The 57,671-nt window shown below is 40.1% G+C and carries 62 protein-coding genes and 1 CRISPR repeat array (2 of these 63 running past the window's edge); of the genes, 57 read left to right on the top strand and 5 right to left on the bottom strand.

What is annotated here, in order from left to right; genetic code table 11:
* From smc to rplS, 19 genes are all read left to right on the top strand, one after another.
* Window positions 1–2,775 carry the 3' portion of a chromosome segregation protein SMC gene (gene smc / locus CFS60_RS05590; protein ID WP_088838965.1) on the top strand. The gene continues 786 nt to the left of window position 1, outside the view, so the window shows 2,775 of its 3,561 coding nt (coding positions 787–3,561); its start codon lies off the left edge, out of view; its stop codon occupies window positions 2,773–2,775.
* A gap of 14 nt (window positions 2,776–2,789) precedes the next feature.
* Complete coding sequence (gene ftsY / locus CFS60_RS05585) at window positions 2,790–3,776, top strand: signal recognition particle-docking protein FtsY (protein ID WP_208611162.1); 987 nt, start codon at window positions 2,790–2,792, stop codon at window positions 3,774–3,776.
* A gap of 99 nt (window positions 3,777–3,875) precedes the next feature.
* On the top strand, window positions 3,876–4,208 hold the full coding sequence (locus CFS60_RS05580) for a putative DNA-binding protein (protein WP_088809525.1): 333 nt from the start codon (window positions 3,876–3,878) through the stop codon (window positions 4,206–4,208).
* Between the two features lie 11 nt (window positions 4,209–4,219).
* Window positions 4,220–5,578, top strand: coding sequence for a signal recognition particle protein (ffh, locus tag CFS60_RS05575; RefSeq protein ID WP_088809526.1), 1,359 nt, complete (start codon window positions 4,220–4,222; stop codon window positions 5,576–5,578).
* A gap of 195 nt (window positions 5,579–5,773) precedes the next feature.
* Window positions 5,774–6,866: a CRISPR direct-repeat array (repeat unit 36 nt; unit sequence GTTTTACAGTAGCTAAAATTCTGAGAGTACTAAAAC).
* Between the two features lie 125 nt (window positions 6,867–6,991).
* On the top strand, window positions 6,992–10,273 hold the full coding sequence (cas9, locus tag CFS60_RS05570; RefSeq protein ID WP_088825434.1) for a type II CRISPR RNA-guided endonuclease Cas9: 3,282 nt from the start codon (window positions 6,992–6,994) through the stop codon (window positions 10,271–10,273).
* Window positions 10,274–10,439: 166 nt separating this feature from the next.
* The gene (cas1, locus tag CFS60_RS05565) at window positions 10,440–11,351 is read left to right on the top strand and encodes a type II CRISPR-associated endonuclease Cas1 (RefSeq protein ID WP_088816272.1); all 912 of its coding nucleotides are present in this window, start codon (window positions 10,440–10,442) and stop codon (window positions 11,349–11,351) included.
* Entirely contained in the window at window positions 11,348–11,671 is a 324-nt protein-coding gene (gene cas2, locus CFS60_RS05560; RefSeq protein ID WP_088816273.1) for a CRISPR-associated endonuclease Cas2, read from the top strand. The genes cas1 and cas2 overlap by 4 nt, the downstream gene beginning before the upstream one ends.
* Window positions 11,668–12,729 carry a CRISPR-associated protein Csn2-St gene (gene csn2-St / locus CFS60_RS05555; protein WP_088825435.1) on the top strand — a complete coding sequence of 354 codons (1,062 nt, stop codon included), beginning with the start codon at window positions 11,668–11,670 and terminating at the stop codon, window positions 12,727–12,729. Before cas2 ends, csn2-St begins: the two co-directional genes overlap by 4 nt.
* A 647-nt stretch (window positions 12,730–13,376) precedes the next feature.
* The gene (locus CFS60_RS05550) at window positions 13,377–16,205 is read left to right on the top strand and encodes an Lmo1799 family Asp-Ala repeat surface protein (RefSeq protein ID WP_369823182.1); all 2,829 of its coding nucleotides are present in this window, start codon (window positions 13,377–13,379) and stop codon (window positions 16,203–16,205) included.
* Window positions 16,206–16,259: 54 nt separating this feature from the next.
* Window positions 16,260–17,897, top strand: a complete 1,638-nt coding sequence (locus CFS60_RS05545; RefSeq protein WP_088816137.1) for a poly(glycerol-phosphate) alpha-glucosyltransferase — start codon at window positions 16,260–16,262, stop codon at window positions 17,895–17,897.
* Between the two features lie 78 nt (window positions 17,898–17,975).
* Entirely contained in the window at window positions 17,976–18,248 is a 273-nt protein-coding gene (gene rpsP, locus CFS60_RS05540) for a 30S ribosomal protein S16 (protein WP_088838963.1), read from the top strand.
* Between the two features lie 15 nt (window positions 18,249–18,263).
* Window positions 18,264–18,494, top strand: a complete 231-nt coding sequence (locus CFS60_RS05535) for a KH domain-containing protein (RefSeq protein WP_088809530.1) — start codon at window positions 18,264–18,266, stop codon at window positions 18,492–18,494.
* Window positions 18,495–18,848: 354 nt separating this feature from the next.
* On the top strand, window positions 18,849–20,084 hold the full coding sequence (locus CFS60_RS05530) for a prolyl oligopeptidase family serine peptidase (protein ID WP_088825437.1): 1,236 nt from the start codon (window positions 18,849–18,851) through the stop codon (window positions 20,082–20,084).
* Window positions 20,085–20,197: 113 nt separating this feature from the next.
* The gene (locus CFS60_RS05525; protein ID WP_088809532.1) at window positions 20,198–20,923 is read left to right on the top strand and encodes a gamma-glutamyl-gamma-aminobutyrate hydrolase family protein; all 726 of its coding nucleotides are present in this window, start codon (window positions 20,198–20,200) and stop codon (window positions 20,921–20,923) included.
* Window positions 20,924–21,001: 78 nt separating this feature from the next.
* On the top strand, window positions 21,002–21,388 hold the full coding sequence (locus CFS60_RS05520; protein WP_088809533.1) for a YlqD family protein: 387 nt from the start codon (window positions 21,002–21,004) through the stop codon (window positions 21,386–21,388).
* Window positions 21,389–21,397: 9 nt separating this feature from the next.
* Window positions 21,398–21,916: a ribosome maturation factor RimM gene (gene rimM / locus CFS60_RS05515; protein WP_088809534.1), complete on the top strand. Its 519-nt coding sequence runs from the start codon at window positions 21,398–21,400 to the stop codon at window positions 21,914–21,916.
* The gene (gene trmD, locus CFS60_RS05510; protein WP_088809535.1) at window positions 21,917–22,663 is read left to right on the top strand and encodes a tRNA (guanosine(37)-N1)-methyltransferase TrmD; all 747 of its coding nucleotides are present in this window, start codon (window positions 21,917–21,919) and stop codon (window positions 22,661–22,663) included.
* 1 nt (window position 22,664) lies between these two features.
* Entirely contained in the window at window positions 22,665–23,036 is a 372-nt protein-coding gene (locus tag CFS60_RS05505; protein ID WP_088838962.1) for a hypothetical protein, read from the top strand.
* A gap of 140 nt (window positions 23,037–23,176) precedes the next feature.
* Complete coding sequence (rplS, locus tag CFS60_RS05500) at window positions 23,177–23,521, top strand: 50S ribosomal protein L19 (protein WP_088809538.1); 345 nt, start codon at window positions 23,177–23,179, stop codon at window positions 23,519–23,521.
* Window positions 23,522–23,616: 95 nt separating this feature from the next.
* Here rplS and CFS60_RS05495 read toward each other — a convergent pair whose 3' ends face one another.
* The 4 genes from CFS60_RS05495 to CFS60_RS05480 form a co-directional block, all read right to left on the bottom strand.
* Window positions 23,617–24,747, bottom strand: a complete 1,131-nt coding sequence (locus tag CFS60_RS05495; protein ID WP_088838961.1) for a site-specific integrase — start codon at window positions 24,745–24,747, stop codon at window positions 23,617–23,619.
* 66 nt (window positions 24,748–24,813) lie between these two features.
* Entirely contained in the window at window positions 24,814–25,629 is an 816-nt protein-coding gene (locus CFS60_RS05490) for a hypothetical protein (RefSeq protein WP_088838960.1), read from the bottom strand.
* 124 nt (window positions 25,630–25,753) lie between these two features.
* Entirely contained in the window at window positions 25,754–26,863 is a 1,110-nt protein-coding gene (locus tag CFS60_RS05485) for an ImmA/IrrE family metallo-endopeptidase (RefSeq protein ID WP_159458294.1), read from the bottom strand.
* On the bottom strand, window positions 26,850–27,224 hold the full coding sequence (locus CFS60_RS05480; RefSeq protein ID WP_088838958.1) for a helix-turn-helix domain-containing protein: 375 nt from the start codon (window positions 27,222–27,224) through the stop codon (window positions 26,850–26,852). Before CFS60_RS05480 ends, CFS60_RS05485 begins: the two co-directional genes overlap by 14 nt.
* Window positions 27,225–27,519: 295 nt before the next feature.
* On the opposite strand from CFS60_RS05480, the gene CFS60_RS05475 reads away from it, so the two are divergent.
* Window positions 27,520–27,897, top strand: coding sequence for a hypothetical protein (locus tag CFS60_RS05475; RefSeq protein ID WP_088838957.1), 378 nt, complete (start codon window positions 27,520–27,522; stop codon window positions 27,895–27,897).
* A 209-nt stretch (window positions 27,898–28,106) separates the two neighbouring features.
* A complete protein-coding gene (locus CFS60_RS05470; protein ID WP_088838956.1) occupies window positions 28,107–28,340 on the top strand; it encodes a hypothetical protein in 234 nt (77 codons plus the stop codon).
* Here CFS60_RS05470 and CFS60_RS05465 read toward each other — a convergent pair.
* Window positions 28,303–28,896 carry a hypothetical protein gene (locus tag CFS60_RS05465; protein ID WP_088838955.1) on the bottom strand — a complete coding sequence of 198 codons (594 nt, stop codon included), beginning with the start codon at window positions 28,894–28,896 and terminating at the stop codon, window positions 28,303–28,305. The two genes, CFS60_RS05470 and CFS60_RS05465, sit on opposite strands and share 38 nt — an antisense overlap.
* A 74-nt stretch (window positions 28,897–28,970) precedes the next feature.
* Here CFS60_RS05465 and CFS60_RS05460 point away from each other — a divergent pair, with 74 nt between their 5' ends.
* The 36 genes from CFS60_RS05460 to CFS60_RS05290 all read left to right on the top strand — a co-directional run.
* Complete coding sequence (locus tag CFS60_RS05460) at window positions 28,971–29,156, top strand: helix-turn-helix domain-containing protein (protein WP_088838954.1); 186 nt, start codon at window positions 28,971–28,973, stop codon at window positions 29,154–29,156.
* 64 nt (window positions 29,157–29,220) lie between these two features.
* A complete protein-coding gene (locus tag CFS60_RS05455) occupies window positions 29,221–29,475 on the top strand; it encodes a hypothetical protein (RefSeq protein WP_179946601.1) in 255 nt (84 codons plus the stop codon).
* Window positions 29,476–29,675: 200 nt separating this feature from the next.
* Window positions 29,676–29,852 (top strand): hypothetical protein, encoded by a 177-nt coding sequence (locus CFS60_RS13830; protein WP_159458293.1) that lies wholly within the window; start codon window positions 29,676–29,678, stop codon window positions 29,850–29,852.
* A 15-nt stretch (window positions 29,853–29,867) separates the two neighbouring features.
* The gene (locus tag CFS60_RS05445) at window positions 29,868–30,101 is read left to right on the top strand and encodes a hypothetical protein (protein ID WP_088838952.1); all 234 of its coding nucleotides are present in this window, start codon (window positions 29,868–29,870) and stop codon (window positions 30,099–30,101) included.
* Window positions 30,101–31,396, top strand: coding sequence for an AAA family ATPase (locus tag CFS60_RS05440; RefSeq protein WP_088838951.1), 1,296 nt, complete (start codon window positions 30,101–30,103; stop codon window positions 31,394–31,396). Before CFS60_RS05445 ends, CFS60_RS05440 begins: the two co-directional genes overlap by 1 nt.
* Window positions 31,397–32,458, top strand: coding sequence for an ATP-binding protein (locus tag CFS60_RS05435; RefSeq protein ID WP_088838950.1), 1,062 nt, complete (start codon window positions 31,397–31,399; stop codon window positions 32,456–32,458).
* A 13-nt stretch (window positions 32,459–32,471) separates the two neighbouring features.
* Window positions 32,472–32,966 carry a DUF669 domain-containing protein gene (locus CFS60_RS05430; protein WP_179946600.1) on the top strand — a complete coding sequence of 165 codons (495 nt, stop codon included), beginning with the start codon at window positions 32,472–32,474 and terminating at the stop codon, window positions 32,964–32,966.
* A 14-nt stretch (window positions 32,967–32,980) separates the two neighbouring features.
* The gene (locus CFS60_RS05425) at window positions 32,981–33,412 is read left to right on the top strand and encodes a replication terminator protein (protein ID WP_088838949.1); all 432 of its coding nucleotides are present in this window, start codon (window positions 32,981–32,983) and stop codon (window positions 33,410–33,412) included.
* Between the two features lie 6 nt (window positions 33,413–33,418).
* Window positions 33,419–34,156, top strand: coding sequence for a hypothetical protein (locus CFS60_RS05420; protein ID WP_088838948.1), 738 nt, complete (start codon window positions 33,419–33,421; stop codon window positions 34,154–34,156).
* Between the two features lie 13 nt (window positions 34,157–34,169).
* Window positions 34,170–35,747 carry a DEAD/DEAH box helicase gene (locus tag CFS60_RS05415; RefSeq protein WP_088838947.1) on the top strand — a complete coding sequence of 526 codons (1,578 nt, stop codon included), beginning with the start codon at window positions 34,170–34,172 and terminating at the stop codon, window positions 35,745–35,747.
* A 21-nt stretch (window positions 35,748–35,768) separates the two neighbouring features.
* A complete protein-coding gene (locus CFS60_RS14040) occupies window positions 35,769–36,365 on the top strand; it encodes a PriCT-2 domain-containing protein (RefSeq protein WP_255387553.1) in 597 nt (198 codons plus the stop codon).
* A 45-nt stretch (window positions 36,366–36,410) separates the two neighbouring features.
* Window positions 36,411–38,000, top strand: coding sequence for an AAA family ATPase (locus tag CFS60_RS05410; protein ID WP_255387552.1), 1,590 nt, complete (start codon window positions 36,411–36,413; stop codon window positions 37,998–38,000).
* 436 nt (window positions 38,001–38,436) lie between these two features.
* Window positions 38,437–38,865 (top strand): RusA family crossover junction endodeoxyribonuclease, encoded by a 429-nt coding sequence (locus CFS60_RS05405; RefSeq protein ID WP_255387551.1) that lies wholly within the window; start codon window positions 38,437–38,439, stop codon window positions 38,863–38,865.
* Complete coding sequence (locus CFS60_RS05400; RefSeq protein ID WP_088838946.1) at window positions 38,865–39,092, top strand: hypothetical protein; 228 nt, start codon at window positions 38,865–38,867, stop codon at window positions 39,090–39,092. The genes CFS60_RS05405 and CFS60_RS05400 overlap by 1 nt, the downstream gene beginning before the upstream one ends.
* Window positions 39,093–39,590: a hypothetical protein gene (locus CFS60_RS05395; protein ID WP_088838945.1), complete on the top strand. Its 498-nt coding sequence runs from the start codon at window positions 39,093–39,095 to the stop codon at window positions 39,588–39,590.
* 224 nt (window positions 39,591–39,814) lie between these two features.
* Complete coding sequence (locus CFS60_RS05390; RefSeq protein ID WP_220387232.1) at window positions 39,815–40,393, top strand: hypothetical protein; 579 nt, start codon at window positions 39,815–39,817, stop codon at window positions 40,391–40,393.
* A gap of 231 nt (window positions 40,394–40,624) precedes the next feature.
* Window positions 40,625–40,915, top strand: coding sequence for an HNH endonuclease (locus tag CFS60_RS05385; RefSeq protein WP_088838944.1), 291 nt, complete (start codon window positions 40,625–40,627; stop codon window positions 40,913–40,915).
* A 107-nt stretch (window positions 40,916–41,022) separates the two neighbouring features.
* Window positions 41,023–41,322, top strand: a complete 300-nt coding sequence (locus tag CFS60_RS05380) for a P27 family phage terminase small subunit (RefSeq protein ID WP_088838983.1) — start codon at window positions 41,023–41,025, stop codon at window positions 41,320–41,322.
* On the top strand, window positions 41,319–42,962 hold the full coding sequence (locus CFS60_RS05375) for a terminase TerL endonuclease subunit (RefSeq protein WP_088838943.1): 1,644 nt from the start codon (window positions 41,319–41,321) through the stop codon (window positions 42,960–42,962). Before CFS60_RS05380 ends, CFS60_RS05375 begins: the two co-directional genes overlap by 4 nt.
* A gap of 13 nt (window positions 42,963–42,975) precedes the next feature.
* The gene (locus CFS60_RS05370) at window positions 42,976–44,106 is read left to right on the top strand and encodes a phage portal protein (RefSeq protein ID WP_088838942.1); all 1,131 of its coding nucleotides are present in this window, start codon (window positions 42,976–42,978) and stop codon (window positions 44,104–44,106) included.
* Entirely contained in the window at window positions 44,103–44,891 is a 789-nt protein-coding gene (locus tag CFS60_RS05365; protein WP_088838941.1) for a head maturation protease, ClpP-related, read from the top strand. Before CFS60_RS05370 ends, CFS60_RS05365 begins: the two co-directional genes overlap by 4 nt.
* 24 nt (window positions 44,892–44,915) lie before the next feature.
* Window positions 44,916–46,103 (top strand): phage major capsid protein, encoded by a 1,188-nt coding sequence (locus CFS60_RS05360; protein WP_088838940.1) that lies wholly within the window; start codon window positions 44,916–44,918, stop codon window positions 46,101–46,103.
* A 25-nt stretch (window positions 46,104–46,128) separates the two neighbouring features.
* Entirely contained in the window at window positions 46,129–46,344 is a 216-nt protein-coding gene (locus CFS60_RS05355) for a hypothetical protein (protein ID WP_088838939.1), read from the top strand.
* 9 nt (window positions 46,345–46,353) lie between these two features.
* The gene (locus CFS60_RS05350; protein ID WP_088838938.1) at window positions 46,354–46,668 is read left to right on the top strand and encodes a hypothetical protein; all 315 of its coding nucleotides are present in this window, start codon (window positions 46,354–46,356) and stop codon (window positions 46,666–46,668) included.
* Window positions 46,655–47,020 (top strand): phage head-tail adapter protein, encoded by a 366-nt coding sequence (locus tag CFS60_RS05345; protein ID WP_088838937.1) that lies wholly within the window; start codon window positions 46,655–46,657, stop codon window positions 47,018–47,020. The genes CFS60_RS05350 and CFS60_RS05345 overlap by 14 nt, the downstream gene beginning before the upstream one ends.
* Window positions 47,017–47,421, top strand: coding sequence for a hypothetical protein (locus tag CFS60_RS05340; RefSeq protein ID WP_088838936.1), 405 nt, complete (start codon window positions 47,017–47,019; stop codon window positions 47,419–47,421). Before CFS60_RS05345 ends, CFS60_RS05340 begins: the two co-directional genes overlap by 4 nt.
* Window positions 47,415–47,810 (top strand): DUF3168 domain-containing protein, encoded by a 396-nt coding sequence (locus tag CFS60_RS05335; RefSeq protein ID WP_088838935.1) that lies wholly within the window; start codon window positions 47,415–47,417, stop codon window positions 47,808–47,810. The genes CFS60_RS05340 and CFS60_RS05335 overlap by 7 nt, the downstream gene beginning before the upstream one ends.
* Window positions 47,807–48,367 (top strand): major tail protein, encoded by a 561-nt coding sequence (locus CFS60_RS05330; RefSeq protein ID WP_088838934.1) that lies wholly within the window; start codon window positions 47,807–47,809, stop codon window positions 48,365–48,367. The genes CFS60_RS05335 and CFS60_RS05330 overlap by 4 nt, the downstream gene beginning before the upstream one ends.
* Before the next feature lie 54 nt (window positions 48,368–48,421).
* Window positions 48,422–48,733: a phage tail assembly chaperone G gene (gpG, locus tag CFS60_RS05325; protein ID WP_088838933.1), complete on the top strand. Its 312-nt coding sequence runs from the start codon at window positions 48,422–48,424 to the stop codon at window positions 48,731–48,733.
* A gap of 188 nt (window positions 48,734–48,921) precedes the next feature.
* The gene (locus CFS60_RS05320; RefSeq protein ID WP_088838932.1) at window positions 48,922–53,301 is read left to right on the top strand and encodes a phage tail tape measure protein; all 4,380 of its coding nucleotides are present in this window, start codon (window positions 48,922–48,924) and stop codon (window positions 53,299–53,301) included.
* On the top strand, window positions 53,298–54,140 hold the full coding sequence (locus tag CFS60_RS05315) for a phage tail domain-containing protein (protein WP_088838931.1): 843 nt from the start codon (window positions 53,298–53,300) through the stop codon (window positions 54,138–54,140). The genes CFS60_RS05320 and CFS60_RS05315 overlap by 4 nt, the downstream gene beginning before the upstream one ends.
* Window positions 54,141–54,145: 5 nt before the next feature.
* Window positions 54,146–55,258: a prophage endopeptidase tail family protein gene (locus tag CFS60_RS05310; protein ID WP_088838930.1), complete on the top strand. Its 1,113-nt coding sequence runs from the start codon at window positions 54,146–54,148 to the stop codon at window positions 55,256–55,258.
* Window positions 55,255–55,521: a CCA-adding enzyme gene (locus tag CFS60_RS13910; protein ID WP_088838929.1), complete on the top strand. Its 267-nt coding sequence runs from the start codon at window positions 55,255–55,257 to the stop codon at window positions 55,519–55,521. The genes CFS60_RS05310 and CFS60_RS13910 overlap by 4 nt, the downstream gene beginning before the upstream one ends.
* A complete protein-coding gene (locus CFS60_RS05300) occupies window positions 55,521–57,224 on the top strand; it encodes an SGNH/GDSL hydrolase family protein (RefSeq protein ID WP_088838928.1) in 1,704 nt (567 codons plus the stop codon). Before CFS60_RS13910 ends, CFS60_RS05300 begins: the two co-directional genes overlap by 1 nt.
* A 16-nt stretch (window positions 57,225–57,240) precedes the next feature.
* Window positions 57,241–57,609: a hypothetical protein gene (locus CFS60_RS05295; RefSeq protein ID WP_088838927.1), complete on the top strand. Its 369-nt coding sequence runs from the start codon at window positions 57,241–57,243 to the stop codon at window positions 57,607–57,609.
* Window positions 57,596–57,671, top strand: partial view of an XkdX family protein gene (locus CFS60_RS05290; RefSeq protein WP_088838926.1) — the 5' portion only. 68 nt of this gene lie beyond the right edge of the window; the window shows 76 of its 144 coding nt (coding positions 1–76); the start codon lies at window positions 57,596–57,598; the stop codon falls past the right edge of the window. The genes CFS60_RS05295 and CFS60_RS05290 overlap by 14 nt, the downstream gene beginning before the upstream one ends.

The following is a 57,671-nucleotide window of genomic DNA, read 5'->3' as shown; positions in this document are numbered from 1 at the left end:
AGCGAACTAGAAACAAGCGCTTTTGAACGAAAAGATGCTTTGCGCAAAATGGAGGAAACGCTCGAAGTGAGTCGGGCGGAGTTGTTAACGAGCACGGAGCGGTTGGAACAGCTTGAGGGCGAGCGGAATTTATTTTTAGAGCGTAAAAAGCACGGGAATGAAAATGAGCTGGCTCACGCGGAAACGCTCGAGCTTATTCAGAGTAAAATCGAGACGCTTGAGCTAGAGAAACAAGTGCTGCTTGACGCGCTGCTTGCGAAGGAAACGGCTTTTCGCGTTATGACGGAAGAAGAGGCCGCAATCACGAAAAAAATGGCGCAATACGCGGATGTTTCGGAAGAGGCGATTGAAAGCCGCAAGAGTGATTTATTTGAATTAAAATATGAACAGACGACGATTCGTAACGATTTAGGCTACATCGACCGCGAATTTGCGCAAATGGCGATACGGTTAGAAAAGCTCGAAAATGAAAATAAGAAGCATTTGACGGGGCGCACGGATTTAAATGCGGCAGAAGAAGAAACGACCAAAGCGCTTGATGAGCTGAAAGAGGCGTTAAATGAGCAACTCGAAATTTATCAGGAAGTGAAAGCGACCCTTTCGAAACAAAATGCTCGTTTTGAAACGAGCGAACGTGATCTGTACCGCCATTATGAAAAAGTGCAACAAATGAAGTCCCGTAAGGAAACGCTAGAGGAGCTCGCAGACGATTATGCTGGCTTTTACCAAGGCGTGCGTGAAGTTTTAAAAGCGAAACATGAACTTCCGGGGATTATTGGCGCATTAATTGAGCTTGTTGAAATCCCAGAAAAATACCAAAAGGCGCTTGAAATCGCGCTTTCCGCGAGTGCGCAAAATATTGTGACGGAAGATGATGCGGCGGCGCGTGCTGGAATTGGCTTTTTAAAGAAAACGCACGCTGGGCGCGCCACCTTTTTGCCGCTATCCACGATTCAGCCGCGCCATTTACCTGATGCGACGCGAAATATGATTAAAAATCAACCATCTTTCGTTGCGTTAGCGAGCGATGTGGTGAGTTATGACACGAAAATTGAACCGGTCATTTTAAATGCACTCGGAACGACAATTCTCGCGAAGGATTTAAAAGGCGCTGGGCAACTTGCAAAGCTCGTTAATTATCGCTACCGCGTCGTCACGCTTGATGGTGACGTCGTAAACGCTGGTGGTTCAATGACCGGTGGGGCGACGAAACAAGGGAAATCATCGATTATCACGCGCAAGAGTGAGCTTGAAACGCTCATGAAAACCATTGCCGAGCTCGAAACCGAAACACGCGAAAAAGAAACGGTTGTTAAAAATTTAAAGGAAAGTTTGCACAAAAAACAAGACGAGCTAGAAGAAACGCGTTTAGTTGGAGAAAACTTACGACTTCGCGAACAAGAACTTTTAGGCAAGCGAACGCGCGAACAAGAAGCGCTAGAACGCCTGAATCAGCAACTTTCCTTATACGATTTAGAAACGCAAGAATCGGCAGATGAAGAAACGCGCTTAAAGGCGAAAAAAGCCGAATTAGAACAGAAAAATGCTACTATTGAAACAAAAATTACCGAAATGGACGCCGAAATCGCCACGATGATAGAGGCAAGTAAAGTTGCCGAAAGCAAACTGAAATCCGATGAGGAAACGCTCTCCAATTTGAAAGCGAAAATTGCGGTGCAGAAATCGGAGTTTGAGCAGGCCAAAACGGACGTGAGTCGTGTCGAGGAAACGCTTCATGAAAATTATTTGCAAAAAGAAGAACTCGAAAATAAATTGCTGACACTAAAAGATAATTTAACAAACGTCTTATCGAGCGAAACGGAAGCTAGTGAGCAAATCGAACGTACGAGGTCGCAAAAAGAAGCGGTAGCCAAGCAAATTGAAACGCTGAGCAGCGAAAAAGCGGAACTTCAGGCGGAAATTGCTGATTTGGAGGCGCGTATCGCGGAGAAGAATAATCAGGCGAGTTTTTATTTAGAGCAAAAAAATAAAGCTGAAATTCAAATTGGGAAAGCGGAAGTGGACGTCAGAAATCGCACGGAGCGCTTGCAAGAGGCTTACATGTTGACGCCAGAAGCGGCCAGAGAAAAGCACATCGAAGCATTTGATATAGAAACGCTTAGAAGCAAAGTGCGGCTTTTGAAACGCTCGATTGATGAACTTGGTGTGGTGAATATTGGCGCGATTGAAGAATTTGACCGCATTAATGAGCGTCACACATTCTTGACAGGCCAGCAAGAAGACTTATTAAACGCGAAAGAAACACTGTTCCAAGTGATGGACGAAATGGACGAGGAAGTGAAAAAACGTTTTGGTGAAAGTTTTGAGGCGATTAAACATGAATTTGCCATTACATTTCCTGAACTTTTCGGCGGCGGTCGCGCGGAACTTGTGCTTCTTAACCCGGAAGATTTGCTAACAACGGGGATTGATATCGTGGCGCAACCTCCTGGCAAGAAGTTACAAAATTTATCGCTCCGCTCTGGGGGAGAACGTGCGCTAACGGCGATTGCCTTATTATTCGCGATTATTCGCGTTCGTCCAGTACCGTTTTGTATTCTGGACGAGGTGGAGGCGGCACTAGATGAGGCGAACGTGACGCGCTTTAGTCGCTATCTGAAAAATTTTGAAGCAGACACACAATTTATTGTTATCACACACCGCAAAGGAACGATGGAAGAGGCTGACGTCCTTTATGGCGTGACGATGCAAGAATCGGGTGTCTCGAAACTAGTTTCTGTTCGTCTAGAGGAAACCGCAGAATTAATCAAATAAAGGAGAACAATGCGATGACTTTTTTCAAAAAATTAAAAGAAAAAATGAGCGGTCAAAACGAGGAAACGACCGAGAAATATAAAGAAGGTTTAAGCAAAACGCGTAAAAGTTTTTCAGGAAGATTAAATGAAATCATGGCGCGCTACCGTAAAGTGGACGATGACTTTTTCGAAGACATTGAAGAAGTTTTAATTGGTGCTGACGTTGGTTTTGAAACGGTGATGGAGCTTGTTGATCAACTGAAACATGAGGTAAAACTGCGCAATATTAGCGATCCAAAAGAAGTGCAAGAGGTCATCGTTGAGAAGCTTGTTGCGATTTACGAAGGCGAGGAAGAGTTTGATGCACGTGTCAATGTGCAAAGTGACGGCTTAACGGTTATTTTATTTGTCGGGGTGAACGGTGTAGGGAAAACAACTACAATTGGCAAGCTGGCGCATAAATACAAAGAAGAAGGCAAAAAAGTCGTGCTTGCTGCGGGTGATACTTTTCGTGCTGGCGCGATTGACCAACTTGAAGTTTGGAGCGAACGCGCAGGCGTAGATATAATTAAACACGCTGAAGGCGGAGATCCAGCGGCAGTGATTTTTGATGCGGTACAATCTGCTAAGGCGAAAAATGCCGATATTTTACTTTGCGACACGGCAGGCCGACTTCAGAATAAGGTCAACCTAATGAATGAGCTCGAAAAAGTAAAGCGTGTCATCACGCGTGAAATTCCAAACGCGCCGCATGAAGTATTGCTCGTCTTAGATGCTACAACCGGACAAAATGCATTCGTGCAAGCCAAGCAATTTAAGGAAGCAACCGACGTATCTGGAATCGTGCTCACGAAACTTGACGGCACCGCGAAAGGTGGTATCGTCATTGCCATTCGAAATGAACTGGAGATTCCCGTTAAATTTGTCGGACTCGGCGAAGGCATTCACGACCTCAAGACTTTTGATGCAAACGAATATGTTTACGGACTTTTCGCCGATGTTATCGATGCAGAAAAATAAACGAAATGCGGCCTAATTCTGAGGTCGCATTTTTCGTCTGTTTAGTTGACATTCTTTGACTAAACACGTAATCTTAAAAGGGAGAAAGAGGTGTTTCGCTTGTTCGATAAAACGACTCGAATGAATTTACTATTTGATTTCTACCAAGGTTTACTCACAGAAAAACAAAAAGCGTATATTTCACTTTATTATTTAGATGATTTTTCTCTCGGTGAAATCGCTGAAGAGTTTGAAGTAAGTCGTCAAGCCGTTTACGACAATATCAAGCGAACTGAAGAAGGACTCGAAAACTACGAAAAAAAACTAGGCATGTTGGAAAAATACATTCGCCGTGAGGCACTTCTTAAAAAACTTTCCGAACAACTCGAAAAAGAACCTTTTTTTGATAAAAATATCGAACGAATGTTAACAGAATTGAAAGAAATCGATTAGGAGGAAAAAAGATGGCTTTTGAAGGATTAGCAGGCAGACTCCAAGAAACGATGAATAAAATCCGCGGAAAAGGAAAAGTTTCCGAACAAGATGTAAAAGAAATGATGCGCGAAGTCCGTTTAGCCTTACTTGAGGCAGACGTTAACTTTAAAGTGGTCAAAAACTTTATTAAAACAGTAAGTGAACGCTCAGTTGGTCAAGACGTAATGAAAAGCCTCACACCAGGCCAACAAGTCATTAAAATTGTCCAAGAAGAATTAACTAATTTAATGGGCGGTGAAGAAAGTAAAATCGCTGTGGCTGAGAAGTCACCAACAGTTGTGATGATGGTCGGTCTTCAAGGTGCCGGTAAAACGACGACAACAGGGAAACTGGCAAATTTACTCCGCAAAAAACAAAATCGCAAACCGCTTTTAGTTGCAGCAGACATCTATCGTCCAGCGGCAATTAAACAGCTTGAAACACTAGGCAAGCAACTGAACATCCCCGTTTTCTCCCTAGGGGACCAAGTGAGCCCTGTCGAAATTGCGAAACAAGCTATTGAAAAAGCGAAAGAAGAACATTTAGACTACGTAATTATCGATACAGCCGGCCGCCTTCATATCGACGCCGAATTGATGGGCGAACTAAAAGACGTCAAAGAAGTAGCCAATCCTGCAGAAATTTTACTCGTTGTGGATTCCATGACGGGGCAAGATGCGGTCAATGTCGCTGAAAGCTTCAACGAGCAACTCGGCGTAACCGGCGTTGTCCTAACCAAACTAGACGGCGATACCCGCGGTGGTGCCGCGCTTTCGATTCGCGCCGTAACCGGCAAGCCAATCAAATTTGTCGGTATGGGTGAAAAAATGGAAGCCCTAGAAACCTTCCATCCGGACCGAATGGCTTCACGAATTTTAGGAATGGGTGACGTTCTTTCTCTTATTGAAAAAGCTCAAGTTGACGTGGATCAGGAAAAAATGCGTGAAATGGAGCGGAAAATGAAAGAAAACTCCATGACGCTTGATGATTTCCTTGAACAACTAGGACAAGTGAAGCAAATGGGCCCGCTTGATGAACTCCTGAAGATGCTACCCGGCGCTAACAAAATGAAAGGCCTAGATAACATGCAAGTGGATGATAAGCAACTTGGTCATATCGAAGCCATCATTAAATCCATGACAAAAATGGAAAAAGACAATCCAGATATCATTAACGCAAGTCGCAGAAAACGAATTGCAAGAGGAAGTGGCCGTCCAATTCAGGAAATAAACCGCCTCCTCAAACAGTTCAATGAAATGAAAAAAATGATGAAACAAATGTCCGGCGGCATGGGCGGAAAAGGTAAAAAAGGGAAAAATCCATTTGGTAATTTTAAAATGCCGTTTTAAAAATCTTAAAGCAAAAGAGCTTGGGACATAATCAGATTTTTCCCTCTATAAAAGGAAAAATAAAAAAGCATAAATCCAGTAATAATACCATCTTTTAAAATGGGTTTTACTGGGTTTATGCTTATTTTTTATTTATGTTCCAGATTCTTTGCTTGTAAAGCAGGATCGCCAATTCGATATTTGGGAATGTACCATTATTTAGTAAGTTTGTTGATTTGAGAGTACTAAAACAACTAGGCGCTGATGCAGACATGGGCAAAAGTTTTACAGTAGCTAAAATTCTGAGAGTACTAAAACACCGTATGTGTTTTTAGGTCAAAAGTTACAGTTTTACAGTAGCTAAAATTCTGAGAGTACTAAAACCTTGCCAATACAAACCTTTGTCCGTCAATTGTTTTACAGTAGCTAAAATTCTGAGAGTACTAAAACAAATTTTTCAAAATGAAATCGTCCGAGTAAGTTTTACAGTAGCTAAAATTCTGAGAGTACTAAAACATAAAATCACATCTGATGATAGCGGAAGAAGTTTTACAGTAGCTAAAATTCTGAGAGTACTAAAACACCGCATAGGTACCTAAAGCGACCGAACCAGTTTTACAGTAGCTAAAATTCTGAGAGTACTAAAACCGGAAGATGGATTTTACATCGTATAAGACAGTTTTACAGTAGCTAAAATTCTGAGAGTACTAAAACAAAATCAATGAGTGATACTGAAAAAAAATTGTTTTACAGTAGCTAAAATTCTGAGAGTACTAAAACAGGAACGAAATGCGGCACTTGAACATATCTGTTTTACAGTAGCTAAAATTCTGAGAGTACTAAAACATATACATCGTCCCAAGAACTGCCTAATTCGTTTTACAGTAGCTAAAATTCTGAGAGTACTAAAACAAATTGCTAATATCTTCATCGTTGTAACTTGTTTTACAGTAGCTAAAATTCTGAGAGTACTAAAACGAAATCTGTTGGGGTAGCATCAACGGAATTGTTTTACAGTAGCTAAAATTCTGAGAGTACTAAAACCGTCGATTAGGTCACAACACTATCGTCACGGTTTTACAGTAGCTAAAATTCTGAGAGTACTAAAACTTATGGTTAAAGGCATTATAAAAACAAACCGTTTTACAGTAGCTAAAATTCTGAGAGTACTAAAACTGCCAAATCTAGTTATACAGGATATAAATATGTTTTACAGTAGCTAAAATTCTGAGAGTACTAAAACACATCGACAGGAAGTTGACTGACGAGGAAAGTTTTACAGTAGCTAAAATTCTGAGAGTACTAAAACCTCAAATTCGTCAATTTAAGGTTCTATAAACTACTTTATTTTTATTATAACACAGAATATATTGGATTTTCTATTCGCTAAATTGTATAATTTGATTAGTACACAAGGTGAGAGGAGATCATCATATGAGAAAATTGGTTTTAGGCCTAGATATTGGTGTTGCTTCAGTAGGATGGGGAATTATAGACGCTACAAATGGGGAAGTAATAGATACTGGGGTAAGATTATTTAGTAGTCGGGACGCTTCAGCTAATGAAGATAGGAGAATTAACCGTCAATCTAGACGCTTAACTAGACGTAAAAAGCATCGAAGAGAAAGAATTAAACATTTACTTATGGAAAATGGTATAAGTACTTGTAATAAAGTGAATGAAAACCCTTACGAGTTAAGAGTGAAGGGGCTACATGAAGAACTAGAAGTATCAGAAATTTATACTGCACTAATGCACTTAGCTAAACGCCGAGGGATTTCTTATTTAGATGATGTAATTGAAGAAGGTGCAATCAAATCTGAGCATTTAAAGGAAAATATGAAAGAATTAGAAAGTGGAAAATTACCTTGCGAAATACAGTTGGAACGTTTTGAGAAATATGGTCAAGTTCGAGGGATTATAGAAATTGAAGATCATACAGATAATAGTAGTTTTCTTGTTAACATTTTCCCGACAAAAAGTTATATCGATGAGGCTAGAAAGATTTTATCTACGCAACAAGCTTTTCATAAACAAATAACGGATGATTTCATCAATAAATTTATAGAAATTATGACTTCTAAACGAGAATATTTCATTGGTCCTGGAAATGAAAATAGCAGAACTGATTATGGTGTTTATCGAACGAATGGAGAAACGTGGGATAATTTATTTGAAATACTTATTGGGAAATGCAGTGTTTTCCCTGAGGAAACTCGAGCTGCACGTTCGTCGTACGTAGCACAAGAATTTAATCTATTAAATGATTTAAATAATTTGAAGATTTCTGGTTTAGAATCGGGTAAATTATCAAAAGATCACAAACATGACATCATCAATAAGGTAAAGAATAGCAAAAAGATGGGTACAAAAGATTTATTAAAGTATATTGCATCAATTTGCGACTGCGAAATAGAGGACATACAAGGTTATGGAATTGATAAGAATAGGAAACCTAAAATGCATACTTTTGAAAATTATCGTAAAGTACATAATGCATTAATTGATGCGGAAGTGGATATGCGGCTTTCTGAGGATGATTATGATGAACTCATGAAGATTATGACACTCAATTCAGAAACACTTGAAATTAAAAAGCAATGCAATGAGAAGCTACCTAATATTAAAGCAGAATACTTAGAAGTTTGTTTGCAATTAAATAAAAAAGGTGCTTTTTCAGGTTGGCATTCACTATCTTTAAAGGCTATGAAAGCAATGATTCCAGAATTATATGAAACAAGTAAAAATCAAATGCAAATTATCCACACAATGCAGTTAAGCAAAGTGAAAATACATTCTTTGAAACAAGAAAAATATATTAATAGTGATGCAATTCTTAAAGAGATTTATAATCCAATTGCGGCTAGAAGTATTAGGCAAACAATTAAAGTCACGAATGCGATTTTAAAAAAACATGGTGAATTGGATAGTGTTATTATCGAAATGCCTAGAGAATATCAGACAAGTGAAGAAGAAAAAAAGATGATTGAAAAGTTCCAAAGAGAAAATGAAAAAGAGAAGAAAGCAGCTTTAATACGAGCAAGGGAAGAATATGCTTTTCCAGATGAAGCTTTTCGGAATCACAAAGAACTAGCAACAAAGCTGCGGTTATGGTATCAGCAAGATCAATTCTGTTTATATAGTGGTAAAAGGATATCGATTGTAGATTTAGTCCGTGAACATAACATGTTTGAGGTTGACCATATTATTCCTCAGTCGATTTCTTTAGACGATAGTTTGAATAATAAAGTACTTTGCTTTTCAGGGGAAAATCAAAGAAAAGGTCAGCAAACACCATTTTATTATTATAAAAGTAAGTCAGGAAATTGGACTTATGAGCAGTATAAACAATCTGTTGAAAAACTATTTCAAAATAAGAAAATCTCGAATAAAAAGAAAGAACTCCTATTATTTGAAGAAGATATTAATAAATGGGATGTTAGGAGAGGTTTTATTGCTCGTAATCTTGTGGATACACGTTATGCTTCAAGGGTAGTCTTAAATAGTTTCCAACAATATTTTAGTAATCGAGATATGAATACTAAAGTTAAGGTCGTACGAGGTAAGTTTACCTCCCAACTTAGAAAAAAATGGGGGATTTCTAAAAATCGAAATGAAAGCCATTCACATCATGCTGTTGATGCGCTAATTGTTGCAGCAACTGCTAATTTACGTCTTTGGAAGAGAGCATCTACAGGAGTCTCAGACGAAGGGAAACTTTACGATAAAGAAACAGGTGAAATTGTACCATTTGAAAAGCTAACAATAGATGAATACAATAAAATGATGAATAAAGAGCCGTTTTTGAACTTTAAAACAAGTTTGCAAGGCATTGAAGAACGCGTTAAATACTCTTACAAAGTAAGTAAGAAAGCAAATCGTAAAATTAGTGATGCGACAATTTATTCGACTCGTGAATGGGAAGGTGCCGAATATGTTGTTGGCAAAATTAAAAACATTTATGATACGAAAACATATGTTGACCAATTTAAGAAACGTTACATTAAAAATAAGGAAAAATTTTTAATGTATCAACATGATCCACAAACATTTGCTATTCTTGAAGAAATTATGAACACATATCCTGATGCTGACAACCCGTTTTTAGCCTATAAAAAAGAACATGGATTGATTCGGAAATATTCTAAAAAGGGGAAGGGCGCACCAGTGACAAGCTTGAAATTTATTGATAATGCTTTGGGACAGAAAATAGATATAACTGATAAAAATAAAGCAGCGTTGCCGAAAAATAAAAAAGTTGTGTTGCAATCAATTACTCCTTATCGTGCAGATGTTTATTATGATGAAGTGAAAAATCAATTTTATTTAATCGGTGTTAAATATAGCTTGTTTTCATTTTCAAAGCAAGGATATTTGATTGATGGAAAGGCTTACCAAGAACTCTTGGAGAATGCGCAAATTTACGATGAAATGAAGTTCTGTTTCAGCTTATATCGTGAAGATATTATTGAATTTGGTGAAGATACTAGTAGCTTACAACGTTATCGTTTTTGGTCGAAAAGTGAAAGTGGTAAGAATCGTATAGAGGTAAAACCCATAGAGAAGGCCGAATATCCAAAGCAAACAATGCCAACTATTACCAAAAAAACAAGAGTTTTTAACAAATATCAAACGGATGTGCTTGGTAATTTATTTAAAGTTGAAAAAGAAAAAGATCCGCGAATAACATTGAGTAATATCGTGAAAATTAAATAAAGTTCTTGACTTTTTAGCGATAGGGAGATAAAATGAAAATGCAAGGACGCTTGCTACAGTAGCTAAAATTCTGAGAACCTACTGAAATAAGGCTTTATGCCGAAATCGCTCTCCCATTTTATGGGGGAGTTTTTTTGTTTTAAACAGCTAGAAGGAGGAAATATTTATGACTTGGCGTACTGTGTTGGTAAAAGATAGTGAGCATATAAAGTTAAAACTAGATAGCGTAGTTATTTTAAAAGAAGAATATGAATACGTAATACCTCTTAGTGATATTTCAATTATTGTTCTTGAAGGTCTACAGACAAATATAACAACAAGATTATTATCTGCTTTGGCAAGTTATAATATTAGTCTTATAGTTTGCGACCATACGTACACCCCTACAGGAATTTATCATAGCTACAACGGACATTCACGTGCTAGTAAGATGATTCAAGCCCAAATTTCTTGGGATGAAAAAATGAAAGGTGAATGCTGGCGACATATTATTAAACAAAAAATCTACGGACAATCTCAAGTGCTTTCTCTAGTAAAAACGGATGAAGAACCTATACAAAAACTAAAGAAATATATATCTGAAATCGAGCATTATGATAAATCAAATCGGGAAGGACATGCTGCTAAAATTTATTTTAATGCCCTATTCGGAAAGGATTTTACAAGGCAGGATGATGAACTACCAATTAATGCAGGGCTGAATTATGGCTATAGTATTTTTAGAGCTCAAATCGCTAGGCTCGTAGTTGCGTATGGTCTACAACCGATGTTAGGGATTTTTCATCGAAGTGAGTATAATCAGTTTAATCTGGTTGATGACTTAATCGAGCCTTTCCGACCATTTGTGGATGTTTGGGTATACGAGAACATGCGCAAAGAAAAATTCTTAACATTTGAAAATCGAGCAGCATTAATAAACCTTTTAAACATGCGCACAAAATATAAAAATGGTCACTATACACTGCTTGTTATTATGGAGAAATACATTCAAGATTTTATTAACTACATGGAAACAGGTGATTTAAGCAAAATTAATGTGATTGATATAAAAAGCTTCGAGGGGGCTTCTAAAAAGTGAGGTATGACGTAATGAGAGTTATTTGTTTTTTTGATTTACCAACTGAAACCGTAAAACAAAAAAGAATGTATCGTTATTTCCGAAAAACATTAATTAATAATGGTTTTGAAATGCTCCAGTATTCTGTGTATGTGAGAACATGTCCAAATCGGGTTTTTGCTAAAAAATATTATAAAAGAATTGCCGCCAAGTCGCCTAATGAAGGGCATATTCGATTATTAACAGTGACTGAGAAACAATTTGAAGATATGATTTTAATAGTAGGTGAGAAAGCTCAGCAGGAAGAAAAAATAGGCGCTAATCGGATGGTGATTTTATGAGTAAGTTTACTTTTTCAAATCCTAAGTTAAAACGGGTAGAAATGGAGTTTTCTCAACTCACACAAGTTATTGGTGATAACACGGAATTAAAGCAACAGCTTTGGCAAAACATGTCATGGTATTTAAGCAAGCATAAATATACAGAATCAGAATTAAGCATTTTAAATTACTCTGAACCTCAAATTTGGGAAGATGGTAATGACCTGTCTAGAAATAAGTTTCGGACAATCATAATTGAGTCTATCACTGATATTCATGGGTTGCTAAATGCAAATAAAGGAACACCAACTTTTGATGTGTTAAATCAGATGATGGCAAAGCTGGAAATATCAAAGTATATAGAAAAGATTAATCAAGAAATGTCTCAAATTGAGAAGCAATTAAATGCCAATGAAGAATTACAAAAATTGAACGAAGAACAGAAGTATAAATGGAAGGTTGTTGTGGAGGAATTTAATTCAAAATCACTGCTCCAGAAAAATGTATCATTCACACCAATGTATCAAGATGGAGCATATGCAACTGAATATATTGATGGGTACACAAAATACATGATTTTATTGGATTTGTTAGAAATAAATCTTGAAACTTCTAGTGAAACCATATTGCTAATGATTAAAAATATTGATGATACGTTACGTTATAATGAATTCGAGGAAGTCATGGATCTCATAAAACAACTTACACTAAAATATTCTAATTTTTACTGCATGGTATTTCCAAGTCAAATCGGATACGTTTATGTTAGCGAAGAATACATTGATAGTATATTAGTTATGGGTGAAGAAGCACACTCATTATTTGATAGCGTTACTTTATATGAACGTGTCTGTTCTCATTATCCGGATAAAATTATTCCAACTTACCATGAATTTTTATCATGTTTAAAAATTGTTGCGCCATATTTATTTACGAGCAAAAAACAAAGTATTCGAATGAATGTTAAAGAGTTAGTTTTAATTAAATTAATCAACGAATTATTCCAATACTTTGAGTTTACTCCAGCTCCGGCAATGCTTCATAGTCAACTAGAGTATAATTTTTTGTATGAAAGCTAATAAGTTTTATGATAAGATAGAAAAAATCAGTAGTTTTTAAAACCTTAATTTGAGTTTTAGTACTCTCAGAATTTTAGCTACTGTAAAACTAAACTTTCCACTTTTTGATTCTTTGACAGGTTTTAGTACTCTCAGAATTTTAGCTCTAAAGCTGATACATTTTTTGTTCGCTTGCTATGAAACTTAATATGTGAATTATTTCACTAATGAAGAAACTTGTTTTTTTGAAAAAAATTAACTGATTTGAAGTAGGTGTGCAATCTACTTCTTTTTAGTTGTATCCAAGTTACTATGAGCTAAAGGGACTAAAGACTATCGAATGTATTTAAAATCCTGATTTTATCCAACTTTTTATTCAATAAGAACCAAAAGAACTATTTTTATCAGAAAGCTACTTTTTACTTTATTTTTTCCACATTACTCATTATATTATAGATAATCAACTAGAGAATCTGGTAGTCAGGCGAAGGAGGGGTGCATAATTCTGAAAAATTAATATCGTGTTTTTAGGCAAAGAGATTGTTCGGTCTTTGTAGATGTTAAGGGGAGCATACGCAAATTTTTATGAACAGTTGTGATAAACATAGGGGGCCCTTTCATGGATTTTCAATACTCGCCGAAGGGATACGGCGATAGGGGGAAAAATGATGGGAAGAAATAAAGTCAACTATAAGAAAAGATTGAATGATGAGCGAGCGAGAAAAGCAAAGTTAATAGCGGCACTGGTTACAACCACAACAATGATGGTTTCTCCAGTTTCGCTTAATTTGGATGGGCTAAATTCTACCATTCAATTAGGGGGGATAAAAGCCGATGCAGCGACTGTTGATTTATTGGGGAATGCAGAACTAAATCCAGTTTATGCAAATGGTAAATTGACACTCACTTTATCAGGGACACAACTAGCATCGATAGGCCTAGTAGATACTTATTATACGTATTTTCAACTCCCTGATGAATTAAGTAGTTTATTGACTAACCCAGCTATTCGAGCAAATACAACATTATCTTATAGTATTCCACTTCTTCAAGTGGGACCAATTGGAATTCCGCCACATACTGGAACGGTAACGGGAAATGATTTATTACTTGATATTACGCACAACGCAATAGGGGCGCAAATTGATCATGGATTGGCTTCTGTTGGTGTAGCAGCAACTAATACATTTGTTTTAACAATTGATTTAGCAGCTTTAGGAATAATGGCACTCCCAGCTTCACCTGATGGTACATTAGAATTCGCAGCGATTAGTGGGGATAACTTTTTAGATGTAGACTTATTCACAACTGGAGCAGCGAGTGGAACATTGGTTACGGATGTAGGTGACGCCGATGCTGATGCTGATGCTGATGCTGATGCTGATGCTGATGCCGATGCCGATGCTGACGCTGACGCCGACGCTGATGCTGATGCCGATGCTGATGCCGACGCCGACGCTGATGCCGACGCTGATGCCGATGCTGATGCTGATGCTGATGCTGATGCCGACGCTGATGCCGATGCTGATGCTGATGCTGATGCTGATGCTGATGCTGACGCTGATGCCGACGCTGATGCTGATGCTGACGCTGATGCCGATGCCGATGCTGATGCCGATGCTGATGCTGATGCTGATGCTGATGCCGATGCCGACGCTGATGCCGATGCTGATGCCGATGCTGATGCCGATGCTGATGCTGATGCTGATGCTGATGCCGATGCTGACGCTGATGCTGACGCCGATGCCGATGCTGATGCCGACGCCGATGCTGATGCTGATGCCGACGCTGATGCCGATGCTGACGCTGATGCTGATGCTGACGCCGATGCTGATGCTGATGCTGATGCCGATGCTGATGCTGACGCCGATGCTGATGCTGACGCCGATGCCGATGCTGATGCTGATGCCGATGCCGATGCTGATGCTGATGCTGACGCTGACGCCGATGCTGATGCTGATGCCGATGCTGACGCCGATGCTGACGCTGACGCTGATGCTGATGCTGACGCCGATGCTGATGCCGATGCTGATGCCGACGCTGATGCTGATGCCGATGCTGATGCTGATGCTGATGCCGATGCTGATGCTGATGCTGATGCCGATGCTGACGCTGATGCCGATGCTGATGCCGATGCTGATGCTGATGCTGACGCTGATGCCGACGCTGATGCCGATGCTGATGCCGATGCTGATGCTGATGCTGATGCCGACGCTGATGCCGATGCTGATGCTGATGCCGATGCTGATGCTGATGCTGATGCTGACGCTGATGCCGATGCTGATGCCGACGCTGATGCTGATGCCGATGCTGACGCTGATGCCGATGCTGATGCTGATGCTGATGCTGATGCTGACGCTGATGCTGATGCTGACGCTGATGCTGACGCCGATGCTGATGCTGACGCTGACGCCGACGCTGATGCTGACGCTGACGCCGACGCTGATGCTGATGCTGACGCTGATGCTGATGCTGACGCTGATGCTGATGCTGACGCTGATGCTGATGCTGACGCTGATGCTGATGCTGACGCCGATGCTGATGCTGACGCTGATGCTGATGCTGATGCCGATGCTGATGCTGACGCCGATGCTGATGCCGATGCTGACGCCGATGCTGATGCTGATGCCGACGCTGATGCCGATGCTGACGCCGATGCTGATGCTGACGCTGATGCCGATGCCGATGCCGACGCTGATGCTGATGCCGATGCTGATGCTGATGCTGATGCCGATGCTGATGCTGATGCTGATGCCGATGCTGATGCCGATGCTGATGCTGATGCTGATGCTGATGCTGATGCTGATGCTGATGCTGATGCCGATGCTGACGCTGATGCTGATGCCGATGCTGACGCTGATGCCGATGCTGATGCTGATGCCGATGCCGATGCTGACGCCGACGCCGATGTTGACATTGACTGGAGGGATTTCTTGGTTGATCGGCCGTCTGTTAAGCCGATTCATGCGGGGGATAAGATTGTTAGAGGGACAATTCCGTATAAAGATATCAAATCTATGGTAAAAGATGCCATTGCTGATGCACCTGATGGCACAGAATTCTTTATTGTGGTTACCTTGCCGGATGGTTCAACGATTGAAATTCCGGTTTCTGCGAACGGAGATTTTACTCTTAACATTCCAAATGGTTTAGATTTGAAAGCTGGCGATATTTTAGGTTTTACAATTAAAGCCGTTTATGATGGTCAAACGAAAACAGGTGAAACACTACTAGCGGTAGTTCAACCAAATGATGTTGAGACGGGTGGAGGAGGTGTTCCATTACCAACGAATGTTTCCAACACATCATCTGGTGGCGGAACATCGATTACGTATTCGAATAGCGATGGTACGTTATCTGGTAGTGGAATGGCAATGAACTCTTCGCTTCCTTCAACAGGAGATGAAGCAAGTTCAGCAGCACCGTGGATTGGTGCAGGAATGCTCGCTGCTTTAGCTGGGTTGTTTAGTAGAAAACGTAGAAAAGCGAATAAATAATGATGATTCTTCCCGCTCGAAATGAGCGGGGAGATTTCTAAAGGAGTTTTTAAGATGCCATTTGAAACAGCTTTTAAAAAAATTGAAAATAGCGCTATGGAAACGTTGCTTTCAAAAGATAACATGACCTACGAAATGAAATGGAATGGTTTTCTTTCACTCGGGTATGAAAACAAGCGCGCCAAAGTAATCAATATTAGTCGTATGTCACTTCGAAGTTTGATGGACGATATTTTAAGAGCACTTAAGAAAAATCAAACAGATGATTTGGTGTCATTTAAAGTTGACGTCGCATTTAATTACGAAGATTTTCCTCTGCATGTGTGGAATAAAGAAGTTTTAGAGACGAAAAAAAATTACTATCGCAAAGGTATTTGTTTTGATAAGAAATTTGAACAAGCTTTACTTGAGCAAGAATTAAACGGGAATGCGGTTTTAAAAGCCGGGAAAGAAGACGTTTGTTTAAATCTGGAAAATTTAAATCGCTATTTGATTCAAGCGGGAAAACACGGAAAACCGTTGCAACTTAACGGTTATACGAATGTGACAACCTTTTCCACGTACAGTTGGTTTTTTGATGGGAAAGACGTTTTTACGTTACATACAGATGAATTAGCTCACGGGGTTCGAGAGGAACAATTGACTGAACAGCGAGTGAAGCAAATCGTTGAAAATGCGGGGATTTATTTAGCTAAACAAGTGAAAAAAACAGGTGAATTCCATTATGGGTATTTTGCTTGCTTCGATAAAACGATTAAGCACTACAATACGCTGCGCCATGCGAGTACGACATATTCGATGCTGGAAGCGTATGAAGTATCAGGAAATCAAACGATTTTAGCGGCCGCAATTCGTGCCCTCACTTATTTAAAACAAAATTTTATCCTTGAAAAAGAAGATTTTGCGTATGTGACCGAGCCGGAGCTGCGCGAAATAAAACTCGGGGCGAACGCTGCCGCACTGCTTGCTTTTTCAAAATATATGACACTTACGAAAAATCATGAAGACCTTCCGCTTGCGGAAAAACTCGCCTGGGGAATCTTACGGCTACAAGAACAGGATGGCAGTTTCACACACGTCTTGCATGCCCCAACTATGGAAGTGAAAGATCCGTTTCGGATTATTTATTACGAAGGCGAGGCCGTGCTAGGCTTGCTACGTCTATACGGCGTGAGCAAAAACGAGGCGTATTTAAGAGGTGCGGAGAGCGCATTTCAAAACTTCATTGCAAAAAACTATTGGCGCAACCACGATCACTGGCTAAGCTATGCGGCAAATGAAATCGCAACCTACATTCCAGATGAAAAATACGTTTTGTTCGGCATGCAAAATGCGTTTGATAACTTGGATTTTATTTACCACCGTGAAACAACTTTTCCTACCTTCCTCGAACTGACACTTGCCGCCCATGAACTATACGGAAAACTCGAAATGAATCGCCCTTTGGAAAGTGTGTTTTCAAAAGAACGTTTGCGAGAAGTCATTCAAAAGCGTGCCGACTACCAATTAAACGGATTGTTTTATCCAGAAGTAGCCATGTACTTTAAAAATCCGGCACGTATTACGGACAGTTTTTTTATTCGGCATCACTCGTTTCGCGTTCGGATTGACGATGTGGAGCACAATATTTCGGGTTATGCGAAATTTTATGCGTTAATTTGCCAGGAAAATGCAGAAAAAATTACTCTGTAAAGAAAAAACACTTTACAAACAAATCCTTTACTGGTAATATATATACTTGTGTAAGACTTTATGGAGGTGTATATAAACATGGCAGTTAAAATTCGTCTAAAACGCATGGGTTCTAATAAAAAACCTTTCTACCGTATCGTAGTTGCGGATTCTCGTTTCCCACGTGACGGTCGTTCAATCGAAACACTAGGAACTTACAATCCTTTACTAGACCCTGCTGAAATTAAAATCAATGAAGAAGCAGTTTTAAAATGGATGCATAATGGTGCAAAACCTTCTGACACTGTTCGTAACATTTTGTCTAAAGAAGGCATCATGGAGAAATTCCATAACCAAAAATTAGGGAAATAAGGAAGGGGCCTGCGAATGGAAGATTTGATTATCGCCATCGTAAAACCACTTGTTGACCATCCGGAAGATGTTTTACTTCAAATCGAAGAAACAGATTCCACTGTTTTTTATAAATTGACAGTGAAGAAAGATGATATGGGACGAGTTATCGGTAAACAAGGTCGAATCGCAAAAGCAATTCGGACGCTCGTTTACGCAGCTGGCGCTAAAAATGCCAAAAAGGTACGCCTTGAAATCATCGAATAAAAGAAGCTCGGTTGGTGAAACCGAGTTCTTTTTATGTTCTCTGGATGGGTTAATACGCCTAGCTCTTTTTACTTAAAATTACTTTTTATATTGTGCATTTCATTACTTTTAAATATATACGATGTAATTTATTATAATTATTTTTAGTAAATGAGCGAAAATCAGTTTTTGAAATAGGAAAAAACGCCTTTTGTAATCGCTTTCTATTTGTGCTAAGCTATAATCAAATAGTGGATTGTTACTGTGCGGCAGGCAAAACCAATTTTTCGGTAGTTTTCTATCGTGAAGAGGTTTTGCCTGTTTTTTGTTGTGGTTGACTATTTTAGAATGAGAGCGAAAAGAGGAGATTTAAGGATGAAAAAAAGATGGTACTCATTAGCGTTTCTGGTTTTGGCGAGCTTAAGCCTAGCAGCTTGTTCATCAACTGAAGAAGCCGCAAAGAAAATTGATGCTAAAAAAGTGGAACTAGTGACAGAAGTTGTGGATAAAGGAGAAGTTGGCTCAGCCGTCATCTTAACTTATCCTGAAGAAATAAATGGCAATAAATTGGCGACATCTGATTTTTCTGTTTTTGCAGGAGCAAAGAGTCGTACTATTCAAGCAGTATATACGAGCGAAGAGCAAACAGCGGGCACACCTAGTGAAAAAGGGAAATATGTTGTACTAGAATTAAATCCAAATGATGCCAATGCGAGCACACTCGTGTTCGATATTGAGAAATTTATTAATACACGCGCAAACTTAACTTATACAGTTGCACAAACGGACGAAATTGAATCGGCTAAAGGCACGAAATATGCAGCAACCGATGCTTTAAAAATTAGTGAAATTAAAACGCCTATTTTAGATACGTTTAAAGCGAGCACATTTGAAGATGGCAAAAATAAAATGCAATATCGTCTATTTTCTCCGGAAGTAGGGGAGAATAGTAGTGAGAAAAAACCGCTTGTTGTCTATCTTCACGGTTCAGGTGAACGCGGTGAGGACAATGAAATGCAATTGCTCGGTACAGATGGACCGCAAACTTTTTCAGGAATGTCATTCCAACAAACAACGCCTAGTTACGTTCTAGCACCTCAAGTTCCATGGGACGAAGCACGCGAAGGCTGGTTCGGTAAAGGGCAGACGGAACAAGTGAAAAAACTAATTGATAAAGTAGTTTCGGAAAATGACGATATTGATACATCAAGAATTTATATTTCAGGTGTTTCCAATGGAGCGACAGGAACTTGGAAAATGTTAACGGAGAATCCTAATTTCTTCGCGGCTGCGATGCCAATTGCTGGCTATATGTATCATGAAGGTTCGGAATTCATTCAAGTTGGTTCCGCACGGTATTTAGCGCCAGATAAAGCGGATGCTGCGAAAATTAAAGATATTCCGATTTGGACATTCCAAGCAGAAGATGATCCTGTCAACAGTGTTCAAGGCTCGCTTCAAGCGGTCAAAGCGATTCAAGATGCAGGAGGTAAGAAAGTTCAAATGACAGAGTACCCGTCTGGTTTAGTGGCACCAAATCCACACGCCTCATGGGAAAAAGCGTATAATGATTCACAAGCTTTAACTTGGCTTGTGTCAAATGTAAAATAATCGAAGTAGACTCGTCTGGCGCTAGAAATCCAGGCGAGTTTTTCTTTTTTGCAAAAACAGAGTAAAATCCTTCTGAATGGGGTAAAATAAATTGAGGTCAGGAGGTAGAGAAAATGAAACCAATTATTGGGATTACAGGAAATAGGCTCGCAAAAGGTATTGATAAATTTTACGGGCATCGTGTCACATATACGCAACAACGCTATGTTGATGCGATTCATAAAGTAGGGGGATTACCAATTGTTATCCCGATTGATGACCCAGATAGCGCCAAGCAAATGATCGGGTTAGTAGATGGCTTATTAATGACGGGAGGACAAGACATTACGCCGTTTTATTACGGAGAAGAACCGCTTCCTGAAATTGCCGATTATGCACCCATTCGCGATGCATTTGAAATTGAACTTACGAAACAAGCATTCGCAGCTAAAACGCCAATTCTTGCAGTATGCCGTGGTATGCAAGTAGTCAATGTGGCGCTTGGCGGTTCGCTTTATCAAGACGGGAAGTACGTAGAAGGTTCGCTTTTGCAACACTTACAGCAAGTAGATGAACAACTCGGCTCCCATTTAATTGATATAGATCCAGGAAGTTTACTAGCAACAGTTCATGGCACTAGAAAGCGTGTGAATAGCTTGCACCACCAGTATGTTAAAAAAGTAGCTAGTCGTCTACATGTCACAGCGCGTACACAAGACGGTATGATTGAAGCTGTGGAAGGAAACGAACTAGAAAGCTTTTTCATCGGCGTCCAGTGGCACCCTGAACTCATGTTCCAAATGGACAGAGAGAGCGAAGATTTATTCGCCCTTTTTGTAAAAGCAAGTAAGAAAAACTAAGCTTTTTTAGAAAACCTTTGGAAAGTGTGCGGCAAACTGATAAAATAAAAATAGTAGTAACGCGTCTGGAGGTGCAAAGTGAAACTCATTCAAAAAGTAGTCATTATGCAAGTTTTGACGGAACAAAGCAAACTTGAACTTTTAACGTATTATAAAGAGCAAAAACGCCTTTTAGAAACAGAAAGTGAACAGCTTTTATTTGAACAAAAAAAAGTGGAACATAAAAACCGTTACCAGCCAGAGCGTGTTAATGAATATTTTGAACATGAATTAAACTTGCGCCAAGAGAAAATCAAGTTGGTGGAATTTCAAATGGAACAACTTGAAACGCTACCGCTTGGGAGTGAAATTCGCGAACGCGAGCTTGAAACGATTGTAGATGTTCAAGTTGGCGATGAGTGGAGCGATGCCACACTTAGTAAAACGATTGTTGTAACGGACGGAGTAATTACAGAAATACGCTAGAGGTGACTTATGGGAAAGATGTTTAATGTAGGAAAAATCGTGAATACACACGGACTAATGGGCGAAGTGCGCGTCATTTCAAGAACTGATTTCGCAAGCGAACGCTACCGCACAGGCAATAAACTTTTTTTGTATTTAAAAAATGAAAATACGCCAATTGAACTTACGGTACGCTCACACCGCGTGCATAAAAATTTCGACTTGCTAACGTTTGAAGGCTACACTGGGATTAATCAAGTAGAAAAAATGAAGGAAGGCATTTTAAAAGTGCCAGAAGAAGCGCTAGGTGAATTAGAGGAAAACGCGTATTATTTTCATGAAATTATTGGTTGTCATGTGCGCACCTCAGACGGCCTTTTACTCGGCGAAATTACTGAGATTTTGACGCCAGGCGCGAATGATGTTTGGGTTGTGAAACCAGAGCGCGGAAAAGAAATGCTTATTCCGTATATTGCTGACGTTGTAAAAAAAATCGATATCGGGAGCAAGGAAATTGTTATCGAGCCACTTGAAGGGTTGCTAGATTAAATGAAAATTGATATTTTATCCATCTTCCCGGAAATGTTCAGCGGCATGCTATCTGAATCCATTATGAACAAAGCGATTCAAAAAGGCATCGTGGACATTGCGGTGACAGATTTTAGACAATACGCCGAAGGAAAGCATCAGGTGGTGGACGACTATCCATATGGCGGCGGCGCAGGTATGTTGCTCAAGGCACAACCCATTTTCGATGCCGTGTCACATGTACAACTCGAACATAAAAAGCCGCGCATCATTTTGATGGATCCAGCTGGTAAGCCGTTTAATCAAAAAATGGCGGAAGAATTTGCAGAAGAAGAACAACTCATTTTTATTTGTGGGCACTACGAGGGCTACGACGAACGCATTCGCGAGCATCTTGTAACCGACGAAGTTTCAATTGGCGACTACATTTTGACAGGCGGCGAAATCGGGGCAATGGCGATGACGGACAGCATTGTTCGGCTGCTTCCAGGCGCTCTAGGCAATGCTGATTCTGCGGTGCACGATTCATTTTCAAGCGGTTTGCTTGAACATCCGCACTATACGCGTCCCGCTGACTTTCGTGGCATGCAGGTTCCAGATGTGCTTTTAAGTGGGAACCACGCGAAAATTGAGGAATGGCGAAACAAAGAGTCGCTTCGGAGAACGTTTTTACGCCGCAAGGACTTACTTGAAACATACAATTTATCCAAAAAAGAGCAAGAATGGCTACATGAAATAGAAGAAGAATGTGATGAAAGGAAGCGTTAATATGACTTTTTTTGGGAAAGACCGAGCTGTTCGGGATAAAAATCGGGAAGAATATGTATCTGAGCAAAATGACCAGAAACGAATTGGCGAAACTTGGGAGAATGTGCAAGTGTCAACGGGTGGCATTAATGTCAATCACGATGTTCTAACGGTCGTTTTCGCAAAAAGTGTGCGCCAAAAATTGAAGTCAGACGACGAAGCGATTTTAGAAACAGTCGGCTTTGAAAACTTACTTAAAGAGCTCCAACAAAAAGCGCTTGACGTCGGGGGAAACGGGATAATCTACTGTAACTTCACGGAACAATTTGTCGGCGACCGCGTCTATCAACTCGCATACGGTACAGCTGTGAATATTAAGATTACGAGATTTTAATCCAGCCTATCAAGAAAAAAACTTTACAGTCAAAGAAGTTTGTGTTAATCTAATTAAGTATCTGGGCTATTCCAGATTTGATAACAATATTCCGCTTCGTTCTTAATACGTATGAATATTTGTATGAAGGAGAGAATAAGATGAATAAACTTATCGAAGAAATTACGAAAGAACAGCTAAAAACTGACAACCCGGATTTCCGTCCTGGTGACACTGTACGTGTTCACGCAAAAGTTGTCGAAGGTACGCGCGAACGTATCCAACTTTTCGAGGGTGTTGTAATTAAACGCCGTGGTTTTGGTATTAGCGAAACTTTCACAGTTCGTAAAATTTCTTATGGCGTTGGTGTTGAACGTACGTATCCAGTACATACACCTCGTATCGCTAAGCTAGAAGTTATTCGTCGCGGTAAAGTTCGTCGTGCGAAACTTTACTACTTGCGTAACTTACGCGGTAAAGCGGCTCGTATTAAAGAAATTCGTTAAGCTTAAACCCTTGAGAAATCAAGGGTTTTTGTTTATCTTGGGTTTGTCTCATTGAAGCCTAAAAAGTGAAAAGGGGCAAAAAAGGGGCAAATCTTTTACAAACGCTCAATATTATCTTTCACTTTTTCACGAATCCCTTTTGTAATGTGCAAGTATATTTGCTCTGTTATTTTACTATTTTCATGCCCAACGCGATCTTGTATAGCAAACAATGGAGTACCTAATTCGGCTAATTTTGATACATGAGTATGGCGAAAGATATGGCTACTTAGTGGTTTATCTATGTTTAAATCTTTTTTTGCTTTCCTCAAAAAAGTATTGATAGCGGTAATTTGAATTGGGGTACCACGACTCGTGGAAAAAATAAAATCCGATTCAACTGCAGCATTTAACTGGTGGATTTGTTTTAATAGTTGGACGGCTTTCGTCGGTAAATCAACTTCACGCATTCCTGCAGATGTTTTAGTTGTTGTGGATTTTTCTTGTTCGTGGATTTTTTTGCCTTTGTATTCTAACGTTCCATTCACTATTATATAAGCATGTTCATTTTCAAGCACAACATTGTCTTGTGTTAATGAAAGGGCTTCACCCGCACGTAATCCTGTATAATATAAGAATTGAAATAAAAGAGCATACCTTTCGTTTTTCATTTCTGTATATTCAACAATATGAGCATATTCCTCGTCCTCTAAAAATTTAGTCTTTGTTTTATTATCGGTATTCCTTGAATATTGAATGGAAACTTTATCAATTGGATTATCCACAATGTAGCCTCTTCTTTTTGCAAATTCAAAAACTAATTTCACTTTTGACTTTACAAGAGCAGTGGAACGATTAGACAACTTACGCTCTCCATATATTAAGTCCTCTAATTCCTCTATTAGATATTGGGATGTAATTTTAGTAATTAATGCATCTTCGCCAATTACCTTTATAAATCCATCTAAAACCTGTACAGTAGAAAAGTACGTACTCCATTTTACTTGTTTTTGATACAACGGTTTCCACTGCTCGTAAACTTCGTTAAATGTAAGACTTTTCTCTGTTGTCCGTTGTTTTTTTAATAAAACTGAAATTTTATCATCTAGAAGCCGCTGTGCTTCTTTTTTAGCGCGATTAGAGTTGCTTGCGAGTGTTATTGATGCTTTTTTGTTTTTTTCAGTCAGAGGGTCGTTATAGCGTTCTACGAATTTGTATTTTCCGTTTGCCAATTCTTCTATCCACATTGAAAAGCCTCCTTTTTCGAATGTACGTTCTGTTTTTACTTGAATGAAAAGCCCTAAGAACGGGCTTTATTGAAAGGCAACTAGTGCGTCCTCTACGTTTGATTTCAATTGAGGCACCTTTTGAGAGGCTTCGTTAACCCTCATTTTGTCTTTATCTGCTGAATTGATATCTCCGACTTGGCTATCTTCAATGTAATATTTTGTGCTGTTCAGCAGAGATTGAAGGTTTTCTGCATAAGAAATAATTGCTTCTTTTAGTTGAGAGGCTTGTTGAGAACCTTCTTCTGTATAACCATTAATCTTAGTCAGATTCATTCTTGCATCGTACAATTTATTGCTCAACTCCTTGAGCTTATCTAAGTTCTCATCTGTAAAAGGGTCGCCCAGCTGAGTATATTCACTGTAAAGAGCTTCCATGTCCCCGAATGCACCTTTTATTGCGTTTAGGTCTTCTGCGGGTAAGCTTGGTTTTTCTTCTTCAAGATTAGCGTTCGGTACCACTGTAACATCAGCGAAAGAGCTATCCATACCTTCTAGGCTACAATATAAACGTTTCGTAAAAAACATTTTTTCACCATCGAGTTTACTTTTAATTGTAAATTTCCCGTTGTCATCTGCGATTACCTTCACGTCATCTAAATTGATCGTTGCTTTTGGCGTTGCTGTCCCTGAGATTTGATAGGAGCCGTCGGTGTTTGTCGTCACCTGTTTTGCACTAGGTTCAACGATTGTACTTTCTTTTTTCTCAGGCGCTTTTTTCGTTTTCTTCGGTTCTTTCTTTGTTTCAACCTTCGTCTTTTCTTCCGCTTTTGGTTCATCTCCGCATGCTGTTAGCCCCACACTTAATAGAGCCGCCATCAGCACAAGTAAAATATTTTTCATTCCCATTCCTCCATTTTTAGTATGCGTTTCCAACTTTTTATTTTATCAGAAAATAGAACACTTGTATTTCACGCATTAGACAAAAATAGAGAATATTTTGTCTATTTTACACATTCATAAACGGTCAATTAGAGTTGGAATTAGTTTTCTCTTGTTCCCAGGAAGGTAATACGTTATCGAGAAAGAATGTTGACATTTTTCCACAGGAGCAAAAACGAGCATCCCCTGATAACTTTTTACCGCATCCGAGGTTTTCAGCAACTGCGTCAAGTGCACTATACTTAGCCGCCGCAAAGTCTGTATCAGACAATCCAGAGCATTGATTGTATAGGTAAGTATTGCAAACTTGACAGTTATTTTGAGTAGCGTCAAGTTTTTCATTTTCACAGGTGGGGCATTTATATACCCTACCGTTGGCATCAGTTTCTATTTTTTTATATATCATTCGTTTAAATCCCCCTTCCCAGTTAATTAAGTCAGATTTATATTTTGACCCTAAGGTTTCTAAACTAATTGAGTTTTCTACATATTCAGTACCTCCGCAAATTCGACAGCATTCTGACCTTTTGAAATCGGAATTTCCACATCTCGAGCATTGGAAGTAATGGGTTAAGCTATAAATATCTTTTTTAAAATGGTTAGCAATTCGATGCGGGGTTCTACTAATGCCATGCTCCGCTCTTCTTTTTAAATCTTTTATAACGATTCCAGAAACTGTGAATGATACATCAAAAACTTGCATTATGACATCTTGGCTTATTTTCGTTAGGTTATCTAGTAAAAGATCAACGATCGGAAGAGGGGCGAGTAATTTCCTAGCAAATAGATTTGCTTCTTTTTCGAACGCGTCAATCTCACTAGGAGATAATGCATTTCTAGAAAGCAAACTTCTTTCACTTCTCTCGTTATGTTTTAAAAAGTAGTGGCCTAACTCATGCGCTAGCGTAAATCTTTTCCTACCTATGTGTGTTACGGCATTATTGTATAGAAGGATATACTGGTCATCCTCTTTGCAATACCACAGGCACCCTTCTTCACTTTGTGTCCACTGCTTGACTTCGTTTTTAGAAAGTCCCCTGAGTTTCCCAAACTTCTTATAGCTTAGTAATGTTAGATTATCTATTGAATTAATTATTTTTTTTAAATTTACAGGAGTTTTCCTAAGGCCGGAATCTAAGATGACTTCGTAAGCTTTTTTTTCAGCCTTTTCGAAATCAGGCTTATAAGTCGTCATCTTCCTCATCATCCTTTATGTTTCCATTCTTCAAATCGTCGAAAGTAGCTTCCATAATTTTAATTAATTTGGTTTGATCTTTTTTGTCCAATCCTCTAGCGTACCTTTGTATAGTGGAATATTCTCTACTTTCGCTCGTGGCATTATCAGCTTCTAAAGGCAGTTTAATGTCTGTTCGTCCGAGTAAATAATCAGTCGATACATTGAAAAAATCTGCCACTTTTTGGAGGCTATCTCCGTTTGGAGTTTTTTTCTTCCAAGAATACAAAGAGTTTCTACCAAAGCCTAATTTTTCTTCCAATTCGACTATAGATATTTTTTGACTTTCTGCTAATTTTTTAACTCTATCAAATGTGGTCATATCAAGCACCTTTCTCTATTAGCGGAAAACAAATTAAACTTTAGTATAGAAAACGCTTGACTTCTATCATAAAGTTTAATATACTGTGTTCATAAGCTAATTATTTAGCTAGTAGAGCACAATAAATAACAGCCTCACGTACACGTTCCCCAACGTTTTTATGGCTTTATATTGGCTTATTTAGCTATGTTTACATTCTATAATAAAGTTTAATTATTGTCAATGTTTAGCTAAATAATTAGCTTGAAAACTAAACGAGAAAGGATTTCAGAATATGGGAAAGGAGGAGTCGTAAATGGACTCACGACAAGAAAAACGTATCATAAACGCATTAGAATCTATCGAAAAAAGCCTCCGCGTTCTAGCAGAAAACGCGAAGGCGAGCAAAGAATTAAAAGACCTGATAGTGGAAAATCTCGAAGGGTTGGAAAGTAGTCTTCAAGATTTAAAAGATGATCCTTTTGGACTTAAGCAAACAAATCTAGAGGGATTACTGGATGACATGCTAGCATCATTTACAGGCGGTACAAATGCAGATTTAAGAGCGCACATACTTGATGAACTAAAGGTAAAAGATTATTCCGATGAAGAAAAAAGCAAAATCAAAAGATGTGTTGATGAAATAATTGAGAAGCAGGAATTTGCAATTAATCCTTTTGGGCTTAAAGAATAAGGAGAACACGATGTTTATTCCTTTTGTAGCTGTAACCCTTACATTAGCTACAATAGTGCGTCTTGTTTTTAGTTGACACACAACAAAAAATGTGATGTTTGTTGCATTTTATGCTCTTTACTCGATACTTATTATTCTTGCTCAAGTGTGGTTTCTAACATCACTTTAGCAATTGTCACACACTGATTGAAAAAAAGGAGGCCTGCTAAATGAAAAAGCGTGAGATAGAGCAAAATCTTGATGAAATCACGAAAGAGTTAAAAACTATGAAAAAACTATTAGTAAGTATAAGTCATATGGTAGCGGATGAAGTCAATTTTAAAGAACAGTTAACGGATTATATGACAGAGCTTTTCCATTCACGTACTAATATGTACCCCGATGAAATTTATCTAACGGGAAAGATTAATGGCGGTAGAGAGCTTCATCAACGGTTACATTGAAATCGAAATCTTTCCGTGATGTAATGACCTGAAGTTTATTTTCACCTACACAGACTTGTTTTTTGTCTCGAAACTTGAAGTACAAATACCCTCTGATTGACGAGTATGGTTCAAGCTTGATAAGTGGTGTTAGGAAGTTATCGCCGACAGGAAATACTTCTTTTACTTCATCATTTGTGCCTTTAAAAATAATAAATTCATGTTCAGGTATCTGTTTTTTATTGCTTTCGGTGAATTCATATGTGTTTCCAGGCTTCGAATAACTATTGAATACCAAATCATTATTTAATTTAAATTCGATAATACTAATCGGTAAGGAGCTATCATTAGTCAACACAACTTCGCAGATTACACGGTAAGGAATGTTATGGTGAACATCAGGATTATCGTTAGAATATCGGTCTGGTTCAATAATAACTGCTGCCTTTTGAATATTCCGTTGTTGTAATTTTAGGTTTGGACGCTGCTTCAAATAATTTGATAAAGCAAAATAAAATGTTACTAATGAAACAAAAAAAGCGGTGATAGGTACGATGTTGTTTTGAAGAAAAGTCATTTACTCACCTCCATTCACTGAAAATTATACAGTATTTTGGAGAAATATAAAAGGTAAGGAGGTTTTAAAATGTTATGTCCAATTTAGAATTTGGAATTTATGTCCGAAGTGAACTTCGGCGAAAAGGTTTACAACAACGAGATTTAGCGAAAGCAGTAGGATGTACAGATGCTTATTTATCTCAAGTATTAAACGGCGAAAGAGAAGGCTTAGATTTGAAGAAGAAAATTCGTGATTATCTCCTCGAAATGAAGATGTAAGAAGGGGGTACCCTAAAAGTGAGTTTATTAACAACTATAAAATTAGAAAGGGGAATAAACTTCCATGATTCTCCGGAATTTTTTAGACAAAGAAACATTTAAAGAAAAATATAAATATTCCGAATCAACTTATCAACGTAGAATAAACGAACTTAAAAATAACTCCGAATATAGAGAGGCATATGTAAATCCAACAAGTTCAGAAGTATGGATTATAGAAGAGATTTACCAACAGTTTTTAATTTGGAAATCAAAAAATAAATATAAGGAAACAAAGGGTGAGCATAATGAAAAAAGCCAGATGGGAACTCCTCGATGAAATCAATTATCATCTTCGAATTGTTTCAAAGCATAGTCCTGCATTTGCCAAACGAATTCGCGATCGAATACCGGAATGTAATTTGCAAGAGCTAGAGTATCTCGTCATAGAAGTAATGAATTATCAGTTAGATTATGAGGTTAAAAGAGGCAACGTGCTTATTAAACCTAAATTTAAATTTAGAAAAAAGAGGTGATGACATGTTATTCGTACTATTTTTAGGTAGTTTAATCAGTGGAATTTGCGGAATTTGGGTAGGAATATTTCTACAACATAAAAAGAATGCTCGACAGGTCGCACGCCAGTCAAGCACTCAACAAAAATTCTATACCGATATTGTAACAGAAGGAAAGAAAATAAACAAATCTATTCAATAAAAAGGAGTTTTTACTATGGAACAGGATAAAATTATTTTTGTCAAAAAAGAACGGAAACTGCCCAATCATCAATGGCCGCGAGTCCGAATCAACAGAGAGACCTACAAAGCCATAGATGATATTGCAAATGAGGCAAGTTTAAATTTATCAGACGTGACCACACGATTACTAGATTTTGCCTTAAAACATGTTGAGATTCATAAGAAAATTTCTGAAATAAATTCAAATGAAGGAGGGGATGGTAAATAATGCCTGTTAAAATTCATCAACTGGAAATTGAAAATGTAAAACGTGTCAAAGCGGTCAAAATAGAACCTATTTCAAATGGACTCACAATCGTAGGAGGAAATAATAATCAAGGAAAAACCAGCGTTTTAGATGCGATTGCATGGGGATTAGGTGGAAATAAATATCGCCCAAGTCAAGCCGAACGAGAAGGTTCTGTTACCCCACCACATCTCCATTTGAAATTAAGTAACGGTTTAATTGTAGAACGTAAAGGTAAAAATTCAGATTTAAAAGTCATTGATCCAAATGGAGAAAAAGGTGGACAACAATTACTCAATTCATTTGTGGAAGAACTAGCTATTGATTTGCCACGTTTTATGGAATCTAACAACAAAGAAAAAGCTCAAACCTTATTACAAATTATCGGTGTGAAAGAAGAGTTACTTCAATTAGAACAAGAAGAGTCAGATATTTATAACAAACGTTTAAGCATCGGACAGATTGCGGATCAAAAATCTAAATTTGCAAAAGAACAACCGTACTTTTCAGATGCCCCCAAGGAGCTTATTTCAGCGTCAGAATTAATCCAGCAACAGCAATTAATCTTGGCGAATAATGGAGAAAATCAACGTAAGCGTGAGCATGTACAACAAATTAAAATGCAATTTGATGCAGAGCAAAGTGAAATTGCACGTCTTGAATACCAATTAAATGAATTAAAGGAAAAGCATGTACAAACGGAACGCGATTTAGAAATTGCCAATACATCTACTGCTGAATTACAAGACCAATCTACTGCTGAATTGGAACAAAATATTGCAAACATTGATGAAATTAATCGAAAAGTCCGAGCTAATTTGGATAAAGATAAAGCGGAAACGGATGCTGCTGAATACCGACAACAATATGATGCCTGTACAACGAAATTGGCAGAAATCCGCAAGAATAAAACAGCCTTACTTGAAAATGCTGATTTACCACTTTCTAACCTTTCAGTGGAAGAGGGAGAACTAACGTATAACGGCAAGAAATGGGACAATATGAGCGGTTCAGACCAGCTCCGCGTCTCAACAGCAATCGTCCGGAAATTAAAACCAGATTGTGGATTTATTCTGCTTGATAAGCTCGAACAAATGGACACAAACACCCTAGAAGAATTCGGGAAGTGGCTCGTACAAGAAGGGCTACAAGCCATTGCCACGAGAGTGAGCACGGGAGAAGAATGCTCCATTATCATTGAAGACGGTTATGTGAAAGGGCAAGAACATCAGCCATTAGAAGAAACGACAAAACCATGGGAAGGAGGAAAATTTTAAATGAACATAACTCATGGCAAAATTGCTCGTGCACAAAAAGTAGTCTTATATGGTCCAGAAGGAATTGGAAAATCCACATTTGCTTCAAAATTTCCAACCCCAATTTTTATCGATACAGAAGGCAGTACATCTAATATGGATGTGGGGCGTTTGGATAAGCCAACATCATGGATTATGCTTTTACAACAAATTGAGTTTGTGAAGCAAAATAAACCTTGTGAAACGCTTGTTATCGATACAATCGACTGGGCAGAACGGATTGCAATTGAGCATATCTGTAGTAAAGAAAATAAGACGTCCATTGAAGATTTCGGGTATGGAACTGGCTACATCAAGTTAGAAGAAGAGCTTGGACGTTTTTTAAATAAGTTATCTGAATTAGTAGAGGCAGGCATTAATATTGTGCTCACGGCTCACGCGCAAGTTCGAAAATTTGAGCTGCCAGATGAAATGGGAGCATTCGACAGATATGAATTAAAACTTGGCAAAAAGACAAGTGCACGTACCTCCTCACTCGTAAAAGAATGGGCGGATATGGTGCTGTTCATGAATTATAAGACTTATGCGATTGTGGACAGCCAAACGAATAAAATGAAGGCACAAGGAGGAAAACGTGTTATTCATACGACCCACCACCCGTCATGGGATGCTAAGAATCGATTTGGGTTACCAGATGAATTGGATATGGATTATACCACTATTGCGCATATATTCGCAACTAAGACATCTAGTGAAGGTGAAATAGAATCGCCAACAGCCGAAGAATTGAAAGATGTTCCTTTTAATATGGAAGATTCCAATCAAAATGTAACCTCAACAGAAATAACACCTGAGAAAATAGGTGAAGAGGACTTACAAGTAGTTCGTACTATCTCGCCACCTCTCGCAGATTTAATGGCAGAAAACCATGTCACCTTAGAGGAGCTCCAAAAAGTAGTAGCGGAGCGTGGCTACTATCCATTAGGTACGCCTTTTGAAAATTATGATTTAGGCTTTGTCAATGGATCGCTAATAGGCGCTTGGGACGCCGTTTATGGAATGATTCGAGAAATGAAAAAATAGGAGGAATAAGCAAATGGTAGAAAATAACCAGGAATATGAACTTGGCTGGGATGCAAAGATTGAGAAAGAAGGAGTGGACTTTGTCCTTCTCGAAGCAGGAGAGTATATGTTTACGGTAAACAGTTTTGAACGAGCTCGGTACACCCCCGCGCGTGCAGATTCCAAATTACCTGCATGTAATAAAGCTATTTTGAACATAACAGTTCATGGTGGAGAACAAGGCGATGCAACCATCAGTCATAATTTATTTTTACATTCCAGTGTGGAAGGTTTGCTCTCCGCTTTTTTCATCAGCATTGGTCTTAAAAAGAAGGGTGAGCCACTTGTCATGAACTGGAATGATATATTTGGAAAAACTGGAAAAGCAAAAGTGATTGTTCATGACTACAAGAATAAAAATGGGGAAGAGCGCCAAATTAACCGCATCGATTACTTTTTAGAACCAGAAGGATATCAATCATCCGCCGCTGCAACTTCAACGCCCACTATGACACCAGGTCAATTTTAAGGAGGTGAAAAAAGATGGATAAAAATTTTGTTGAATTGAACTTATCTGAAATGGAAAACGGCGCTTTACAAGAAAAATTCACTCGAGAAGCAACGAAAGTATTTGAAAATGTGCATGACCCTAATACCAAAGCAACCGACAAACGTTTTGTGGTTATCACAGTAGAGCTTAAACCGGATGAAAAAAGACAAGTTGTAACAGCTACAACGAGTGTCGTTTCGAAACTGGCCAAATCAAATCCAGTTGAAACAACAATCTTAACAGGAAAAGACTTGACAACTGGCAAAATTGAAGCACGAGAATTAAAATCTAATTCACCAGGACAGACATATATGGATGTTGATAATGGAGAAGTAAAAACTGATGTTGGAGAACCAGTCGATGTTATGGAGAAAGAAATGGCAAAACAAAACCAAATTATTGATTTACAAGAGAAAAGGGGTTAAGAAGATATGGAAAAAGATGCGTTAAAATTTTTAGTTGATCAAGGGATTAAACCTGTTGAACGTATACAAGTTATTGATGGCCAGCACTATGTGATTGATAATCTAGGGGAGGTACAGCGTATTCTTCCAAAGGCTATTGTAGCCCAAAATACATTGAACACGAACACATTAAGTAGCTTGATTCACTATATTAAAGCTAATTTAGAAAGAATTGATTGTCAATTTATTGTTCACGTGGTAAGTGAAACGCATGTCATGGTGAAAGGGCTGTTAGAAATAGATGGCGAACGAGAAGTCTTGTTATCGGCTAATGCCATCGTTCCAGAAGTTGCTTATGATTGTTTTTATGATGCAGAGTCTTTTAATATTTTATTACAATCAAAATTTGTTGCTAATGAAGACCGTGCAACACTCTTACAAGTAAGTGGCAATATCATTAGCGAAGATGTTCAGCAAACTAGTGATGATGGCACAAGCCAAGCCGTCTCTATCCGACAGGGTGTCGCATCGCAAGCTGATGTGAAGGTGCCTAATCCCGTGACACTAGCCCCTTATCGAACGTTTATTGAAGTTGAACAGCCTGAAAGTTTATTTATCTTCCGTATGAAAGATGGTCCTCGTTGTGCGTTATTTGAAGCCGATGGCGGTTTCTGGCGAAATGAAGCGATTGCCCGAGTGCGAGACTACTTGGCAGAGGCATTATCGGAAGAGATTTATTCTAAAAAAATCACTCTTATTGCGTAAGGGGGGAGCTAAAATGAAACTTAGACCTTATCAAAAGGAAGCCCGCGAAGCAATACGAACAGAGTGGCAAAAAGGCAATAAAAAGACCCTTCTTGTTCTTCCAACAGGGACTGGCAAGACGGTAGTTTTTAGTAGTGTGATTGAAGCTGAGGTGAGAGAGGGCAAGCGTGTGCTTGTTCTCGCCCACCGTGGCGAATTACTGGAACAAGCCGCCGACAAATTAAATAAAGTGACGGGGCTTAAATGTGCAACAGAAAAAGCAGAATTATCGTCTTTAAATAGTTTCTATAGGGTGGTTGTTGGTTCTGTTCAGTCTTTACAGCAAGAAAAGCGATTGAAAAAATTTAAACCTGATCATTTTGATACCATCATTATTGATGAGGCACATCATTGTATCAGTGAAGGGTATCAGCGCGTTTTAAATTATTTTGAGGACGCTTGCGTTTTAGGTGTAACCGCAACACCAGACCGCGGGGACATGCGGAATTTGGGGAGTTATTTTGAATCTTTAGCTTATGAATATACGCTACCCAAAGCAATAAAGTCAGAGTATTTAAGCCCGATTAAAGCTTTAACATTACCTATCCAATTAGATTTATCTCAAGTAGCGCAACAAGCGGGCGATTTTAAAACGAAAGATTTAGGGACGGCTTTGGACCCTTATTTAGAATCGATAGCACGAGAAATGCAACAACATTGTCTGAATCGTAAAACAGTCGTATTCTTGCCGCTTGTCAAAACAAGTCAAAAGTTTCGAGATATTCTAAATCAATATGGATTCCGTGCTGCCGAAGTAAATGGCGAGAGTAAGGAACGAAAAGAAATTCTGGAAAATTTTGAAAATAATAAATATAACGTGTTATGTAACTCCATGTTATTAACAGAAGGTTGGGATTGTCCTAGTGTTGATACCATCGTTGTGCTAAGACCAACAAAAGTTCGTTCGCTATATAGCCAGATGGTAGGTCGAGGAACCCGCTTGTTCGAAGGGAAAACAGAATTATTATTACTTGATTTTTTATGGCATACGGACCGCCATGAGTTGTGCCATCCTGCCCATTTAATTACTGAAAGTGATGATGTAGCAAGACAAATGACAAAAAACATTGAGGAAGCAGGCGGAATGGTGGATTTAGAAGTCGCCGAACAAGAGGCTGAAACAGATGTTATTTCTCAACGTGAAGAAGCACTCGCCAAAAAATTAGCTGAAATGAAACGCCGTAAAAAGAAACTGGTGGACCCTTTACAGTTTGAAATGTCTATTCAATCCGAAGATTTGACGAATTATAAACCTTCATTTGGTTGGGAAGAGGACTCACCAAGTCCGAAACAATTAAAATCACTTGAAAAATTAGGGATTCTACCCGATGAAATTGAAAACGCTGGTAAGGCTAGCAAATTATTGGACCGTTTAGACAAACGTAAACAAGAAGGGTTGACTACACCAAAACAAATTCGTTTTCTTGAGCAACGAGGATTTGAGCATGTAGGCACGTGGCAATTTCATGCTGCCAAAAAACTCATTGATCGAATTGCAGCAAATGGATGGCGCACTCCTCATGGAATAAATCCAAAAACGTATAAAGGTTAGTAAGAAATAAAGGAGCAAACCATGGAAAACAAAATAGACTTAATCGAAATTTTGAAGCATATCGATCCTTCTATGTTGGATTATACAGAATGGGTCAACGTGGGCATGGCACTCAAAGAAGAAGGCTATACAGCTAGCGACTGGGATGATTGGAGCAAATCAGATGCACGCTATAAAAATGGGGAAGTATTCAAAAAATGGGAAAGTTTCCAAGGCAACTCTTCACCAGTCAAGGGCGGTACCATTGTCCAACTTGCAAAGGACCAAGGCTTTTCATTTGGAGACTTTAATGAAGTGCATTCCCATGAGCTCGATTGGAACGACACGATTCAAGATGAGCTTATCGTGGTGGATCGTAATTGGATTGAAAAAAGAGAAATTGAAGAGCCTAGTGTCTGGAATCCCGTTCATGAAATCACAACGTATTTCAAAACATTATTCGAATCCAATGAGAAGGTTGGCTATGTAACAGATTCTTGGCAGAACGAAGAAGGAAAATACTTGCCGAGTGCAGGGAATTATGATCGGACAGCGCGGCAACTTATTGATGAATTAGAACGCTGTAACGGAGATATTGGCGCTGTTCTTGGTGATTATAAAGAGGAAGCAGGGGCATAGATACGATTTAACCCACTAGACGGGCTAGGCGTAAAAAATGAGAATGTGACATCCTTTCGCTATGCCCTTGTAGAATCAGACAAGATGGAACTCGCCAAACAAAATGCCATTTTAAGAGAACTCGAATTACCTATCGCAATATTGGTCCACAGTGGGAAAAAATCATTACATGCGATTGTCAAAGTAGATGCTGCAGACTTAGACGAGTATAAAAAACGAGTAGACTATCTCTATAATGTTTGTAAGAAAAATGGGCTTGTGATTGATACACAGAACCGTAACCCTTCCCGATTAAGTCGAATGCCTGGTGTCATTCGAAATGGTAAAAAACAATTTATTATTGATCAAAATATTGGACAGCCAACATGGGAAGCTTGGCATGAGTGGATTGAAAGTGTGAACGATGATTTACCAGATCCCGAAAGTTTAACAGATACATGGGATAATTTACCGCAACTTGCCCCTGTTTTGATAGATGGCGTATTGCGGCAAGGTCATAAAATGTTAATGGCAGGGCCCAGCAAAGCTGGTAAATCTTTTGCGTTAATTGAAATGACCATTGCCATTGCTGAGGGACGGGAGTGGTTAGGTTGGTCCTGTGCGCAAGGGAAAGTACTGTACGTCAATTTAGAGCTAGATAGAGCTTCTTGTTTACACCGATTTAAAGATGTTTATAACGCACTAGAATGGGCACCAAAAGGTATTAATAACATTGATATTTGGAATTTGCGTGGCAATTCAGTACCAATGGATAAGCTCGCACCGAAGCTTATAAGAAGAGCTGCAAAAAAAGATTATATCGCTGTTATCATCGACCCCATTTATAAAGTGTTAACAGGCGATGAAAATAGTGCGGACCAAATGGCTCATTTCACCAATCAATTTGATAAGGTATGTACAGAATTAGGTTCGAGTGTCATCTATTGCCATCATCACAGTAAAGGAAGTCAGGGCGGTAAGAAGTCGATGGACCGTGCGAGTGGCTCGGGTGTATTCGCTCGTGACCCGGATGCTTTGATTGATTTAGTAGAATTAGAATTGAATGATGAGGTGCAAAAACAACAAGAAAACAATCTATTATGCCAAGTCTATGAAAAGGCTTTAAAACAACTGAATCCGGATTATTTGGACACAGAAATATCTCAAGATGACTTATGTAGTCAAGTTCAGATGAAGGAGCATATCGGCCGCGCTTTAAAACAGCCGCAACGCCTTTTAGTAGACGAACAAGCGAAAGAAGCTCTTTTACAAGTGAGAAATAAATCAGCATGGCGTGTAGAGGGAACGTTGCGAGAATTTCCCAAATTTGACGCACGAAATATGTGGTTCGACTATCCGCGTCATGAATTAGATCATACAGGCATTCTAAAGGATATCAGGCTAGATGATGGCTTCCAATCATGGAAGAAGAATACGCCAAAGAAAACGGCAGAGGAACGTAAACAGGAGCGCTTAGATGCCCTTGAAACGGCTTATAGCGCGTGTGGTGTCGGTGATGAAATTACACCGTCAATGCTTGCTGAATATCTCGGAATCTCAGAAAAAACAGTCAGAAGGCACATTAAAGAACATCCGAAATTCTTTTTTGATGATGGAGTAGTCGGCAAAAAACAACAGGGACGGACAGACAAATAATGTCTTTGTCCGTGTCTCTCAGAGACAAAGACACAAAAAGCTGTCCCTGTCCGTGGTCAAATTTTCCCAAAGACACTGTTTTTAGTGTCTGTCCCTTGCATTTCACAAACTACAAGACAAACATGTTTTTGTCCCTGTCTGTCCCTTAGAGCGCGAATAGGTTAAGTGAGATTGTGAAAAACAAGTTTGTCCGAGGGACAGACAAACTATATATATAAATATATATAATGTCTGTCCGTCCCGAACCGTCACAGGGTAAAAGTAGTTGTGCGGATGCTAGCGCACAACAACTCCTTTCCCCTGACTGTGACTAAAGCGAAAAATCTAAAAATAAAAAAGGATCATGACGATTTAGAAATGGAGTAACAAAATATGGGCAAAACAAAATCCAAAGTGAAAAAGAAAAAACGAAAAATGTATGGAGCGCGTAAAGCGAATGAAAGGAATTTTAAACATGAGCCAATTTTTTATAGCAATGAAGAATATTCCAACGACAACACACCAGCAAAAACAAGTTCGGGTTATTAAAAATAAACAAGGAAAATCAGTACCAGCCTTTTATGAACCGCCTGAGCTAAAGGAGGCGCGTGAAAAGTTTATGGCTTTTCTAAGTCCTTATGTACCCGATGAACCATTTTTAGGCGCTGTGAGGTTAACGGTGTGGTGGTGTTTCTGGCACAATAATAAGCATCGGAATGGAGAATATAAAACAACAAAACCGGATTTAGATAACTCGAATAAATTACTACAAGACTGCATGACTGACTTAGGATTTTGGAAAGATGATAACTTGATTTCTTCCTTGCACACTGAAAAGTATTGGGCAGATGTACCAGGTATTTTTATACGAATTGAGGCGATATAGTGAATTATGAATCTTTTTTTCAAGATGTCACAGCTTGGATGACGGAGAGTAATTATCAACTAGAAAAGCACACGCTGTTTTCGCGTGAATACTGGGATTGGGTAATGCAATCCGCACGGAAATTATGTGATAAATATGATAATCATCCGCTTGTTATGCGTCAAGTGAAAATGCTATACGAGTATCAAGAAGAATTATATTTAAAATTTAGTCAGGGGGGTAGTTGAATGGGGTTAAGTAATCAAGACGTGAACAGAATTGTGGAGGCTATCGCGAATCGTGATAAACGAACAGAGAAAGAAGAGCGCGATTGGCGTTTACGCAATACCAAACTATTACTTGAGAAATACAGGTTTTTAAAAGCACATTGCGAGGGGATTCCCGCCGAAGTCGAAGACTTAGAAGAAACTACAACTATATTTGATGTAAAAGCTTTAACATTAGAAAGCCTCATCGAGCATAAAGCGAAAAGCTTAAAACTACTAAGATATTTTGAGGGTGTCATAGAAGCATATAGAAAAATTAGTTCGGCGGGACAAGAGTCAAGTAAACGACGCTTCCGTGCAATAGATAAACTGTATTTATCAGAATTTCCTCTAACAAAAAATAAATTATCGAAAGAGGAGCACGTGGACATTCGGACGGTCGAAAGAGATGCAAAACGAGCTATAGCAGAGCTTTCCGTGCTTTTGTTTGGAATCAAGGCGGCGCTTGATGATTGGTAAAGTTGTCGCAAAGCTGTCGCAAAAGTCCAATATTTCCATGTTAATATGATAGTGTAAGATAAATGTAATAACAGCCAGCCACTCCAAAATACTACTCATGGCTGGCTGTATACAAATAGAACCTCCAACACCTCTCGAAGAAATGTCCCACGGAAGGGCAATATAAATTAAGAAAGTCCTGTGCTAGCGTGGGGCTTTTTAATACAGGTTAGGAGATGAGACAGTTGCTTTCTAAAAAGTACAGAGACGATGAGTATTATACAACACAAGAGGCAGCAGAAAAGTTTTTCCAAAAAGTAGTCGCGCCGAGCGGCATTTTAAAACATAAAACAATTATTATGCCATTTACCAAAGCGGGCACACCACTGCATGAAGCGGCCGAACAGTATCACGGCAATGTTATCGCTTTTAACGGCGACACTGAAATGTGGCAACAGGTAAACAGCTATGATGATGCGGCTGTAATTGATAATCCTCCTTTTAGCCTGTCAACTAAAATAGAGCAGTTCTACATCAATGAGAACGTCCCCTTCGTTATATTCAGAAGCGCAGTATCCTATCCGCTTTTTATTTATCGTGAGGAGCACGCTGGGGTTATTTATGAGGATAGTAGAAGAGGAGTTCAATTCGATTGGGGTTTCGCGGAACATATAGCGCATGATAAATACATCCATTCACACTATCCAAATCTTATAGACAATCTAAAAGAAAAGGGGATACTTAGTAAGTCTGTGCCTGTAGGCTTTTCGTTTTATTTAGTTGATTATCAATTCAAAATAAAACAGTTGCATTCGATAGTCTAGTTTATCCGCGAAAGAAAGAAATGACCGTATTTTTAAACAACGGAGTTTTTGACGAGAATACAAAGACATTCATCGGTGCGCAAGACAAACGAGTCCACGCCATATCGGATTAAGGAGAGGTAACATGGAGACTAAAAAACTAAGGGAAGTACTCAAGAAACTAACTGGAACCGCGTGCGATTTAGCGCCGGCCTTCAACGTGTGCATCGGCGCGCAAGACGATAATAAGGTATGACTAAGCTATCTCAAGAAGAACGATTGTCTTTTTATAAATCGAAAGCATGGCGACAGACGAGAGAAGTTATTTTAAAACGAGACAACTACGAGTGCCAAGAGTGCAAAAGAAAAGGGAAGGTTACAACGGGCGAACGGCTAGACGTTGATCATCTATTAGAGCTAGAAGACTACCCAGATCTAGCGCTAGAGCCGTCTAACTTAGAAACAAAATGCGTAATGTGCCATAACAAAAAACATAATCGATTCGTAAAAAAAGAAAATAAATGGAACGATGAAAAATGGTAGCACACCCCCGGGCCAAAGGTTCAGCAAAAATAATTTGGCGCTGGGAACGGTGTGGGGTCTTTTGCGCAGAAATATTTAAAATTCTCATGAAGGGGGGAGGAGCAAGAATGAGGTACAACTTGAAAAAATTGGAAAAAGAACTGTTGTCGAAAATCGACACAACAAGTCAACAAGAATTAGAAAAAGTAAAACGGTACGTCAATTTGATTCGTATTTATTATGAGCTAGACAAAAGCATAGAAGAATTAGGGGCCGTTATTATCACAAAGAACGGGCCACAGGAATTCGCTAAAACCAACCCAGCTATTCAAGAAAAGAACAGGATTAACACCTCCCTTCTTTCGATTGAGAAATCGTTTGACTTTAAAAATGTGGATTCGCCTAACGACGGTAGTGACCTCCTATGATTTCAAATTCATATGTGGAAAACTATATTAGGCTGTACGAAGAAGGCAGGATCTTATTAAATAAAGAACGTATTGAGCTAATCAATTATATAAAAACCTACGTTCTGACTCGGGACGATATTTATTTCGATGAACAGAAGATAAACAATTACATTAGCTTTAGCGAAAAGTGGTATTTCCCTCTGGACAGTTGGGAAAAATTCATCGCACCTTTTATCTTCTTATACTACAAAAAAGATGGTGAACTTTTTTACGAAGAATTTCACATTACGCTAGGCCGAGGCGGGGGAAAGAACGGTTTCATAAGTACGTTGTCAAATTTCTTTATAAGCCCCTTACACGGGATAAAGAATTATGACGTCTCTATTGTAGCGAACTCGGAAGAGCAAGCGAAAGTTAGCTTTAATGAGGTTTTTAACGTTATAGACGGAAACGTAAAACTCGAAGGCAATTTTGAAGCTTGGAAAGCAAAAATTGTTGGAAAAGTTACTAATAGTGTATTTAAATTCCAGACCTCAAATGCTAAAACCAAAGACGGGGGGCGCGAGGGCTGTGTCATTTATGATGAAATACATGAGTACGAAGACAGACAAGTAATTGACGTTTTCTCAGGGGGGCTGGGGAAAGTGCCTAACCCCCGAGAATTTTTCATAGGAACAAACGGTTTTGTACGGGGTGGGTTTTACGACAAATTAGAAGAACGATGCAAGGCAGTACTAAGCGGAGAAAATCTAGACGATCACATCTTCCCTTTCATCTGTAAGTTGGATAGCGCCGAAGAAGTGAATGACGTAAAAAATTGGGAGAAGGCTAACCCAGCTTTTGAAAAACCGCTAAGCCCTCGTTCTAAACGTTTATTTAATAAGGTCAAAAAGCAATTTGACGCTTTAAAGAATAATCCATCCGGACGCTCGGCGTTTATGACGAAGCGAATGAATTTACCAGAGGTAGATTTGGAAAAAGTCATAGCGCCGTGGGAAGAAATACTAGCGACGAATAGAAAAATGCCATATCTAAAACACAAGTCGTGCGTCGGAGGATTCGACTATGCATCCATTAAAGATTTCGCGGCGGTAGGGTTGCTTTTTCGGGTAGGCGAAGATTATATTTGGAAAACGCACTCTTTTGCAAGAAAAGCATATTTGGACATCGCAAACCTTAAACCCCCAATAAAAGAGTGGGAGAAACAAGGATTATTAACGGTCGTAGACGAACCCAGCATTGACCCAAGGCATGTCGTCAAATGGTTTGTCGAAATGAGAAAAGAGTACGGCATTCAAAAAGTGATTGGGGATAACTTCCGCATGGATTTAATGCGCCCGTTATTTGAGGAGGAAGGTTTCGAACTTGAGATTATAAAGAACCCCCGAGCTGCTCATAGCCTGCTAGCACCTCGCATCGAAAGTGCTTTCGCGAATCACCACGTCGTTTTTGACGATAACCCTTTGATGAGATGGTACACCAATAACGTAGCGGTCAAAATAAAACCGGACGGCAACAAAGAGTATTTAAAAAAAGACGAGCATAGACGTAAAACGGACGGATTCCAAGCTTTTGTACACGCTCTATGGAGAGCAGATGAAATTGAAAACATGGATTACGGGGAAGCGCTTGAGTTCTTAAACGGACTTAAATTTTAGGAGGTGAAAATATTTGGGAATATTTGATAGCATTTTTAAGCGAAACCAAGAGCTGGAATGGATGTATGACTATGAATACTTAGTTGACACTTCCCAAAAGGCATATTTAAAAAGAATTGCCTTGGACACCTGCATCCAGTTTTTAGCCCGTTCTATCGCGCAATCTGATTTTCAGATTCGGGACGGAACCAAAATTTTAAAGAACGACTGGCATTATAAATTAAACGTAAGACCAAACTCAGATGAATCAGCAAGCACATTTTGGGAAAAAGCAATTTATAAATTAGTTCACGACGGGGAATGTTTGATCGTCTTATCGGATACGGACGATTTGCTCATCGCGGATTCTTTCGAGCGTAAAGAGTACGCCTTGTTTGAAGACATATTCACACACGTCACCGTAAAAGACTACGAATTTAAAAGGTCCTTCCTGATGAACAAAGTTTTTTACTTGGAGTATGCGAATTCGAAGTTATCAACGTTTATCGAAGGTCTTTTTGATGACTACGGCGAAATTTTTGGGCGCATGATTAGCGCACAGCTTCGGAACTATCAACTACGCGGGATTGTCAAAATTGGGAAAAACGGAGGGGCTTTTGATCCAAAAAAACAAGCAGCTTTACAAGCCTATCTTGACAAGATGTACGCGTCTTTTCAAAATAACTCGGTGGCCCTCGTCCCTGAAACCCAAGACTTTGAATATATCGAACTAGGCGCCACGCGAGCCACGAACGCACAGTCGATAGACGAGCTAACGAAACTCAAAAAATCCATGATTGATGATGTTGCTAAAATGCTAGGGATTCCGCCTTCTTTAATCCATGGGGAAATGGCGGATTTAGACAACAGTATGAAAGCGTTCGACCAATACTGCAAGCGGCATTTTATGCGTAAAATCCAAGACGAGCTAAACGCGAAAATATTCACTCCTAGTGAGTTTTCAGCTGGGCAGCACGTAAAAATCATTAATCAGAAATCGCCGCTCGAAAGTGCGGAAGCAGCAGAGAAGCTTATTGCGTCAGGCTCGTTTAACGGAAATGAGGTGCGAGATATGTACGGTTGGGAAAGGGCGGACGACCCTAAACTTGACCGATATACCCCAACTAAAAATTATCAGTTAGAAGAAGGAGGTGAGAACGAATGACGAAAATTGAAGTAAGAGGCGCTATTGTAGCGAACGAGGATAAGTGGATATATAACTGGTTCGAAATACCGGCAACATGTGGGAAGGACGTTACGGACGCACTGAAAAATGCAACAGACGAGGTGGAGATCCATATCAACTCGAACGGCGGTGACCTTTTCGCCGGGAGTGAGATTTACACAGCCTTAAAAGATTATAGCGGCTCTGTAACAGTGAAAGTGGTCGGTATGGCAGCAAGCGCCGCTTCTATTATTGCCATGGCGGGCGATAGGGTTTTAATCTCTCCAACCGCGCAAATGATGATTCATAATGTACAACTGTACACAGGGGGCGACCATCGCGACTTACAAGACGCCTCAAACGTGGCTAAGAACGCTAATGTATCCGTGGCAAACGCGTATCAACTGAAAACAGGTAAGAGTTTAGACGAGCTTCTAGCGCTGATGGGTAAAGAAACTTACGTAAATGCTCAACAGGCTGTAGAAATGGGTTTAGCTGATGAAATCATGTTCCAAGAGAACACGGAAGCCCCACGCTTAGTGGCAGATTTAGGCGGCATGTTACCACAGTCTGCACTTGATAAAGTACGAAATTTACGCATATCTAACATCGAAACTCCAGCACTAAATGCAACGATCCAAGCCGAAGACGTAAAGAAAATTGTCAACGAGGCTGTTAATGAGCTAAAAGCAAGCCTTAGCCAAGAAGCACAAGAACTTAATAAAAAAACGGAAGAGGAACCAGAAGAACCGCGAAACACAGGGTTTGAGAGGTTTCTTTTTTAATCCGCAAAAATAGGAGGAATACTAATGACTGTAAAATTAAACAAGGAAAAACAAGAACAATTTAATCAAGCTAAACAGGAGTTTATCAACTCTATTAAAAATGGGGAGAGTCAGGAGGCACAGGGAGAGGCTTACTCTAAAATGTTAGACAGCCTACAAGAAGGGCTTATGGCAGACGCACGCGAGGCAGCACGCCAAGAGGCAGAGCTTTATTCCGCGACTACAAACGCAGACGCGATGCTGACAGCGGAACAACGAAAATTCTATAACGAAATTAACACAACCGTAGGGACAAAAGATGACACTCTTTTACCGCAGGAGACAGTAGACCGGATTTTCGAAGACATGACAACAGAACGTCCGCTGTTATCTAAAATTGGATTGAAAAATGCGGGCTTACGTCTAAAATTCCTAGCATCTGAAACCACAGGCGTAGCAGTATGGGGTAAAATCTTCGGGGAGATTAAAGGGCAATTAGATGCGACCTTTAACGAAGAAGAAAGTATCTCAAGCAAACTGACGGCTTTCGTAGTTATCCCTAAGGACTTGAAAGACTTTGGGCCTGCTTGGATTGAACGCTTCGTCCGTCTTCAAATCGAAGAGGCGTTTGCGGTGGCTTTAGAGCTAGCCTTCTTAACCGGAGACGGAAATGACAAGCCAATCGGGTTAGACCGTGATATTAATAACGGAACAACCGCGGGGAGCATTACGACATACCCTAAAAAAACAGCAGAAGGAACCCTGACTTTTGCCGACTCAACGACAACCGTAAAAGAATTGACTAGTGTATTTAAATATCATTCTAAAACAGAAGAAAAGAAAGACGCAGAGGGAAACGTAATTAAAGAGTCACGAGCACTTGCAGTAGCTGGAAAAGTCGTACTTGTTGTAAATCCTTCTGACGAGTGGGACGTAAAAACGCAATACACGTTCCTGAATGCTAACGGGACATATGTAACGGCGTTGCCTTACAATTTGGATATCGTCGAATCAGAGGCGCAAACGCAAGGAGAAGTTCTAACGTTTGTAACAGGGCGCTACGACGCATACCTCGGCGGAGGGATTAATGTGAAACAATTTGACCAAACTTTAGCGCTTGAGGATTTGGACTTATACACAGCGAAACAATTCGCATATGGACGTGCTAGAGATATTAAAGCCTCGGCGATTTGGACATTAAATATCGCGGATGCAACAATACCAGTGGCATAATTAAAAACCAAGGAGGATTTAAAACATGACTAAATATAAAGTACTAAAGAGATTTATGGATAAAGAAGATAAAAGTTTACGTGAGCCGGGCTCTGAAATTGAAATCTCAGACGCTCGCGCTAACGACATCACGAAAAAATTAGGGGATGGGTTCTTAGAACTCGTCAAAGAAGAAGTAAAAGAAGAAGTAAAAGAAGAAGTAAAACCGAAAACGAGTGCTAAAGCAAACGTTAAAAAGTAGGTGGGAGCCTTGGATAACGAGATAACGGAAGCACTATTAACCGAGTTCAAAGCAAGAAATCGCATTTCGCACGGCTCGGAGGATGAGACTATCCGAAAAGCCTTATATAAATCACATTTAGCTATTTGCTCCAAATGTGGCAATTTTGATTTAACGTTAAAAGAACGTGGCGCCGAGCTTGTTTTTGAGCGAACGCGCTACGTACTAAATGACGCGTTAGAATATTTTGACCACAATTTCAGTCACGAAATGCTAGATTTTGCACTGGAGCTCGAAGTAGAACGTATTGAACTTGAGGAGGAGGCTACTAATGAAACCGTTTAAATACAATCCTCCTCGCGTAAGCGCCTCAAACTTATCTGTGCCCGTTACCTTCTATGAATACGGGAGTGCGGGACCCGAACCGAAAGAAACGCCAAAATCTATATTATATCAGTGCTTTGCAGATGTATACGACTCCTCCGAAAAAGATTTTAAACAGCTAGAAAGCGTAGAGGTTCAAGGGGCTATCACGCTTTTAATCCGTGACCCAAACGCTGATTACATCGTCAAAACAAAACACCGCATCGAACTTGACGACTTCCGCTACAAGAATAAACACTATGAAATTAAATCGGTTTCCGTAGATTTAGAAAAACATAATTTCATAAAAATTATAGCGGTGGTGGTGTCATGAGCGTAGAAATCAAAGGGCTTAACGCCGTACTAGCGCAAATGACGGAGAAGTTAGGGCCGGCGAAAACGAATCGACTTTCCAACCGAGCTTTAAAAACGGGGGCGCAAGTCGTGCAAGAGCGAATGGAAAAAGCTTTCGAGAGTTTCGCAGATACGGGCGCATCAAAAAATGAAATTGTGATTACGGCACCGCGTAACAGCTACGGCGTGAAGCAAATTAAATTAGGCTGGAACGGACCAAAAGCTCGATGGCGTATTATCCATTTAAACGAAAACGGCTACACCAAAAACGGCGAGAGAATCACGCCGCGCGGCTTCGGGGTCATTAAAAAAACCATCGATAGCTCTACGACTGAATTTAACGGAGCAGTGGAACAAGAATTGAGGCGAGGGCTGTGGTAGATATTCTAGATGTTATTTATCAACGTTTTGTTCAAAATTCGACTATTCAAGCTCACTGTGAAGATCGAATTTATTACTATACGTATCCAGAAACGGCAGATAAATCCAAACCTTTTCTTATTATTTCACCGCTTGAACCTCCGATTGAGGATATATTCGGGAGCGACTCGGGTACGGTTGAAAGAGTTAGTATTCAAATAGACGTCGAGTCGCAGAATCGACTTACGGCAAAAGAAATTCAGCTAGCAGTAAAAGAAGAATTAAAACGATTAAATATTACACAAGATTTAGGTGGCCTTGACGATTATTTCCCGGAAACAACGCGATATGTTGATTCTAGGCGATACTCGGGTCTGCCTTTTTCTTTATATGAGGAGGAATTTAAATGATTACAGTAGGATTTAAAAGAGCCACCGTGGCTACGTTCGACGTCGCGGGTGTTGTACAGAACACTCATGTAGTAGAAGGACTTGCGACTAAAGGGGCGACAACAGAAGCTCAAATTACAGGACTTTCGCCAGAATCAAAAACGGCGTGGGGTTCGGATGTCGGATATTACATCTCTCAAAAAGGCGTTGGGGAACTTAAACTCGAACTTTCTGTTTTAGATTTAACTTTTGAAATGCAAAATGACGTGTTGGGCTGGACGACAGACGCTACTCTTGGTTTCACGGCAGTAGGAGACCAGACAGAACCGCCATACACAGCGACAGTATTAGAAAGCGTTAATGCTCAAAATGAACCAGTTGCGTTCGCTTTCTTCCGTGGACGTTACACGAAAGACGAGTTCGGCCTAAAAACAAGAACAAATGAAGCGTTTGAGCCAGAACCAGAAAAACTCGTTATGAACTGTGTAGCAAACGACAGCGGGCTTTCGTACGGCATGGCCGTTGGAGCAGAAAATGTAGCTAAATTAAAAGCTTACGCAATCCCAGCAGCAGCCTAACTTGAAGCCTCGTGAAAAGCGAGGCTTTTATTTTGAGATAAAGGAGAGCAAAACATGGTTAAAATTCTATTAACAAACCCCAAAACGGGTAAAAAAGAAACCTTCACGCAAGATTATATAAAAGCACGATACGTTAGAGACGGGCTGAAATTAAATGCAGAAATGACAAAAGAAAAAGCAAATGACCTTCTTATTTTAGAAAGAGGAATCGATTTTATCGTTACGGTCATGGATAATCCGAAAGTGACAGAAGATACCGTTTTAGACGGATTAAGCCACGAAGAAATCTGGCCTCTAATCGGTGCAGTGCTCCGCGAGGTCGTATACGGCCAAGACGGTGAAGAAGGCGAAGAGGGAAAGCAGTAAGTTTCGATGAGGCTATAGCAGATATAGACAGTCTTTATCGAGCGCTAATCGAGAGTGGATGGAGCTATCGCGATATAGACGAAGTAGACTTTTATCACTTGTCTTCTTTATTCGCGAAAAAGCAAAAGAAACAAAAAGTGATCCCTTTAGGCGATTTAGTTCAGCAGATGCAGGGAGGAGGGAAATAGATGACCGGAACAGGTAAACCGCTAGGCAAGATGATTATTGAAATGGATTTAAACTCGGCTAAATTGACGAGTTCCTTAACGGCAGTGAAGAGAAGTTTAAAAGCAAGTGAATCGCAAATGAAAGCGCAAATGGCTATATTTGACCGCGCAGACAACCGCCTAGGCAAATTAGGTGCGCAATACGCGGGCTTAGACAGGTCTTTACAGCTGAATAAGAAACATACGGAGAATTTAACACGCGCTTATAAAGACGAAATTGCGGTGCACGGTGAAACATCCGTAAAAGCGCAGAATCTAGCACGTGATATTAATAACTCTGTCGCGAAACAAGCTGTTCTTGAGAAGCAGCTGAAAGCAACGGGACGCGCGATGGACATTGAAAAGCTAAATATTAATGAGCTAAACGGCAAGATGCAAGCGCAGGGACGACTATCGGCGGCATTAGCGGAGTCTCAATCGCTAGTAGGAAATAAAATAGGCGCCGCGAGAGCGCAATACGCGGGGCTAAGTCAAAAAGTAGCGACACTTACACAGCTCCGAGGCTTGGAGCAACAGAAACTTGAACTGTTAGCTGGCGCACAAGGCAAAGCCTCGCAGGCGTATTTAAATCAAAAAGCGCGCGTTCAAGAGCTAGACAATGAAATGTTATCGAGTCAAAATAGCATGCGTGCATACGCGAAGCAAATCGGGAACATTCCACCGCAATTTGACAGGTTCCGGAACTCCATGGACCTCACCTCACAGAAGCTAAAAACACTAGGCTCGCAAACGTTTAACATCGGGAAAAAGATGTCTTTTATCTCCGTCCCGCTCGGGATAGGGCTTTACGCTGCAACGAAAAGCGCGGTAACGTTCTCATCTGAAATACAGAAGATGTCGGCTTTGTTAGATGACGGAACAGTCTCGGGTATCGAGTTGAAACAACAACTATCGGGACTCGGGGACGCTTCTAAAAAATGGTCGAAACAGTACGGTATTTCCACAACAGCTATAAATGAAGGTATGGAAGAAGTCATCAAAAAGGGTTATACGTATAACCAAACGCTAGGGGCAATGCCGTCCATCATGGACGCTTCGGTAGCCTCTGGGGAAGACTTTAATATTGTGATGAATAATTCCACTTCGATTCTTGAGCAATTCGGATTAAAAGTAGCAGATACACAAGGGACGTTGAAGAACACGCAACGGGTTACAGACAGCTTAACCTTTGTCGCGAATAAAACCGCGGCAGGTTTTGCGGACATGGGTCTTGCGATGGAATACGTGGGGCCAGTCGCGCATAGCGCAGAAATCTCACTAGAACAGACCTCTGCCGCGATCGGCTTAATGTCAAACAACGGCATCGAAGGCGAAAAAGCAGGTACTGCACTCCGCGGAGCTTTAACTCGTTTATTAAAACCTTCGAAACAAAACATAGAAGGTTTTCATAAGCTTGGTATTTCTTCAAAAGCGTTCCGAGATGGCACCCTAGACTTGCCGACACTTCTCGACAAAATTAAGAACAATACAAAAGGCTGGACGGGTGCACAACGTGCTTCTGCTATTGCGCTAGCTTTCGGTACAGAAGCTCAAACAGGCATGAACGTGCTAGTCAACCAAGGCGGGGAAGCCCTCCGAGGGCTCACGGAGGATACCAAAAATGCTACAGGCTATACAAAAGAATTAGCGAAAAGTATGGGAGATACGCCCGCACGAAAAATCGCAAAATTTAAGGAATCTTTACACGTTTTAGCGATTGAGTTTGGGGACAAAGTACTCCCCGCAATTACTCCGTTGGTCGAAGAAGGTACTGAACTTATACAGAAATTTTCCGAATTAGACGACCAAACGCAAAAAAATATCGTGAAATGGACCCTGCTCGCAGCGGCGGCGGGGCCAGTAGCTATGGGACTAGGCGCAGTAACGAAAAGCGCGGGTGCGTTGATTGGCGTAGGCTCCAAACTCACAACAGGTTTAGGGAATATCATGTTGCAGTCTAGGAACGTCAAAACAGGCATGACAGCAGTTTCATCTGGAGCAAAGCTGGCGACAGCCGGAATGGGCGCCGCGACGGAAGGCGCTTCGTTATTCGGTTTAGCTTTATCACCGCTTGGCGTTGGAATTCTCGGTGTAGGTGCTGTTTTAGCGGGAGGCTATGCCGCTTGGAAAATCTGGGGTGAGAAAGCTTATGAGTCCGCCGAACGCACGAAGCGTTGGGGAACTGACGTGGGTGCGGAAGCTGATAAATCCTTAACGAAATTCCAAAACTTTCAAACCGAAGCTACAACTTCGCTAGATTTGTTTGCAAAAGGTGCAACGGACGACTCTACAAAAGTTGTTACCGCTTTTAAAAATATGGCGAAGGAAATAAAGTCAAACACAGACGAGTCTTTTAACGATTTTTCAAAGTCATATAATAATTATTCGGCATCAGTACAAGGCATTCTAAAAGGCGAGTATGACAATCAGAAGAAGGAAGCTGGAAAACGAAAGGCTGACGTAGCTGCACAAGTCAAAGAAGTTGAAAGTATTTATAAAAATGCGGCTTCTAACCACAGAAACTTGACCTCGGAAGAAAGCAAGACGGTGAATAGCATTTATAAGGCTATGCAAGAAGAGGAAATCGAAAGTCTGAACATTAGTGGTAAAAAGAAAAAACAACTGCTCAACGCTCTAAACGGAGACGTGAAGTCATTAAGCCAAAAAACATTAACCGAACAAAACGACTATTTTGCGAAGTCAACTTTAGAATTTCAAAAGAAATATGACAAACAAGAAAAAGACCTGAAAGCTTCTTACAAGGCCGGGAGATATACTAAGAGTAAATATAACGAAGCCTTACGCCAGATGGACCGCGAGCGCAATACGGAATCGTTCGCAAGCGCGTCTGCATGGGTTGAAACTCAAAGACAGATATACAAAAATCTAGGGACAAACACTAAAGACGCCGAAGCTAACATAAAAAAAGGTCTAGAGGACATGGGGCTGGACTACGAGGAGTTTACCCGTCAGGTTCAAGAGTCAGCAGGGAAAGTAAGCGATGCTAGTACGTTAATAGGTGACGGAGCGAGTAAAGCAGATATTGCGTGGTCTAACATTGTACTTGATGAAAAAACAGGAAGGGTAAGAACAAATCTACCGGAAGTCATCAACGAAGCGAGTCAATCCGAGGCAGGCTGGAAAAATCTTAAATTCATCATGAAAGAAGCGAAGTTGACTACAGACGCTAAAGCAACTATCGCAACCGCGCTTATCCAGAACGGAAAATGGGAAAGTATGACGTATTCCGAAAAGAAAATGGTCGTTAGTTATCCCGGCGCCCTAAGTGCCGAAACAGCCCTTAAAGACATGGGACAATGGGATAAGTTGACTCCACAACAGAAATCACTTATTGCAAACGCTAAAACAGGGATAGGTCTTAAAACCGCACTTATGGAGATGGGGCAATGGAATCAGCTCCCCGTAGCAATTAAAGATCTACTGGCTGACAACTCGGACATAACGAAGAAGCTGAATGAGGGAAAATCATTCATTGTTGACTATAACGGTAAAAAGGTAGAACTTAAAAAGTTACTATCTAACAATAGCGATTTAGTTAATAAAATAAAAAATGGTAAAGACGTCATACTGAATTACAACGGCGAACGCATAAATTTAAAATATCTATTTGGGAATAACTTAGATTTATTGAAAAAAATGTCTAGTGGTAAAAAGACAATTTCAGACTACAACCGTAATTTCACCCCGTACAAGAAGAGTCTACTACTTGAAACCTCATCACTAAATGGGGTGAAAGGGAAAATTAACGAAATCGATAACGCGTGGACTGGTTTTCGTCCACACGGCAAAAAGCTAACGATTAGTAGTGTCATGAACACGCCGGGTTTAGCGCCCTTCAAAGCGCGAGGTACCGACTTCCACCGAGGCGGTCCTGTGGTGGTCAATGATGCACCGGGCGCGCATTACCGCGAACTCATCACGATGCCGAACGGACGCAGTTTTATCCCGGAAGGGCGGAACGTGTACTTGCCGAATCTACCGCGCGGGTCGTCTGTACTCCGTGGCGATTTAACAAGTAAAATGCTAAAAGGCGTCCCGCGTTTCGCAGAAGGGACAAGGAAACAGCTCGTCTCTCCTATTTTCTCTAATTCGGCGGTGATGCGAACCATACAAACTGTTTTAGCCGCGCTTAGACAAGCGCCAAACACGCAAGGAGACACTCAAAGTAATCAAGAGTTGATAGAACAACTCATGCAATCTAATCAGCAACAAAGCGTTATGATCGAACTTCTACAAAAATTAGTTAGCAAAGAATTAAAAATCGATGAACGAGCGTTAGCAAATAGCGTAAGTCGTCAACAAGCACGAGAATATCGACTGAGAGGAGGAAGCCAAACGTGAGTAAAAAAAACTGGGTTCGAATCATTCAAGGTGACACCCAAACCGATTTAACCGAACGTTTTCCGATTCGAGTTTTAGGCGTACGATCAACCATGCCAGCCGCCTCAATTCCTCGCATAACGCATACGGGTTCCGATGGCGCAGTCACGTACACGCCGAGCTACGAGCCGTTTAATTTGGAAGTAGATTGTCTATTAGAAGCTTATGACAACTACGACTACCATTTACTAATAGCGGAGTTAAAATCCCTATTGTGCGGACAATCAACGTATTATGTGCAGCATGAAAAGTTACCTGCAAGGCGATATTGCGTAGACGAATGTAGAATTGAGGAGCCTGACAGATTTCGAAAAGATGCAGCGCGTTTCACTTTGAATTTTTATGTGTTTAAAGGCTTTTCTGAATCTCTAGCAACTTCAACTGTACCGTTCGAATACAACGAAGAGGCATGGGGCGTGGGACTAAATCTGCCAGAGGGCGAGGACTTGCAATACACCTTTGAAAACGAGCCAATTTTTAACATCTATAATCCGTCTGATATGCGAATTAATCCGCGATTTCACCCGCTTTCTATCGCTTTGACGTGCGACAGTGTACCAGGTCAATATGTCCGCATTTACAACAGAACCAACGGGACGTTATTCGAGCTTAAAAAGCCTGTTGCAAAATCAGATGTTTTATTAATCGATGGAGTCTATCCGTATTTGAATGATGCTAGATGCGGCATTGATACAAACCACGGGCTTATCACGCTAGAACGTGGTTGGAATCGGGTACAAGTCATTAATGCAACAAACACAAAAATTTCATTTGACTTCCCGTTTTATTACCGGGGGTGACGAGAGTGGAAAAAGGAGATATTTTATATAGAAATTATTCGGGTACGATTGAAGAACATCTTATCGATTTTGACCCTGACTCATTTCGATACGAATATGAAAAAAACGTCAAACGAAATATTCATCTTACGGTTTATTTAACGAATCGCAACAGCGGCGTTTACAAAGGGCTTTCAGAAGAAGCCTTTTTGATTTGGAAAGGGGAGACTTACACAATCAAAGAGTGTAATCCTCAGCAGCAGGGTGACGTTCAATTTAAAGAAATTGCTGCGCAGCATATCTCATTTGGCTGTGCAGACCACGTCAATTATGACAAAGTGGAGCCCGAACGAGTCTATACGATTTCACAATATTTGGCATTTGGCAATACAGGGCAAGAGCTGGGCTATACGATTGAGACGAGGGGGGATTTTCCAACTGTCTCTTTTTCGGGAGTCGGGCAACAATCATTATTAGAATTTGTGCAAACTGCCGCCGAAAAATTCGGAGGTATTTTTTTCGCAAATAACAAGCATCTAGTGATTTATTCAAAAGAGGAGTGGGACGAATATAAGGGTAAAGATTTGCGTTATCAGTTTAATACCGACAACGTGAAATTGTACTCAAATACGTACAATCTAAAGACGTATATTAAAGGTTTTGGCGCAACGAAAGAAAATGGAACGGTTGCAGAAGCGGTTTATTTATCGCCAAATGCAAATAAATATGGACGGCGTAAAGCCGAACCTGTAACGGACGACCGTTTTTATTATGCGCAGCCGCTTATGGAATATCTCAAGACTAAAATACTTGACGTACCCGAGACTTCTTTAGAAATAACGTATACAGGTGATGAGGAGATTAGCGAAAATGAACAGCTTTTTTTTATCCACGAAACGATGGGCTACGAAAGTATGCTGAGTTTAGAACGGTATACGGGGTACCACCCGTATACGAACAAGCCACCAGATGTCGGCTTTGACAATAAATTAGCGGATATGGTTGATATTCAGCGTCAAGCACATAAACGCTATAACAACATGAATACGCGTCTTGAAAGCACCCGTTACGAAGTTAAACAAGTGACAGGGATTGCAAATACCGCTTTAAGCGGCGATGTGGTAGGTGAAGTAACGTGACAAAAATTATTTTTTTGAAAAATAAAGCCGGAGAGCAATTTTATGCAAAAACACATAAACAGGCAATTGACGGACTGAACGAGGCGACAGCAGACGCTAACGGATTGATGAGTGCAGTAGATAAACAGAAATTGGACTCTTTAGCTGTAAATCCAGAACTGTCCTATATATTAACTTCGCCATCAGGCTTATTATTTAAACTCATCGTAGACGATGAAGGTTTGCTCTCAACTGAAAAAGTAGAGGAAGGAGGAACAGTATAATGGAAAAATTAAACAGACAAGATAATGCTATACAAGGCGCATCATGGCGCATGAAAATAAATGAAAACTGGGACAGACTAGAAAAGGCTATCGGCGTAGACGATATTTTAAGCCCTGCTGAGGTTGTGAGTAAAAATCTCCCGATAAGACCGGAAGACTTGGAAGGCGCCATCGTTTCCAACTATTTCAATCCTGCTACGATAACTCAAGATGTCTCAATCACTAATCTCACGGGGGAGGTCGTCACGGCCGTTGGGGCAAATATCAGTGAATATATACGTGTAAAAGGCGCTAGCGTATTAGGCTGTAACTATGCCTTTAATACAGCTGGTTGTTTCTACGATGCTAATTTTAAATATGTGGGTTATGCACGTTTTATCACCTCAGCATCGCCAAATTGGTATACCTGCCCTGTTCCAGAAAAAGCGGAATATTTCAGAGCGGTTGTTACCACAACCACACTCAATAAATACATGTTGACTTTGTCGGCAGATAAACAAATCTATTCGGAGTTTAAGGTTTCGATCCCGTGGCTTAAAAAACCAAGTTCGCTGAACGGACTAAAACTAATTACGTTTGGCGATAGCATAACTTGGCAGGACGGGCAGACGATTAACGGTGTATTGTTCCGAGGATACCAGACCTATCTTCGTGAAGCGGGCGCAGAGGTCGTTAATGAAGGTATTGGGAATATGACGCTCGCGAAAAACACGAAAGTAGGCGCAGAAGAGCTTTACTTGTATAAAAAAATCGTCATGGAAGAATATGATTTGACGGGCGTTGACGCCGTAATCATCGCTTGCGGCACAAACGATGTAGGCTTTAATGTTCAACTAGGAGACGCGGGAGGGATTTCTGATGAAACGTGGGATACGACAACGTCTCTGGGAGCTTTACGCGCTATATTGGAATATATTCGCTCAAACTTCCCAAGTGTGAATATTTACTTGATGACACCTCTTCAAAACAAAACAAGGGATATGGAAAAACACGAATTTATTTCCGATGGTATTATCACACTGGGAGGCTATTACGGCGCTCCCGCGTTAGATTTATTCCGTGAATCGGGATTAGGTAAGTATACCTTCGATTTGTACACGCGCGACGGGTTACACCCAAATAATGACGGTTATGCTAAATACAGCGCGCTCATTGTCCGCTTCTTGGAAACGGAAATGTCTGTCCGTGATGACGTAACACCTGTTAAATTGCAGCTCGATACGCATGTAGCGGATACTACGCGGCATATTTTAGCGAGCGAGCGGACAGCTTGGAATGCGAAGGAGACCCCTCAAGGGTCGCAAAATAAAGCGAATCTAGCGGAGTCCAATGCGAAAGGCTATACAGACTCTTTTTATCAAAGGAAAAATATTCTCACGTCAACAGGGATTTACTTATTTGATGGTCAGAGCTACTCGTGGGACCATTCCAAAATGATGGACGGGCTATGGATTGAAGTAGTTCGCTATACGCCCGGAACGGGTGCCCTGACGTACGGGCATCATGAATTTTTTGTTTCTAAATCGCTCATAGAGCGGAACTTAGGTGAAATTTGCTGGTCCCCAATGCCGTCTTCACCTGACGGTGAAAAAAAAGAAATTATTTTTTCGTTGAATGGCACGACAGGAACCTTAACGGGTACAGCCGCAAATTCGCAAGCACCCAACAGCGGATGGGTGATAACTAAAATTGACTACGTATAAAAAAGGAGCGAGTAAAATGGTGCAAGCATATGTAAAAGTCACGGACGGTGGCTATGTAACAGAATGGAGTCTTTCGCGCCAAGATGGTTTTCAACAAGTTGAAACAGAGGAAGCGCTGATTAGCAATATTGATGCCGTTCAAGTCGTGGGCGGAGTTGCCATTTTGGACAAAGAAAAACAAGCGAAAGTCATTCAAGAGGCAGAGAGGCCGAGCGATTTTGATTTGATGAAGCAACAAAACGCGGCTTTAATGATGCAGCTAGCAGAACAGAGCCAAGTCGTGGAACAACTGCAACAAATGAATGCGCAGTCCGCTTTATCGCAGGCGGAGCTAGACGAGCGGTTGAAAACCGTGGAAGGAGTGGAACGGAATGAATTATCCTAAAGTAAATGATATTAAAATTTTCTACGACTGGGGTTTATATGGCAACGAAGACGTGGTCAAAT

The organism is Listeria sp. ILCC792 (genome assembly GCF_900186135.1).
GTDB classification, from domain to species: domain Bacteria; phylum Bacillota; class Bacilli; order Lactobacillales; family Listeriaceae; genus Listeria; species Listeria goaensis.
The sequence above is the reverse complement of the archived record's forward strand: the minus strand, read 5'-3'. Positions and strand labels throughout refer to the sequence as shown.

What these genes read in the sequence shown, in the direction of transcription:
- ftsY (WP_208611162.1), top strand. Translation starts at nt 2,790, where the DNA reads ATGACTTTTTTCAAAAAATTAAAAGAAAAAATGAGCGGTCAAAACGAG.
- ffh (WP_088809526.1), top strand. Translation starts at nt 4,220, where the DNA reads ATGGCTTTTGAAGGATTAGCAGGCAGACTCCAAGAAACGATGAATAAA.
- cas9 (WP_088825434.1), top strand. Translation starts at nt 6,992, where the DNA reads ATGAGAAAATTGGTTTTAGGCCTAGATATTGGTGTTGCTTCAGTAGGA.
- cas1 (WP_088816272.1), top strand. Translation starts at nt 10,440, where the DNA reads ATGACTTGGCGTACTGTGTTGGTAAAAGATAGTGAGCATATAAAGTTA.
- csn2-St (WP_088825435.1), top strand. Translation starts at nt 11,668, where the DNA reads ATGAGTAAGTTTACTTTTTCAAATCCTAAGTTAAAACGGGTAGAAATG.
- CFS60_RS05550 (WP_369823182.1), top strand. Translation starts at nt 13,377, where the DNA reads ATGGGAAGAAATAAAGTCAACTATAAGAAAAGATTGAATGATGAGCGA.
- CFS60_RS05545 (WP_088816137.1), top strand. Translation starts at nt 16,260, where the DNA reads ATGCCATTTGAAACAGCTTTTAAAAAAATTGAAAATAGCGCTATGGAA.
- rpsP (WP_088838963.1), top strand. Translation starts at nt 17,976, where the DNA reads ATGGCAGTTAAAATTCGTCTAAAACGCATGGGTTCTAATAAAAAACCT.
- CFS60_RS05535 (WP_088809530.1), top strand. Translation starts at nt 18,264, where the DNA reads ATGGAAGATTTGATTATCGCCATCGTAAAACCACTTGTTGACCATCCG.
- CFS60_RS05530 (WP_088825437.1), top strand. Translation starts at nt 18,849, where the DNA reads ATGAAAAAAAGATGGTACTCATTAGCGTTTCTGGTTTTGGCGAGCTTA.
- CFS60_RS05525 (WP_088809532.1), top strand. Translation starts at nt 20,198, where the DNA reads ATGAAACCAATTATTGGGATTACAGGAAATAGGCTCGCAAAAGGTATT.
- rimM (WP_088809534.1), top strand. Translation starts at nt 21,398, where the DNA reads ATGGGAAAGATGTTTAATGTAGGAAAAATCGTGAATACACACGGACTA.
- trmD (WP_088809535.1), top strand. Translation starts at nt 21,917, where the DNA reads ATGAAAATTGATATTTTATCCATCTTCCCGGAAATGTTCAGCGGCATG.
- CFS60_RS05505 (WP_088838962.1), top strand. Translation starts at nt 22,665, where the DNA reads ATGACTTTTTTTGGGAAAGACCGAGCTGTTCGGGATAAAAATCGGGAA.
- rplS (WP_088809538.1), top strand. Translation starts at nt 23,177, where the DNA reads ATGAATAAACTTATCGAAGAAATTACGAAAGAACAGCTAAAAACTGAC.
- CFS60_RS05495 (WP_088838961.1), bottom strand. Translation starts at nt 24,747, where the DNA reads ATGTGGATAGAAGAATTGGCAAACGGAAAATACAAATTCGTAGAACGC.
- CFS60_RS05490 (WP_088838960.1), bottom strand. Translation starts at nt 25,629, where the DNA reads ATGAAAAATATTTTACTTGTGCTGATGGCGGCTCTATTAAGTGTGGGG.
- CFS60_RS05485 (WP_159458294.1), bottom strand. Translation starts at nt 26,863, where the DNA reads ATGACGACTTATAAGCCTGATTTCGAAAAGGCTGAAAAAAAAGCTTAC.
- CFS60_RS05480 (WP_088838958.1), bottom strand. Translation starts at nt 27,224, where the DNA reads ATGACCACATTTGATAGAGTTAAAAAATTAGCAGAAAGTCAAAAAATA.
- CFS60_RS05475 (WP_088838957.1), top strand. Translation starts at nt 27,520, where the DNA reads ATGGACTCACGACAAGAAAAACGTATCATAAACGCATTAGAATCTATC.
- CFS60_RS05470 (WP_088838956.1), top strand. Translation starts at nt 28,107, where the DNA reads ATGAAAAAGCGTGAGATAGAGCAAAATCTTGATGAAATCACGAAAGAG.
- CFS60_RS05465 (WP_088838955.1), bottom strand. Translation starts at nt 28,896, where the DNA reads ATGACTTTTCTTCAAAACAACATCGTACCTATCACCGCTTTTTTTGTT.
- CFS60_RS05460 (WP_088838954.1), top strand. Translation starts at nt 28,971, where the DNA reads ATGTCCAATTTAGAATTTGGAATTTATGTCCGAAGTGAACTTCGGCGA.
- CFS60_RS05455 (WP_179946601.1), top strand. Translation starts at nt 29,221, where the DNA reads ATGATTCTCCGGAATTTTTTAGACAAAGAAACATTTAAAGAAAAATAT.
- CFS60_RS13830 (WP_159458293.1), top strand. Translation starts at nt 29,676, where the DNA reads ATGTTATTCGTACTATTTTTAGGTAGTTTAATCAGTGGAATTTGCGGA.
- CFS60_RS05445 (WP_088838952.1), top strand. Translation starts at nt 29,868, where the DNA reads ATGGAACAGGATAAAATTATTTTTGTCAAAAAAGAACGGAAACTGCCC.
- CFS60_RS05440 (WP_088838951.1), top strand. Translation starts at nt 30,101, where the DNA reads ATGCCTGTTAAAATTCATCAACTGGAAATTGAAAATGTAAAACGTGTC.
- CFS60_RS05435 (WP_088838950.1), top strand. Translation starts at nt 31,397, where the DNA reads ATGAACATAACTCATGGCAAAATTGCTCGTGCACAAAAAGTAGTCTTA.
- CFS60_RS05430 (WP_179946600.1), top strand. Translation starts at nt 32,472, where the DNA reads ATGGTAGAAAATAACCAGGAATATGAACTTGGCTGGGATGCAAAGATT.
- CFS60_RS05425 (WP_088838949.1), top strand. Translation starts at nt 32,981, where the DNA reads ATGGATAAAAATTTTGTTGAATTGAACTTATCTGAAATGGAAAACGGC.
- CFS60_RS05420 (WP_088838948.1), top strand. Translation starts at nt 33,419, where the DNA reads ATGGAAAAAGATGCGTTAAAATTTTTAGTTGATCAAGGGATTAAACCT.
- CFS60_RS05415 (WP_088838947.1), top strand. Translation starts at nt 34,170, where the DNA reads ATGAAACTTAGACCTTATCAAAAGGAAGCCCGCGAAGCAATACGAACA.
- CFS60_RS14040 (WP_255387553.1), top strand. Translation starts at nt 35,769, where the DNA reads ATGGAAAACAAAATAGACTTAATCGAAATTTTGAAGCATATCGATCCT.
- CFS60_RS05405 (WP_255387551.1), top strand. Translation starts at nt 38,437, where the DNA reads ATGAAAGGAATTTTAAACATGAGCCAATTTTTTATAGCAATGAAGAAT.
- CFS60_RS05395 (WP_088838945.1), top strand. Translation starts at nt 39,093, where the DNA reads ATGGGGTTAAGTAATCAAGACGTGAACAGAATTGTGGAGGCTATCGCG.
- CFS60_RS05385 (WP_088838944.1), top strand. Translation starts at nt 40,625, where the DNA reads ATGACTAAGCTATCTCAAGAAGAACGATTGTCTTTTTATAAATCGAAA.
- CFS60_RS05380 (WP_088838983.1), top strand. Translation starts at nt 41,023, where the DNA reads ATGAGGTACAACTTGAAAAAATTGGAAAAAGAACTGTTGTCGAAAATC.
- CFS60_RS05375 (WP_088838943.1), top strand. Translation starts at nt 41,319, where the DNA reads ATGATTTCAAATTCATATGTGGAAAACTATATTAGGCTGTACGAAGAA.
- CFS60_RS05365 (WP_088838941.1), top strand. Translation starts at nt 44,103, where the DNA reads ATGACGAAAATTGAAGTAAGAGGCGCTATTGTAGCGAACGAGGATAAG.
- CFS60_RS05360 (WP_088838940.1), top strand. Translation starts at nt 44,916, where the DNA reads ATGACTGTAAAATTAAACAAGGAAAAACAAGAACAATTTAATCAAGCT.
- CFS60_RS05355 (WP_088838939.1), top strand. Translation starts at nt 46,129, where the DNA reads ATGACTAAATATAAAGTACTAAAGAGATTTATGGATAAAGAAGATAAA.
- CFS60_RS05345 (WP_088838937.1), top strand. Translation starts at nt 46,655, where the DNA reads ATGAAACCGTTTAAATACAATCCTCCTCGCGTAAGCGCCTCAAACTTA.
- CFS60_RS05340 (WP_088838936.1), top strand. Translation starts at nt 47,017, where the DNA reads ATGAGCGTAGAAATCAAAGGGCTTAACGCCGTACTAGCGCAAATGACG.
- CFS60_RS05330 (WP_088838934.1), top strand. Translation starts at nt 47,807, where the DNA reads ATGATTACAGTAGGATTTAAAAGAGCCACCGTGGCTACGTTCGACGTC.
- gpG (WP_088838933.1), top strand. Translation starts at nt 48,422, where the DNA reads ATGGTTAAAATTCTATTAACAAACCCCAAAACGGGTAAAAAAGAAACC.
- CFS60_RS05320 (WP_088838932.1), top strand. Translation starts at nt 48,922, where the DNA reads ATGACCGGAACAGGTAAACCGCTAGGCAAGATGATTATTGAAATGGAT.
- CFS60_RS05300 (WP_088838928.1), top strand. Translation starts at nt 55,521, where the DNA reads ATGGAAAAATTAAACAGACAAGATAATGCTATACAAGGCGCATCATGG.
- CFS60_RS05295 (WP_088838927.1), top strand. Translation starts at nt 57,241, where the DNA reads ATGGTGCAAGCATATGTAAAAGTCACGGACGGTGGCTATGTAACAGAA.